Below are 55,159 nucleotides of genomic sequence, written 5' to 3'. Positions count from 1 at the left end.
GCAATTCCTTGTACACCTGCTTTAACATATTCGGGAAGCAAAAAAAGAACCGATGGAACTTCTGCCATCATCCAAATTTGAAATAAGGGAAATTGAGTTAGACCTGTTTGTATAATACGCTGTTGACAAAAACGAAATTCTTCAACACTTCGCACAAAAGGTAAAATCAATTTAATGTTGTAATAGCCTTGTTTTTGTAGATGTTGAATAGCTTGTAGTTCTAAATCAAATAAAATCGGATTTTGAAGATAATTATAGGTACCCCGTTTTCCTAATGTTGTTTTTTCTAAACTATCAAAAGTACGATAAAACACGGGTTTTGGATGAAATGCTTGGACAAATGGCTCAATTAATTCTATTAATTCTGTCAGTAATTGTTCTTGAAAAGATAATTCTAAAAGATTTTCTAAAGAATGTTTGGTGAACCATTCAGATAATAGCCATTCCGAGCGTAGTAATCCGATTCCATCTATGGGTTTATCCATCGTTTTCTCAATTGATTTTTTTTGACTGATATTAACCATTAATTGAGTAATAATTGGATAATTAATCGATTCTGCATCAGGATTAATATTATTTTTCTGGGGTGTAACTGGTACTTGCAATGCTTTTCCTCGATGAATTTTGCCCGTATTACCATCTAAAACAACTGTCTCACCTGATGTAAATAACTGAGTGGCATTTGGAATACCAACAATTGCGGGGATGCCTAATTCTCTAGCTATAATTGCGCCATGACTCGTCATACTTCCTTGTTCTAAAATTAAACCAGATGCTTGTTTTAATAAGGGTAGCCAAGCCGAAGTTATTTCACGGGTAATCAGAATTGAACCTGACATTTCTCGTTTTAAATCTGTCGGAATTTCTAAAATAATTAAAATTGGTGCAGTGACGATTCCAGATGAAGCTCCTAAACCTTGACTAATCATAGAAGTTGAGGAATTATCAGAATTTTCTGAAAGAGAAGATAATTGATTAAATTGAACTTTTGTGATGTAAAACTGAGGTGACTGCTCGGTGATTAAACTCCAGTCAATTCCAGTTACTGTGGGATTTTCTAACCATAAATTCCGCACCATTTGAAATAAATGAGCTAAGAAATCATCATTTAAACAGTAGCTTTCCTGCTTTTCTAAACTTAATGAGTTGAGTTTTAATAAATCAGATTCATTTTTATCAAATTGAGTTGGTACTTGGTAAGCACAATATTTAACTCCTAATTGTTTTCGGATAATTCTTCCCGTTTGAGAATCTACCTCATAAAGATCTGGAGAAACATCACCCTTTAATAAACTATAACCGAGTCCCCAAGTCGCTTGTATTTGCATTAAATGAGGCTGAATTAAGATTTTTCCTGTAGCTGTAACATTGTTTAGGGGTTGAACTAAAATCGCTAAATTGACTTTTTCTAAAGGAATTCCTAAACGTTGCCAATAAAATAAACTTTTTGCACTAAATAATTCTGACCAGATTGTTTTTAGAGTTAATTCAATCGATTCTAGTTGATTCCAGCACACTTGAGAAGAAAGTAACCCAGATGGATACTTTGCTGAAGTAGATGGTAGAGAAAGAGAAGACCGAAAAATTAAAGTATTAGAGTTTAATTGCTTGGCTGCCTCTACAATAGTAGTTAATTCGTCTGAAGATAGTTGAGTATCTAAAATAGCATGACGACTATTTTGAGCAATTAACTGTAATGCTTTGGGGTTATGAATATCGAGATATAAAGAAGTTTGTGGAAAATCAGCAAGTAATGATTTAAAATCTTCTAACTTTTCTAAAAAAGCCTGAAACGTAGTCGTATTAACGACAAAACCTGAAAAAACTGGATAGCCTTTCTGAGCCAGACGACTTAACAGAAACGCTTTTTTACCTACTTTGATTCGTTCTGACGCTTGAATTTGATTTAGCCAATGGAGAATCACCAACAATATAGTTAAGACAACAGGGTCTAACAATAAAAATCAATAAATAAAACAGCGTACATCTTTTTTTTGATTGTTACTAACTCATTAAACACTAAGTATTCTCTTTATTGTGCATGGTTTATCCATCGAATCTCAGAAATCTTAAGACATTTCTTAGAGTTTCTCATAATATTGACGTGTTTTTAACTTGAGCGAGTCTGTTAAAATAGCTAACTGATTTATCTTTATCCTCAGTCTAAGCTATGACATCACTCAATGACGGTATTGCTCAATTTTATGACGCTTCTAGTCAACTTTGGGAACAGGTTTGGGGCGAACATATGCACCATGGCTATTATGGTAGGGGTGGTACACATAAACTAAATCGACGACAAGCCCAAATTAACCTCATTGAAGAACTTCTTAGCTTTGCTCAAATTAAAACAGCAAGCAATATTTTAGATGTCGGCTGTGGAATAGGCGGTAGTACGCTTTATCTCGCCGAAAAATTTAACGCTACTGCAACTGGGATCACCCTATCACCCGTACAAGCCGCTAGAGCCAACGAAAGAGCGATAAATGCTTTTTTAGAAGGAAATGTTTCTTTTCAAGTGGCTGATGCCCTAAATATGCCCTTTGCAGACAATTCTTATGATTTGGTGTGGTCATTAGAAAGTGGGGAACACATGGCAGATAAGACACGGTTTTTAGAGGAGTGTTACCGTGTGCTTAAACCAGGTGGAGTTTTTATTTTTGCGACTTGGTGTCATCGTCCAACTAATTCTCTAGCAAGTGATTTAACCGCAGATGAGAAACGGCATTTAGAAGAGATTTATCGAGTTTATTATTTACCTTATGTGATTTCTTTACCAGAGTATGAAGCGATCGCATCTAATTGCGGGTTTAAAAATATTATCGCCGATGATTGGTCTACTGCGGTGGCTCCTTTTTGGGATGTTGTTATCGAATCTGCTTTTGATTTTAAAGTCATTACAAATTTACTCAAGAGTGGTTGGACAACGATTCAAGGGGCATTAGCATTAGGATTAATGAGTCAAGGCTATGAACGGGGTTTAGTTCGCTTTGGGGTTTTGTGTGGTAGAAAGTAAGAATTATTTAGTGATTATCACCAAAAAAATCCTGTATCTAAAATCTGCTGAATCGTAAAAGGACAAATGTTAGGAAAAGTTGCTAAAGATAAACCTGTTTCTGATACTGCATAATCTCTAGCATTTTGATAACACTTATTAAATATTTCATTTAAGTAGGGTTTAATACTGGGACTATCTTCTAATGTATCTAATACTCGGTTACGATGTTCTTTAATAAAACGCTCCCAACTTCCTGTTCGTTTATTCGATTGATACTGCCATTTAAGAAGGTGCATTAGGAGTTGTTCTAAATTACTTTTCAAAGCTCTTTTGTCGCTTCTCCCCATGCCTTCTAATTCTTCGATTAAATTGTCGTAATCAATTTGATCTAGCTTGTTTTCCCGTAACAAATGAACAGTTGTTTTTAACCACAAGTTATAGTCTTGCTCATACAGGGTTTTTAGAGCGATTAAGGTCATATATTTAACTAGCCTAACTCATGCTGTGACAGCATTTTAATTTCTCAGGAAGGTCAAACCAATAACATTTAAACTTGATGGCGTGACCCTCCCATAATTTTAAGTAGCAGCCATCGCCCGAATAATATCACCACGAGTAATGATACCAATGACTTTTTCATCTGTATCATCTGTTACTAAAATACGGCCAATTTTGTGATCAGTCATTAACTGTGCCGCTTCTCTTATGGTTTGAGAGGGTTTGACTGTTATGGGTTTATTAGTCATAACTTCCCCGACAGTTTGTCCTAAAACCTTATGTACTAGCTTTTCATGACGATTCGGATTTTGTAAATAGATGACACTATCAAGAAACATAATATAAGGTGGTGGGTCAATTCCCGTCTCTTGCCACATCAAATCTGTTTCGGAGATGACACCGACTAATTTATTTGAATCATCAACAACAGGCAACCCACTAATTTTTTTTTCCGCGATAACTTGAATTGCCTCTTGTAGTGAGGTCTGAGGCGTTACCGTGATTGGGTTAGGGGTCATCACTTCGGCAACCGTTTTCGTCATGGTTTACCCAAAAATAACACTTTTCTTTCTTATTGTAGGAAATTTAGTCGCCTGAGCCAAGAACAGATATAAATATATACGTTGACTTGGGGAACGAGAGTAACGCTGGCATCGGTCTACATTAGTGACTATTTAAAATCAAAAGGGCTTGTCTCCCTAATGTGATAACCTAAAATTAAATTTTTATTCTTTTTTTTATGTCTTCTTCGGTTTCGACTCATTTAATATCAAATCACTCATGGCAAAAATCTGATTTATTTTTATCGATCGTTGTTCCTATTTATAATGAATTTGAAAGTCTTCCTAAATTAATTGATACTATTGCCACCACACTACAATCAGAGCAATATAATTATGAAATTATCTGCGTTGATGATGGCTCAACTGATGGCTCAAGTCAACTTTTAACAAATCTTGCTCACTCGCGTTCTGATTTAAAAGCGATTATTCTACGGCGAAATTATGGTCAAACGCCAGCCATAGCCGCAGGATTTAAACACGCCAAAGGACAAATTATTATTACTCTAGATGGGGATTTACAAAATGATCCACAAGACATCCCAAAACTGATTAATAAGCTATATGAGGGTTATGATTTAGTTAGTGGTTGGCGCAAAAATCGTCAAGATGATAAGGTTAAACGGTTACTTCCTTCTAAAATTGCTAATTGGTTAATCGGACAAGTCACGGGTGTTAAATTACATGATTATGGATGCTCACTAAAAGCTTATCGCGCTGAAGTTGTAGCTGACTTAAATCTATATGGAGAATTACACCGTTTTCTCCCCGCATTAGCTTATATTGAAGGGGCAAAAATCGCTGAACTTCCAGTACAACATCATGCCCGTCGCTATGGTCAAAGTAAATATGGTTTAGGACGAACTTTTCGAGTGTTAATGGATTTATTTACCATCTTTTTTATTAAAAAGTTTTTAACCCGTCCGATGCACATTTTCGGATTATTTGGGCTATTTGCGACTTTTTTGGGAATGATTTTAGGAATCTATTTAACTTTTATTAAACTATTTTTCGGTGCAGAAATTGGCGATCGTCCTTTACTAATTTTAGCGGTACTTTTATTTATGACGGGTATTCAACTCTTTAGTTTTGGTTTATTGGCTGAATTGGGAATGCGAACCTATCATGAATCACAAAAACGACCCATCTACCGAGTACGGGAAGTGGTGGGACAACAAGAAACAGTAAGCCATGAGCAACCCGATTAATTTATAATGAATAATGGCTCAATGATTAAAGCGCATCGTATTAAATAAATAGGCTACTCAAAAATATGGGGAAAATTTGGGAATTAGATTACTATTCACGTCCTGTTTTAGATGATGAAAAAAAGAAATTATGGGAAGTCTTAATCTGCGAATCTCCTACAGAAATTACTCAAAAACCCGAAACTCTGTTTAAATATTCCGAATTTTGCTCAAATAAAACTGTTAATTCTATTTGGTTACAAGAAGCCATCGGAAAAGCAATTACTCAAGCGGGTGAAACACCGAGAAAGATTCGTTTTTTCCGCCGTCAGATGAATAATATGATTCTCAAAGCGTGTGAAGATTTAGGAATTACCGCAGCCCCTAGCCGTCGGACTTATGCCTTAAATGCTTGGCTTGAGCAGAGAAATCAAACGTTTTATCCTGAACAACCAGGCTATGATGAAAATTCGGCTAAGTCTCTATCTGTACAATATCCACCTCTAGCAGCGATTCCACTTCCAGATGCGGTTAGAGTCGATAGGGGTGATAAATGGGCGTTTGTCAATTTAGAAGCGTCGGCATTTGCAGATATGGAAGAATGGGATATTGCTTTTGGTGAAGCGTTTCCCCTCTCAATTACTGAACTCACACCCGATACCCCCATACCTGGAATTATTGTCTATTCATCTCGCGCCTTACCTCTAGCGGCTTGGATGTCTGGATTAGAATTAGCTTATCTCCAGTTTGAATCAGGTTCTCGTCCAATTGTACGTTTAGAAACAGGTTCTAGTGACAGTTGGATTTTAGCGACGGTATTGGATGCAAAAACTATATCAGAAGCCAAAGGATTTGAAGCCAAAAAAGAAAAGGCTCAAAAAGTACATTTTTTGGCCATTCAATCTAAACAAGAGTCCGAATCTTTTGCAGGTTTTTGGCTACTTAAGGAAGAGAAATTATAGTTTTTGCCGTTTTAATAAAGTTGATATTCCTAACCCTCCTAAAACAGCAATTGCCGTTAATAATGAGGGTTCTGGAACATTGACGGCTACCGGTTCAGCGTAAACAAAATCATCAACCGCTACTAGATCTATACCATTGAGGGGATCATCGGCGGGGCCTGAAATAATGGTATTACCTTGGAGATCAAAGATCGTATTATTACCTAAGTTTAATTCAACACTGGTAACAATTGGATCATCAAATAATACGCCCAAAAAAGAAGGTTCGCCACTATTTGCAGGATCAACAAAAAACTTACCTAAACTCCTTGAGCCACTAAAATATTCAATAAAACTGGTGTTCGCTAACTCGACATCAAGAAAAATCGCCCCAAAACCCCGTGTACCTGCTTGTTGAAAACTCCCTGGAATCGTAAAGCTTTGATCAATTTCGTTATTATCCTCGCCAAAATGGGCAAAGATATTATTAGGACTAAACGGCGGAAATTGACCCGCTACACCTGAATTTACACTTTCAAAACCATCGCCACTAACGACATATTCTTCATCGTACAGTGTGCCACGATTGAGGAAGAGATCATCTGGAATTGTAACAACTTTATTAGAGACAATTGTTTCTATCCCTGCACCCGCACCCGAACCATCTAGCGGTACACCATCCCAGTTTATTGTCCGAAAACCACTCCCCTGTGAACCAGAAGCCGCACCATTATTTACTCCACCAATAGCGGTTTGATAATTGGTAAACGCTGTGGCTGCATTGCTCCCAGTTCCACGAAATTCTATCGTAGCAGCTTGTGAGGGCAAGCTAACACTAAAAATGCCAGCAATTGTCAGTAATTGAAAAATATTGAGTTTGGTTTGACTATCCATGAAACATCCTCCTATTGATGAAAACAAATGAATTGAATAGGAAATTAGCGAACCATCGGCTGATGATTTGCTCGTTATTTTGGCTACAAAAATGTTTAAGTAAAATGTGTTTTTATCTTATCTGAAGCTCAAAAAAACACGCTAGGAATTTTAGGCACTTTAACAAAAAAAAGTGTTGTTATTGCTAAAGAGCTAAGTTTAAATACTTATGAACTAGGTTTGAAATAATCTAATAGTCGATCGCCTGAATCTGCTCTAACTAATGCCACTACCACATCTGCGCTCACTAGCTACACCTGAATAGATGATATATCTGGGCTGCCATTGGGGGTGAAATTTCTCTTTAAAAACGTGTAAACCGACTCATTTGCGGAGAAAGAAACATTCTCCACTGAGTAAATCGTTATTTTCTGGAATAACAGACATTGATTTGATCTGAGGTTTGAATCTATTTTACCAATGCCTAGAATGAGATGAATTAATCGTTATCCCATCGCTCTTGATTAATCAGATCATCAATACGATCGCGTAATAAAAAATTATGTTCTTCTAAAACATATTCTAAACAAGTCCAGATCTGTGGAGGAAGATAGCAACTGAGAATATAAATCGGTTGATGACGGTGTATATATCCTTGTAATACTAACTGTCTCGCTTCTTCCCTGAGAACTTCTAGAGAATGTCTCATTGCTGATTGAACCATAATTTTTTCTCCTAACACCTAACTTGAATTCAGCTTAACTGTCTCTTGTGTCAGAGGAATGACAGACGGATGACAAAGATTTGTCAGGAAGGTTATTTTTTAGAGTAGAGAATGACTTATTTTTTTAATAGTTGATAGGCTTTTTGAAATTGTTGACCCACATAAGATAAAGAATCTACCGAATGTTTATGAAAATAATTCCAACCATAATCAGGCCCCGATAAACCATGTCCACTAAGGAACGCATGAAATTGATTTGGAATGTTGAATTGATTTAATTTTTGATGAAACTGTTGGGTTGATGCCAAAAAATTAACATCAGCTTGGCCCGCATCCAGATAAACTCTTAAACACGCTCTTTCGGGCGGTGGAATTTGTGAAATAAACGTTTGAGGACTATTGGCGGCACCACTATCATCGGTAAAATAGCCGCTATGGCTAAAGAAAACACAAAAATTATCTAAATGTCGCAGACCAATATTTAACGCGCCTCAACCTCCCGAAGAAACGCCACCCATTGCCCAAAATTCAGGTTGTTCTAAAGTTCGATAACGAGACTTGACTATTTGTACCAATTCTGAGCCGATCAGCGTTCCGATTTTGCCATTGGGCCCATCATAATAATCAGAATCCTATAACGGACTCGAACCTCTTAAATCATTGCCATCTGGAGTAATGATAGTCGATGGCGGCAGTTTTCCACTTTGATGGAGTTGATGAAGGACTGGAATTAGACCATATTTATCGACCCAGGCCCGCCCATCATCGTGTCCACCGTGTAGGAAGAAGATGACGGGATAACGTTTTTGAGGATTTTTGTCATAATCGGGTGGTAGGACTAAACCATATTGTCGAGTTTGTCCCATCGCCAGACTTTGAAAGTCTTGAAGTTGAAAGGTCATTCCCGTTCCCGCTTCATTGATGGCAGGAGGGTCGAATTGAGGCGCACCTTCTACAAAAACATACCAGTAACCGACACCACCTAAGAGCAAAAGTGACCCTAAACTCATTAGGAAAAGTTTTTGCAGTTTCATTATTTTTTTTAGTCAAGTGCGAGTCAATCTAGCCAAAGAAAGTTACGTCCCTATTCCTCTAAAATTTATAATATTAAATGTTATTTGCAGGTATATCAAAAGTTATGGCTATTAACCGTCGTCATTTTTTAATTTTATGTGGAACACTAACCGCCGCAACTGCGATCAAAGCTTTATCTGATCCAACGCTTGCCCAAACAACCACCCAAGCACAAGATGAATCTTTTAAATTACCGCCACTTCCCTATGCTTATAATGCACTAGAGCCTTATATTGATGAAGAAACGATGCGTTTTCATCATGATAAACACCACGCCGCTTATGTCAAAAATCTTAATGCAGCAATCAATAAATATCCCGATTTAAAAGATCAATCAATTAATAAACTTTTGCAGGGTTTAGATACTTTACCTGCTGATATTCGCCAGACGGTTCGCAATAATGGTGGAGGATATATCAATCATAAAATATTTTGGGAGATTATGAAACCTAATGGGGGAGGAACGCCCCAAGGTAAAATAGCACAAGCAATTCAAAAAGAATTTGGGAGTTTTGAAACGTTTAAAACCAATTTTAACAATGCTGGTGCTAAAGTTTTTGGCAGTGGTTGGGCATGGCTAGTTTTAGATAAAAGTGGCACACTAAAAATAATTAATCTATCGAATCAAGATAGCCCCATCATGCAAGGACTAAAGCCGATTATGGGTAATGATGTTTGGGAACACGCTTATTATCTCAAATATCGCAATAATCGAGGAGAATATTTAAAGCAGTGGTGGAATGTTCTAAATTGGGAAGAAATTAATCGACGTTTTCTGGCAGCTAAGGCTTGAAAATAAGTTATTATAAGGAATTTTTATGGCACGTGGCGATCAAATTTACGTTTATCGAGAGTTTATGAATTTGAAAGGTGTTTATCAACATCATGGTATTGATTGTGGTGATGGAACGGTGATTCATTATCGTAAACCAAGTGAAATTGTTGAACGAACTACTTTTGAGACTTTTTCTCGTGGTAATTCAGTATATGTTGTTGAATATAAAAATGGTTTTTGTTTTATTCCAGATATAGTAGTGTCTCGTGCCGAAAGTCGTTTGAGTGAACGAAAATATAATTTATTATTTAATAATTGTGAACATTTTGCGACTTGGTGTAAAACTGGAATTAGCGAAAGTGTCCAAATTAAAGATTTTATCCCAGTTATTGCTCATCTTAAAACCGTTGGCTTATACGAACCTTTAAAAGAGGCTTTAGTGGGTGCTGATCCGAGTAATGCCAAAACTTTATTACAAAGTGCTTTAGGCGATATTAAAGTGGTTTGGGATGACCTACAACCTCAGTATACAACCGCACTTAAAGAAAAAGAAGCATGGAATCAAGTGGCGAAAAAAGCCATAGAGCAAAATCGCGAAGATTTAGCAAGAGAAGCTTTAACGCGCAAGGTTTACTACAAAAAACAAGCAGATAAATTAAAAGAAGAATTAGATCAATTAGCCATTATGGCAGAAAAGGTAATTAAAGATTTATTAGTCGCTAATCAAATCAGTTAATACTTATTTTTTGAGTTGCCAGATGTAACAGTTTTATGACATGATTTTTTAAGGTTCGGCTTATTCTTCAAACAGGCTAAATTTTTAATAAATCATAGACTAAACCCTATCACATGAAAAAATCTAGTAATTTTTTTAAGCGTTTGCAAGAGTCTTTTCAAGATGACAAGTTTCTTGAAGTTGTTCATCGTTATGAAAAAATCACAGCTAAAATATTAACCATAGTGTTACTATTTGTGATTTTAATTGCTTTAATTGATTTAATTATAATTTTATATCAAGATATTTGGCGAACAGAACCCATCGGATTTTTTAATAGAACTTTAATAGAAGTTTTTGGCTTATTTCTCAATATTCTAATTGCTTTAGAACTTTTGGATAATATTACTGCTTATTTAAAAAAAAATGTTTTTCACGTTGAATTAGTCATTGTTACTGCCATTATTGCAGTTGCTCGAAAAATTATTATTTTTGATACTACTAAATATACAGGTAACGACTTAGCTGCTTTAGGTTTTGTCATCGCGAGTCTTACGGTTTGTTATTGGTTAGTGAAACAAATCAAAAATACTAAAGAATAGTGACTTAATTCAAATTAATCCAACAATTTACCAAATTTTACCCAAAAGTTGCTAGATTTATTGCTATTCATCAAATCATGCTTTAAACATCGTTCTAAAAATTCGATTTGTTGCTCATAGACTAACTCTTGAGTTAATAAATCGATCAACAGTTTCCACGCTTGTCGCAAAGGTAAGGTTAACTCTGGTTCCGCTACGGGTTCGGGGGTTGCTTCGGGTAAGCCTTCTAATTTTTTGTAAAGTTGCCAGTAAGGTCTCATAGATATTGTGCTAATCATCCATTTTGGAAAAAACAAGACAAAAAAGTCTACTATCTATTTTGTCTGTATTGATAGCTACATTTTAAATCTCAATTAAAAATTTACTCTGTATACAGAGATTGATGATACTCTCAAAAAAAATCTATTTATAGATAGATTCAAAAAGAAAACTCGCCGCTTTCGCTACTCTAGGGATTGTATAGTTAAAACTTGGGGCGGTGTCGCATCAGGAGGATAAAGAAAATCAAGATTAACCTCTCGGATGGATCTCGCTGGAATTTCTATTTTTAATAAAGATTCACCTTGTTGACCGCGCCGTTGCACTAGGTGAAAATAGCGAGTATTCGATAAACTTCCCGCATCTCGATAAGCGACTCGTACCGTACCTCGGAAAAATACTTGACCTTGTGCTGGTTCTACGAAGAATAACCGATCGCTGTATCGATCATCAATAACGGGTGTTTGCAAAGATACAGAAATGGTTTGAGGTCGATCAGAAGGGTTATACAAAGGGAAAGTTAAATTGTAGTGTACCCCATAATTCCCATGTGCTTGATATGCCGTATCAGGATAGCGAACTAACATCGGTGCGCTTTGAACTTGTTTCGTACCAAATGTTGCGGCTGTAACCGTACTTAAAGGATAAGAAAGAGCTTTTCCTTTTTTGGGAATTGTTAAATGAGAGGTTTTTGGTTGATCGGTGACTCTGGCAAACCATTCCGAACCAACCGAAATACCCGCGACACGACCATAAATTTTATCTTGTTCATCACGCCCAAACCGTTCGGGAGGGGTTGGAACTAAATCTCTTGGACTGACCAGTTTTCCTTTAATTAATACCTTTTTCCATTCTTCAATAGTTGGCCCACGCAAGAGGACAGATGGAGTAATATTGCGATCTTTGTCATGGGGTTTGGGTTTATGATTTTTGGGAATTTCTACCATTGCTGACAAAGCCATATTAGCCAGATAAACAGGGCCACTGCTATCAACACGCATTAAGGTCGAGCGTGCGCTACGATTAGGAATTAGTAGGGTAAATAACATCTGGCTTTGATGTGGCCCGATAATGATCTGACTTGGAAATTGAGGTTGATTTCTTCTTCTGAGAATATCACTCATTAATCTAGAGCCAGGGCCTGAATAAAACCGACCCACTGGATCTTCTACTAGAGGAGGTAGTTCAATAAAAGGTGCATCTGTAGAATTCAAATAGCTGACCGCTTGTAAAACTCGAACGATGATCGGTTTTGAAGTGGGGTTATGAATCAGTAATCCTTGATAAAGAGGCCGTTTGCTACTAGAAGGACGAGCAATATGATGCGTAAAAATATCAAAGCGACCTTGTAGCGGTTGGTTAAGATGAGCGTTAGGAAATTGTTTCCCAGTTTGGGGAAAAGTAGAAAGCAATATTCCTTCATGATGAATCACTTCTGGACTGTTGCTATTAAAAACCAAAACATCATTGAGTCGCCCTGGTAAAGTCCGAATTTCTTGGGACTGGGTAATAAATCGTTGTTCGATGGGGGCTACGGTTGCTGTCGCTTGGGCAATCAGAGAGGGGGGGATAAACGGTAACATAACAGACAAGTCAACAGTCACAAGTTAGTCGACAAAAATACTGAGCCATCAAAAGAGAGGATTTTTCAATCTTCTAAACAAATATAAGCCATAGTGTCTGAAAATTCAAATAAAATTAACCTTAAACTCTTATTCCTTCTAGCACGGCGGTTTAAAGACTTAAACAGTCATGTTTATAGACAAAAGCAAGTCAAAGATTGTTTCCTTTGATCCTTAAAATCGAGTTCTATCGTATCACTACAGAGTGACATTCAAAATTGACTTTTTCTTAATGGTTCGGCTTTTTCATCAAATCCTTTAGGAATAGGCTATTGCAAGAAAACTGAGAATTACGTTAAATTTAATTAAGATACAAAAGCTGTTGATAACAAATCGGCTTTAACTGTGCTACTAGCATTGACAAAAGTAGCAAGATAAGATAGCGAACTAAAATTTGCTTTTACAAGAGAGATACCTAAAAAAACATGAAAATTTCTTGGCGAACTGTACTACTTTGGATATTACCTATCTTGTTTATCGGATTTTTCCTTTGGCAAGGGACTTTCGCAACGGCGACTTCAACGATCGGTAATAATACTGCTAGTACCCGCATGACTTACGGACGTTTTCTAGAATATTTAGATACTAACCGAGTCATCAGCGTTGATTTATATGAGAGTGGCAGAACAGCCATTGTCCAAGCGGTTGATCCAGAACTCGAAAATCGTATCCAACGTCTAAGAGTCGATCTCCCTTCAAATTCTCCAGATTTAATTGCTAAATTAAGAGATTCAAACATTAGTTTTGATATTCATCCCCTTCGCAATGATGGCGCAATATGGGGCTTATTAGGTAATCTAATCTTCCCATTTCTCCTAATTGCGGCTCTCTTTTTCCTATTCCGTCGCTCAAGTAATATCCCTGGTGGCCCTGGTCAAGCGATGAGTTTTGGTAAATCTCGCGCCCGTTTCCAGATGGAAGCAAAAACGGGAATTACTTTTGATGATGTAGCAGGAATTGATGAAGCAAAAGAAGAATTACAAGAAGTTGTAACCTTTCTTAAACAACCCGAACGCTTTACCGCAGTTGGTGCCAAAATTCCTAAAGGTGTTCTCCTAGTTGGGCCCCCAGGGACAGGTAAAACACTGTTAGCCAAAGCGATCGCAGGTGAAGCGGGAGTACCTTTCTTTAGTATCTCTGGTTCTGAGTTCGTCGAAATGTTTGTCGGGGTTGGTGCTTCTCGCGTCCGTGACCTATTTAAAAAAGCGAAAGAAAATGCCCCCTGTTTGATCTTTATCGATGAAATTGACGCAGTAGGTCGTCAACGGGGTGCGGGTATCGGTGGTGGTAACGATGAACGGGAACAAACCCTAAACCAGTTACTGACCGAAATGGATGGTTTTGAAGGCAATACTGGAATCATTATTATTGCAGCAACCAACCGCCCTGATGTCCTCGACTCTGCTTTAATGCGTCCAGGTCGTTTTGACCGTCAAGTGATCGTCGATGCGCCAGACTTTAAAGGTCGTATTGGTATTCTAGATGTTCACGCTCGTAACAAAAAATTAGCCCCAGAAGTTTCTATTGAAGCGATCGCTCGTCGTACCCCCGGTTTTAGTGGTGCAGACTTAGCGAACTTAATGAACGAAGCGGCAATTTTAACAGCGCGTCGTCGTAAAGAAGCGATCACCATGTTAGAAGTAGATGATGCAGTTGATCGCGTTGTCGCAGGGATGGAAGGAACCCCCCTTGTTGATAGTAAGAGTAAGCGGTTAATTGCCTATCATGAAGTGGGTCATGCGATCGTCGGCACATTACTTAAAGATCATGATCCCGTCCAAAAAGTTACTCTGATCCCCAGAGGACAAGCACAGGGTTTAACATGGTTTACTCCCAATGAAGAACAAGGACTTACCACTAAAGCGCAACTCTTGGCTAGAATTAGTGGTGCTTTGGGTGGACGTGCTGCCGAAGAAGAAATCTTTGGTTATGATGAAGTGACCACAGGTGCAGGTGGCGACTTACAACAGGTTGCTGAAATGGCGCGTCAGATGGTAACTCGTTTTGGCATGAGTGATCTTGGCCCCTTGTCTCTAGAAAGCCCTGGTGGAGAAGTCTTTTTAGGCGGTGGTTTGATGAACCGTGTTGAATATTCCGAAAAGGTAGCAACACGCATTGATGATCAAGTCAGAGGCATTGTTGAACACGCTCATCAAATCGCTAAACAAATTATGCGCGAAAATCGTGAGGTAATCGATCGTTTAGTGGATCTATTGATTGAAAGAGAAACGATCAACGGCGAGGAATTTCGTCAAATTGTGGCTGAATACACTCATGTTCCTGAAAAAGAACAGTTTGTCCCTCAGTTGTAATTAAATAGTTAATCGATAAATTATCGGGGTTTGATTGTCAAGCCCTGATTTTTTTCTAACGCTCTTTTGTTCTATCTAACTCTTATCCTGTAAGCAGTAGAGATGATTTTTAAATAGATACTTCTATCAATTTTCTATTTACCTCTACTGTACTAATCGATTTTACTACGGTTAAGGGTTTGGAAAAAAGACAATTTTAGCCATGATCGCTAGGATTCCTGCGGCAAAAACCCCAACAACGCTAAAAATCCCAAAGGTAATCGTGTTGAGACGGGTATTTGTATCATCAATTCGTTTATTTGTGTCATCGAGTCGTTTTACAATGCCCCTTAACTGCTCATCCGTTTTAGCGATATAAACATCTAGTTTCTTGTCAACACTATCTATTTTTCGGTCTAACTCGCTAAACCGATTGTTAATAAGATCTTCTAATCGTTTTAAATCACCTTCCGTAACTGTGGTCATTTTGCTAAACTCCTAAATAACCTGAGTTTTGTTTAAGCATGAAGATCAGAAAGTAAATTTAATTCAAAATTAGATAAATCAAGGGAAGGTTTTTTAGGTTGATGAGTATAAGCGACCAAAGCAGCAACCAAATTAATCATGAAATTAATAGGACTACGATGACGAGTATGTTCAAGCTGAGTTTGATTTTTCAACTGGTCATTAATGGTTTCGCTCAAAGCCCGTTTTCGGAGCAAAAGTTTATCGTAAAGTTTAAGTAGCCGAGGCTTCATGTTGCTTCGACAGGTGGTGAACAATTCAATTCCTCTTTGAAAAAGTTGCTCGAACAGAGATTGTGAAAGATAGCCACGATCACCGAAAAGTTTGCCCGATAGTCCTTTAACCATTTGAGGGACAGGTTTTCGGTCATCGACATTCCCTGGAGTGATATGGAAAGCCAACAACTCACCACAATCATTCACGATTAGATGTACTTTAAAGCCGAAAAACCAGTCAATGGAAGTCTTGCCTCGTTGTGCCAACCCCCGCAAAACTCGATGACGGTTGATTCGACGATTGTGGCAGACTGAGATTTTGGTTGAGTCGATGAAACTAATTCCTGTTACTTGACCCCGACGGGAGAGAAGATAGGCACATAACGGGATGAAAGTTCTCGGCATGATTTGGACAAAACGATTGTAACTGACTAAGTTGGGAAAACAGGCGCGATGATAGTGCTGTATAAATTGGTAGTAACTTTTAAAGGTGCGAAATCCCGATGCTTGAAAAACAATGATGATGGTGAGTTTTTCGGATAAGCATAATTGTCCTGCTCGATTTCTAGTTTTTTTGCCCTCTTGCAATCAGCTTTTCTGCCACTTAGGTTCAAAGTTGGTACAGAAATCATCGATTTTAACAAACATCTCCGTTATGATTGATTCAAACATTTTTCGCTCTCTCATTCTTCATTTTTGCTTAGAGAGAGCATTTTCTCTAATTTCTCGACTTTTGGCTATCCTCTTATCCAAAACTCAGGTTAATTAAGTTAAAGATTTTTCTAGTCCCTTTAGAGTTCTGACCTCTAGGGGACTATTCATATGATCGGCTATTTCAAACTACCTGCTTTCCTTGACTTAAGGCACGTTTAAGCACCAAGTAGAAAGACTAGACAATCGTTACATAAATATGTACTATAATAAAAGTACAATTTTTAAGTAGCTGTACCTACCTTATATTTCTCTAAAAGCTGAAAAAAGGCTTTTTGTCTGGCTTCTATTTCTTCAGTAGAAAACGTTTGCTTAATTCCTGTCATGATCGGAGAAGCTGCATCAATGGTTTCACGATATTTCGTTAAAGCCGCAATTAGTTCGGGATCATTCCAGTTAATCTGATCGTATTGCAGTTTAAGAGCCATTGGTAAAACTCCGTGCATTGTAGTATAAATAAAGTTACCCTTTTTTTACCAAATGTCAGAGATAAAAAACCAGCTAAAACAAGAATTAGCTGATGTTGAATGGCGTGATCTGATTTCCCATGCTCAACGCGATGTTTTAATTGTGGTTAATGCTTCACTCAATCTGCTAAAAGTTGGAGAAGCGATCGCCACTGATCAAGTTAATTTAGTCCAAAATTGGATTAGCCAAAATCTGATACATAAACCGACTCCTAAACAATTAAGCGACTGGAATAGTACTCCAGAAAGACAATTTAGCACTTTGATTGTACAGCCGTTTGTGCTTGTTCAGTCTGCTAATGCCTCTGAATTAGAATAGAAAATAGATATCTTTGGGACACGCCGTTAATGTTAGTACAATCTCAAACAGAAGTTTTACAGTTTCTTGGTTCAGAAGCGATTACACCCTATGAAACTGCAAAAGTCGTTATTTTACCGATTCCCTATGAAGCGACCACAACCTATCGCAAAGGGTGTGAAAATGGGCCTGATGCTTTTCTAGATGCTTCACAACAGTTAGAAGCGTATGATGAAGAGTTAGAGCAAGAAACCTGTGTAGAATTGGGTATCTATACTCATGATTCGATTGCTGATACGCGCCGTAACCCTTCTCTAACTGCCGAAGAAATGTTAGAGGAAACCACCGCAACCGTAGCGAGACTGATTGCTGATGATAAGTTTGTGGTAGCCGTTGGGGGAGAACACGCGATTACTACAGGTGTTGTCAAAGCGTATCTAGAAGCATTAAACGAACCCTTTACCGTGATTCAAATTGACGCACATGGGGATATGCGTTATGAGTACGAAGACTCGTTACATAATCATGCTTGTGTGATGCGTCGCGTTATAGAAATGGGTTTACCGACACTTCCTGTTGGAATTCGTGCGATTTGTTCTGAAGAAGCATCCTTAATTAAAGAAAAACAAATTCCTGTGGTTTGGGCGAGAAATACAGCTTATGATCCAGATTGGGTCGAAAAAGCGATCGCACAGATTAAAACGGAAAAAGTTTTTATTACCATTGATGTTGATGGCATCGATCCCACTTTAATCCCAGGAGTCGGTACCCCCGAACCAGGCGGCTTAAATTGGTATGATACCCTGAAATTTTTACGGCGCGTCTGTGAAACCCATCATGTGATCGGATGTGATGTGATGGAACTTGCCCCAATAGTCGATTCTGTGGTATCTGAATTTACAACAGCCAAGTTAATCTATAAGTTAATTGGATATCGCTTTAAATAAAATGATGATAGGTGAGATAGGCCAAACTCACCTATTATTTAGAAATATTATCTAATAACTTCAAAATTATAACAATGGATCATAATAATACACGCAGACAAAAACTAGCAAAATTAGTCAAAGCTCAAAATACAGTAAAAGAAAAAATCGAAAAAACTTTAGATGCTTGGAATGTTGTAGAAAAATTGACGGGAACAGTTGATGCGCCTCTAGATTGGTCTAGTGAACACGATCATTATCTGTATGGTACACCAAAGCTTTTTATCAACAACTTGACTAATCCCGAATAATTAAACGATCTAAAGCAGTCTGTAAATCTTGTGTTAAAGAAGCAACAGCATGACGACGATTTTTCTTATAATCTAAAGCACGATCGCTTACTGAAATCGGTTCACCAATGGTAATTTGTACGGTTTGTTTACCCAATTGGGGACGGAAAAAAGAACTTTCCCCTTTAATTCGGGCGACTAAATCCCATAATAATAAGGTTGTTTCGGCAAAGCGTTCAGCAATCAGTTTTTCCTTGACATAATAACCCGTTACTGCTACAAAACTTTCAACAATTCTCATATGCCACATCATTAACTCGGCTTCTTCGGCAACGCGATCGGCTAATCCTCGTTCTACAATAGATAAGGGATGTGTGGGTTTTAATTCGAGTCGATAAATATAATCCCATCCTGCTTGTTCAATGCGACGACAGCGATCAATAACATTCCCTGTTGGTTCTAAATTAAAATAGTCTTCAGATACACTTAAAGCAGTATTGAGTAAATTTTGTAGTCGAATTCCTAACGCTAAATTCGGGTTATTAATCGTTTGTGTATCGAGTTGGGGAATCGTTTTATGATAAAAGTCTCGATAGAATTCTTCAATGGTTTTTAATAAATATTCTGCTAGTTGATAAAGTCTTTGATATAAAACAGTTTCATTTAGACTCGGTTGACTGGGTGGAGTTAACCCGCTTTCGGTTTCGAGTTGGCTTAGGAGATTCGATATTTTTTCCCAAGGCGGTGTGAAATAATGATACTGGATGCCGATGGGAACGATTAACACTGACTCAGTGCGTTTAGCTTTTTGTAAATCTTCGACACACCAGAAACTCAGTTGAGAGAGTCCTGGTTCTAAAGGACTAATGATCTCATTATGCCCATTGGTTGCACCTTCGGGAGAAGCAGCTAAGGGAAATTCACCATCAGTAAAAAGATGACGCGCTGATCTTAATCCCATTAAATCCATTTTACCCCGTTGAATCGAAGTGCCACCCAAGCGAGAATACAGCCATCCTACCTTTTCCCCTGCCCAAATAGGAATCCCACGATCGTACATAAAATGAGCATGAATTGGCTTTTTTAAAGGAATTTTCTTTTGTTTTGCGACTTGCGGGATAATGCGCCACCATAAATAGGCTAAACAATAGGGATCATTAATATTAGGATGACGAAATGCCATCAAAAAGCGAATTTTCTTTTCTTGAAATTGCTGATAACACTCTACTAATGTCTCAACACCTTGACAATTAATCTCTCCTACTTCGGTTTGTGTCTGTAACCAAAATGGGAGAATGATTTGAGATCCTTTTAATACCCAAGGATTTAACATTGGGGAAATAAATTCTAAGGGAGGCTGCGCGTGTCTATATTTTTGATTCATTACTTGATAAAAGATGTTTTTATTATTTAATTTTTTTATAATTTTAGTAGCTAAATGAATTCGTTTTATCAAAATTTAGTTTTATTTTAATGAAATTGCGCTCATTTTTTTCTTTTCCTCGTTTACCTTATGCAATTTGGCTTCTTGCGATGGGGCGATTTTTATCAGAAGTCGGAACAGGTTTTATTTTATTCTATACGCCTATTTTTTTCGTCAATGAAGTTGGTTTATCTTCTACCTTAGTTGGAATTGCTTTAGGAAGTGCTTCTGTTTCTGGTGTGGTTGGACGCTTTTTAGGCGGATCTTTATCTGATTCACCTCATTGGGGAAGACGGAAAACTTTACTTTCATCGGCATTAATTTCTGCAATCGCTGATCTCATTTTAGCTTTTTCTCATAATTTTTCTTCATTAGTGTTCGGAAATTTATTAATGGGTTTTGGCATGGGGTTATATTGGCCCGCAAATGAAACAATGGTTGCTGATCTAACGACAGGTGAGCAAAGAAATGAAGCGTTTGCAATGACTCGTTTAGCTGATAGTTTAGGGTTAAGTCTGGGTGTAATGTTAGGGGGGATAATTATTACTACCTCACAAAATTATCGGTTATTGTTTATCATTGATAGTGTTTCTTTCCTGCTCTTTTTCTTGTTGATTTATTTTACGATTAAAGAACCAAAACGATTAGAAAAAGAATCTATTCCCATCCTTAAAGGTTGGCAAATAGCTTTTAAAGATTCTCGTCTTAGATTATATTTTATCGCTAATATTTTTTTTACAACTTATTTAGCACAACTCCAAACGACTTTACCACTTTATTTCAAAAACTTTACATCAGATGGAGGTTTCACCGCCGCTATTATCAGTGCTTTATTTAGTTGGTATATCGTTAGTATGGCGATTAGTCAATTACCGATCGCTCGTTTCTTGAATCGTTTCAATCGCATCAACGCCTTACGGTTTTCTTTATTATTTTGGGGACTTGGTTTTAGTGTAATTTGGTTAACTGGAATTCTAGCAACTTCGCCTCTAATTTTGGCAATTATTGGATTAGGGATTCTAGCGATTGCGACCGTTTCTTATACACCCTCAGCATCTTCTTTAGTGGCTGAAATTGCACCAGCCAATTTATTAGGGATTTATTTTTCGATTAATGCTCAATGTTGGGCAATCGGTTATTTTATCGGCCCCTTAATTGGTGGTTTTATTTTAGATCAATCTCCTCTAGTCATTAAAAGTTATTGGTTAATCGTAGGTTTAAGTGTTTGTTTTTGTTTAGTGATATTTTCGTTTTTAGAAAAAATGATGCCGAAGTCTTCAACTTAAAGAGATGCAGATAACGCTTTAACTAAACGTTCGTTTTCGTCGGGTGAACGAACCGCAATCCGAAAATAAGCATCGCTTAATTCAGCAAAACTCAAGCAATCTCGAATTAAAATCTGATGCTGTTTTAATAGTATTTCTTGAAGTTGAGAACTAGCTAAATCGGTTTTCACTAATAGATAATTCGCTTTGCCTAAAATCGGTTTTAATCCTGAGATATTTACTAAATTTTGAAATAATGTCTTTCTAGCGGGTAACAACCAATCCCATGTTAACTGTTGAAAGTCTCGATCTTGTATCACAGTTTGAGCAACAACATCGGCTAAACTATTGATTGACCAAGGATCGCGCCATTGCTGCCATCTTTTTAAACAATCTGGATGAGCGATCGCATAACCAATCCTCAGACCGGGTAAGCTATAAAATTTAGTTAGTGAGCGTAATATTATTAAATTTGGATAATCTTGTACATACTCAATTAGACTTTCTTGCTGTTGTGGGGGTAGAAAGTCCATAAACGCCTCATCTATCACCACTAAGCCAAAACTATCTAAATAAGGGAAAATTTGGGCTTGTGAGAATAAATGTCCTGTCGGATTATGGGGATTATTCAAGAGTAAGCCACATTGATCGAGATTTGATGATGTGATTTCCCAATTTCCTTGATCGATATCTAAAGGAATCAATTGAACGGATGCACTAAAAGCTTTTAACGCCCTGCTATAGTCTCCAAAAGCAGGACTCAGTATGTAAGTTGTCTCTTTTTGGGCTAAATCACGTCCAACCCAAGTCAGTAATTCAGCGACTCCATTACCCGCTAAAATCCAATCGGGGGATAAATCATGTTCTTGGGCTAAAACAGAACGTAATTGGGTGTAATTGGGATCGGGATAATGCTTGATCGTCGATAGATGAGATTGAATCGCTGCGATCGCACTTTTAGGCGGCCCTAAAGGATTAATACTAGCAGAAAAGTCAGTAATTAAAGATTCTGGACAGCCTGCTATCATAGCTGCCCAGGCTAGATTACCTCCGTGAAGTGGTCTAGTCAAATCAATAATTACTAAATCGCCATCAATTATTTTGGTGCGACTTTATCTTTAAAAAGTTTACCAGCCGAAAAAGCAGGAACTTTAGTGGCAGGAATCACCATTTTTTCATTAGTTTTAGGGTTCCGTCCTTCTCTGGCTTTGCGTTCTCTGGCTTCAAAGGAACCAAAACCGACTAAAGTTACTTTATCATCGTAGATACAGCTTCCATAATTGCTTCGATTGCTGCTGTGAGAACTGCATCAGCTTGCTTTTTAGTAACCATAGCTTTTTGAGCAATTTGATCGACTAATTCACCTTTATTCATGCGAAATCTCCTTATTATGCTATTTTTCGCGTTTTTTTACTGATGATCACTAAGTGATCAATGAGCTAAGATAATTTTCCTGTCAGTTTTCGTCCAAGAAGTGGCTGAAATCTTGACGGGCTAGTTGTTTCACTGCCTTATTCTAAGCTCAAATTGGCTATAAAGGAACACGCAAACCTTTAATTTATGTAGATTTCATCAATTTTTTAACTTTAAATTACTTAAAACCAATTAACAATTTAATTATAAAAAATAGATAATTAACGTAAAACTTAGTAAAACATAGCAATCTAGAGATTAAGTCTAAATATGTTGTTTTAATTCTAGTTTTCGGCACTAAAATCTAAATAAGATTCGATTTTAGGTAAAATTACCGTAGGAAGGGTAGTTACAATTTGATTTACAATTTCTTCGGGGGTTTGGGCGTTTTCTATAGAAATGTGTAGATCTGCCTCAGCATATAGCGATCGTCTCTGTTCCATTAAAGTCTCAAGCTTGTGTTTGAGATCGGATTCTTGTAGTAATGGGCGAGTGATATCGGTTGATAAGCGTTCAATCAGTACATTAATTGGTACATCTAACCAAATCACTAAGCCATGACGTAAATAACTCCAATTCATCCGATGAATGACGCTACCTCCCCCCGTTGCCACAACGCTTTTTGTATAAGCACAGACTTGCATCAAGATTTGAGATTCGATGTCCCTAAACTCATCTTCTCCTTGTTCTGCAAAAATCTCTGAAATACTTTGTTGTGTAACTCGTTCAATTAGAACATCTGTATCAAAAAAACGATAGTTCAGTTGTTTGGCTAAAATCTGTCCGACTGTTGTTTTACCCGTTCCCATCATGCCGACGAGAAAAATACTAAGCCCTCTAAGTAAATCTGTCATTGGTTATTCTCCGCACAAAAGACAGATTATAAATAATTGCGTGTTTTAATGACAATGTTTTTAGATGTTGTTAGACCCAATCTTCATCATCATCATTATTTTTAGGATCTTGGTTAAGATTATCAGACTCATCTCGATTGGGTGGTCTAATCACTCTAAAATCAGCATCATAAACCCTTTCACCTGATTTTGCTTGAGATTTGGTTGATTCACGATAAGTATAGGAATAAACCGAACCACTGCGTGATACATTTTGCGGTGATTGAGGAACTTCGTAATTGATTGATTCTTCGGGTTGCTCCTGTTCCTCATTAGTCGGTTTTTTCCTGAAATTTAGATCTTCTTTTAGCTCTTTTAAAGTTTCATTGATGGGCTGTGTGAGGGTGTTTTCTAATTCTTGTAGCGGTTTTTCTTCTTTAATAGGTTCGTTGGGCTCTCGAACAAATGAAGGTGCTGTGTAGGCGATGCGTTCTTGTTCTCTAATGCGTTCAGTACGAATATCTCGAATGGGGGTAGTTTGTGCGGGGGGTGATTCAATATCCCAGTCATCAAGTTCATCTCTGGGAATAGATTGATAGCTAGAACGATTCCAATCTTGTGCATTAGATGTAGAACGATAGACGGGTTCTTGTCGTTTGGGTTCTACAGGATTGATCGGACGAGGTGACGGGGAGGGTTTAAAGGATTCGACTCTAGCGCGACTGGGACGAAAAAGATTAGATAATAATTGGATGACGAGACTTCCGACTAATCCAAGACCCGTAAAAATGATAATCCAGATCGATAGAGGAAGTTTTGCGATCATGCTGCCGCCAAAAAAGACCAAGGTTACAGGTTGCAAATTTGAGACGACAAAAACCCCAAGCACAGCCAACAACAGCAAGAAAATGATTAATCGCATTGTTTTCCTAACTATCTTTATATCTTAATTCTACAAAAAGCTTTTTTTAATCTGGCTTTTGTTCTTCAGGTTGCATTGGGGATGATGAACTAATCTCGCTTTCTGGATCTAAAGGTGATTGAACCCAGTCACTCGGCACAAATCGCTCGACTGTGGGTTCGGGTGCAATCGGTTCGGGTGCGATGGGTTCGGGTACGATGACTGTGGTTGGTTCGAGTTGTTCCACTGCCATCTCAAAATCATCAATGTTGTCAAGCGTTGTTTGTTGAACGATCGGTGCAGGTTTAACGGTTTTTTTGCGGAAATTCAGGAATTTTTTAATCGAAAAACCCTCTTTAGTAGAAGTTGCTGCTTTGGCATCTGCTACAACTTCTTGAACTCCTGATTTCACTTCTGCCGCTTTTTCATCCAGTTTGTTCTCTTCGACAAAAGAAGATACTGTCTCTTCAACAGCAGAGGCAACCTCGGAGACTTTTTCAGCGACTTCTGCTTGTACCGAGGATAGGGTTTCAGTAATGGGAGCTTCTTCAGAATGGATTACGGTAGAAGGCTGTGCCATTTTGGGACTCTTAGAGGAACCTAAGAAACGCTCAATTGAATCAATAACTGAAAAAGATAAATCAATTCCTTTATCTGGATGTGCGATCGCGTCTCTAAATTTTAGCGTTTGCCAACCCAAAGCGAGCAACATAATTGTAGCCGCCATTTGACCTAATAAAACGGCTCCTGTGATCTGGGAAGCACACAACCACAAAACCAAAGCATAAAATAATCCGACTCCACTCCACAGAAAATCATCCCGACGATGCAGCGATGGGGCAAAGAAAGCGAGGCCAAATATAATTAAACTTAAGACAGCAACGACGATTGAGAGGATGTATGCCAGCATTTGCGCTTGCTCCTTTGGTATTTCTCCTTTTTCATTTTGAATCATCTTGAGCCGTTATTGACGATAATTTTGTAGTCTGTTACGTTTAAGGTCTGACTCAAAATTGATTCATTGAAAAAGAATTTACAAGTTTAGGCTAAAAAGATTTTCACTAAAAATCAATACCCATAAGTACAATCTATTTAGATTTTAAGTAGAGGTACTAGCGATCGCTTTTGTGGTGTGTGTGGGAGGTTGGGGATCAAGACAGTCTGCATACACATTCATCGTTTTGAGTAATGCAGAACCCCAGATCGTTGCAAATGCTGCGTCTGCTGCGTCTCTACCTGCTCCGATGCGAATTAAACCCTCAATAGGTGCGAGTCGAGTCGGATCAAAGAGATACCAGCGATCGCCTAAATAAGCCTCAAAAATAGCATGAAAGTCTGGGGGATATAGTCCATAGGAATAATTTGACACAAAACGCGCTGGAATATTTAAGGCACGACAAAATGCAATTCCTAAATGTGCAAAATCTCGACAGACTCCTGCTCTTTCGGTGACGGTATCAAATGCGGAGGTTTGAGCATCTGTAGTACCCGATAGATAGGCGACATTTTCATAGATCCAATTACAAATTGCCGTTACTCTAGAATATCCAGGAACTAAGTTTCCGAATTCATATTGTGTCAGACGAGATAGGCGATCGGATTGACAGTAGCGCGACGGATTAAGATAGGGTAGGGTTTCGATGGGTAATTTAGCGGGTGGTACTTCGTAAAGTAGTTCTGGATCTACTTGCATCGGAAAAGATTCAACGGTTGCTTGATAAGAGATTGCTAATTCTCCTGCGGGACATTGAATACGAATGTACTGACTATTAAAATGAGGAAGTTCATAATCTTCATGGGGAAGAGTGGGAGTAATGATTAAATTTTCTTCTAGAATCGTTTGATGGTTATTTCTCACTGGAGCAATATTAAAGAGAAAAATACTATCACTGCTCACTGAATAACTAAGTTCACAACCTACTTTAAATTTCATATTTCTTCTTTGAGAATTGTCCAAGCTTTGATTAAATTGCCTTGCATCAGTGCAGCTACACCACTGAGGGTTTTTAGTTCGGGAATATTTGGATCGAGTGTTCTGGCGGTAGAAAGAGGTTTTTCAGCTTCATGAGGGTTCCAGTCATACAAATAAACAAAAGCTAGATAAGCATAGTTATAAGGATTATTTGGCGCAATTTCAATGACTTGTTTAATGGCTGCGATCGCACCTTGTACATCTTGTTGTAGAACATTCGATAGAGCAAGCGCATAAGACCACTGAAGACGGTTACCCTGCTCATTATTTCTGAGTCGTTCCGAAAAAGCTGTATCGGCTTGTACCAGATAATCCTGATTGGCATCGTATTGATTGATTCTAGCGGTTTGTTTAAAAATTGGCTCAAGTCCTGTCATCCCTTGTGCTAAACCCGAAGAAAGTATTCTTAATTGTGTGACTAAATCTAACTCAGGTGCAGGAATTATCGGTGCTAATGGATTAATTTGAATAGTAATTGGTGGTACAGCAATTTCATAGGTTTCTTTAGTTTTTCGATTTAGATAAATTGCTTTTAGAGTATAGTTTCCTGCTTCTAAATTTCCATCGGCTAACATGGCTGTTCTTTCAATGACTTCATAACTTTTTTGAGAATCAACTGGTTTTAAAGCATCTTTACGCAGTCTTCCCATCCCAATACCATGATCATGTATCCAAAATGATCTAGTTCCGTCTTTTTGCCAAGTTAATAAAACAATACCATTTTGTAATTGTTCCCAAGAACCTGTCCATTTATAGGTGATAGGTATCGGTTGATTGGGTGGTACAATTTGTGGGGTAATAACATCCTCTAATTTAACTAAATTGGTTGCTGTCTCAGAAGGAGAAACGATTACAGATGGATATTGTTTAGTATATAGAAATAAGTTACTTTGATCGGGTAATGCCCATTGTTGCTGTAGTTTAAAATCGCTCCTTTGTTCAACTCGTTTAACAATTAGTTTTTGTGCGTCTGGAATTGAACCTTGATCGCCACTTTTGGTAATAAACCAGTCAAGCGAGCGCGCATCTTGTTCTACTTCTTTTTCTCTGACTCCGACTTGTCTTCCTGATACTTGTGATTTATATTTACCTCCATAAAATGAAAAGGTATGCTGATTAAGTTGAGGGGTAGAAGGAAGTACCCCTAAAGTTGTCTGTAAATAGGGAGAATTTTCAATAATTTCTTGTATCACTTCTTCATGATGCCAAGGTTCGCCAACATAAGGATGATGCTGCATTTTTGGACTCAAAATATTAGCCACTGCATCACCCCCAATAGGAAACATATTAAACAGCATTAAAACCGCACCTAGTCCTACGGTGAGAGAGCGAATTATCTTTGACCAACGACCTCGCCAAGACAGTAAACCCACTGCTAATATAATAGATAAAGTCGGAAGAAGCGGTAAAATATAACGCGCATCTTTATTGATATTTAAAGAATTTAATAAATAGCCACCCACTAAAAATAGAACAAGCCAAAACCATTTAGAACTGGGAGAAACTTGTTGTTTTTTCTTCCAATAAAACCAAGCCATTAAAAAGCCAACGATGGGAACTAAGAGTAAAACCCAAGAGAGAAAATAAGGTAAAACTTTAAAGTAGTATGTCCAAGCATCGATAGTATTAAGTGCGGGATCACCTTCAATAAGAGCAGAATCAACAGTCGCTCTTTTTCCAGAGGTTAACATTAGTAACCAATTGGTACGAAACCAAGGAAAAACGATTAGTGTGGAGATTAATAAGCTAATAACTAACTGACTTAATCTCAGCCATTTTTTGTGTATAAAATGGACAAAAAATAAATATACAATTGGAATAAAGATAAAAAATAATGTGGTTTGTTTAACTAAAAAAGCTAAACCAAAAGAAAGACCAAATAAAACCGCTTTTAACCAACTTAATTTATGGGAAAAATGCCACAAAGTCAGTAAGCAAAAACTACCAGTAACAACAGATGCTAAAGGAAAATCTAATAAAAATTCTAATCTGTAATAATATAAACCTGGTATAAATAAACAAAGAATCGCTGCCCATAAACTTACCGAAACATTAAATAGAATAATACCTAAACTATAGACTGAAACTAAAAGAATAGCACTATAGAACAACATAATTAGAGCGGCTGAATCTACACTTACTCCAAATAAGGTAAAAAAAGGAGAAGTTAAAACATAATGTAAAGGAGGAATTTTTGGCGAAATTAACCAAAATTGTCGCCACCATTCACTACTTAACCAATTAGGTTGTTGTAGGATTTCCCAATAATTAACAACTCCATTTAGATAATCCGCTTGATCCCATGCTGGTATACTCCGATCAAGAGAAAACCAGATCTGATCAATTAATGCACCAATTAGCCAAATAATTCCAAGAAAGATTAACCCTTGCTTGTAGTCTAGTTCTTTTTTATCCTTCATTGAGCGCATGACTTTTTAGATTTTTAATCATTTTAATATGTTGAATCCCTGCTTCATCAAATGGCGTACCAACCGCTTGAAATCCTAAGTTCTTATAAAGGCTTTTAATATATACTTGAGCATTGACGACAACTTTTTGAGTATTTTTGTTCCTAGAAATTAACTCTAAAGCAGTTTCCATTAATGTTGTGCCAATTCCTAAACCACGAACATCAGACAAAACAGCTAATCTTTCAATCTTAGCGGTTTCGGGATCAATTTGTCTAATTCTTGCTGTTCCTATAGGTTTGTTATCAAAATAAGCTAAAAGATGAATTGCACTTTCATCTAATCCATCAAATTCCAATTCAGCAGCAACCGCTTGTTCAATCTGAAACACTTGATAACGAATATTTTTTATTGATTCTATGGCTTCGGTATAAGCTACTATTTTAATTTCTAGATGAGAGATCATAGAAAGTGTTTTTGTGAAAAATTAACTTTATTATCAACCCAAAAATAAATGATACCAAATTAAAATGAATAGAACTCTTTTAAATGAACCAAACCATCTTTTTGAATGGATTTGGTGCTCAAATCCCTACATTATTTCAATAAGCTAGTAGGGAATAGCCAATATTCAGGATTTATCTAGAAGACTTGGCAAAAATTATTTTATGATTGATCGGATTTGGGTAACTGCCAAAGTTGAATTTGATAACATAGATGCTTCTCAAAAATTTGACGTGAATTTAATCCTTCAAGTACTAAATGTTGTCCCCAACGAGAATAAACCCAACGTAAGAGTTTGTATAAGGGCGGAACCGCGATCGCAATCAAGTCACCAACGTAAGTAAAAGTACTCACCCCAAATCGTTGAAAATGATCAACACATAAATCAATAGTTGGCGCGATTTGAAGTGAAATATCTTCCGTTCTTACAGAAATAAATCCCGCTTCCTCTAAGGCTGTTTGAAGTTCCGTAATCACATGACAATTAGAAAAAATACCTTCTTTATAGTTAGCATCATGACGCATCATATCAGCAATCAGCAGATAACCCCCAGAATTCAGCAATGACAAAGCAGACTGAGCAATGTCAACTGGAGCAATATACTGACTACTTTCGCTCAAGAGAATTAGATCGTAACAGCTAGTTGTTTTAAAAGCTTCAAATGTTGTTAAATGAAAGATAGACTGACCGTTAGTCCGTTTTAAAAACTGCTCCTGTTGAAGTGGATCGGGTGCTAGTCCTTCAACTGCAAAGCCACGCTCAAGTAAATACGCCGCGTTTCCTCCCATGCCACAACCAACATCGAGTATGGTGGTAACGGTTTTGGGAATGAAATCTAATAGCTTGGCGGTATAAGCTTCCTGAGCAATTCGTAGCTTTGCGATCGTAAGATCATCAATAGAAGTCGGTAAGGGTTCCCAATAGCCATAGTGAAGATAGGATGAATTGGTCAGTGCTAAATAGTAATTGATTGCAGCGTTTTGGTAGCGGGTTTCGGGTGAGATATTGATGGCTTTTGTCTTTGGCATTAAAAACACTAGGTAGTAAATTTTAGATACAGTTCCAAAAAAACTGTAACATTATCTAGCCCCTGTATAGGTTGATAATTTTACTAAAAAATAACTGACCTCAAAAAAAGTTTTGTATATATGTCGCAAGTCATAAGTATTTTTATTCTAGTTAAGCTGACTCAGACTGGTCGCTTGTTCAACTTCTGTAATTAGCTCAAATATTAGTGAAATAACTTTTCTTCTCTATTTTTGTGTTGTATCGCTTGCTGAGTTTCTGACCAACGATCGCGCAATATCCCAGATATTTTGCCTAAATAGTTTTCGGATATAATCCTGTTAGATTTTTTCTTCATTATTTTACCCATTAGTCTGAAAAGTTTTCTAGCATTAATTTAAGAGGGTTGAAAACTTACCCAGTTCGGAGACAAAGCTTTCTTAAAGTAATATAGCAACTCTGAATTCTAATTGCAAATAATATGCAATAAAATAGAAAGACAACCAACCCATCGGGAGCTAAGAACTATGTCTAACACATATGCTCAAGAATTGAACGCGACGGCTAAAGCGTTGGTCAGATCTGGCAAAGGCATCCTAGCGATGGATGAAAGCCATGCGACTTGTAACAAACGATTTGAAAAGTTAGGGATTCCAACCACTATCGAAAAACGTCAAACTTATCGAGAACTTATCCTAACAACACCGAATCTAGGTGAATATATTAGTGGTGCTATTCTTTTTGACGAAACCATCCGCCAAACCAGTCGCGCTGGCGTTCCATTTACCCAAATCATGAACGATGCGGGGATCATCATCGGAATTAAAGTCGATGCAGGTGCCAAACCACTAGCAGGACATCCGAATGAGATGGTAACAGAAGGATTAGATAAATTACGCGATCGCATTGCCGAATACTATGAAATGGGTGCCAGATTTGCGAAATGGCGGGCTGTTATTACAATTGGGCAAGATATACCAAGTCGCGCTTGTTTAGAGGCTAATGCTCACGCTCTCGCCCGTTATGCAGCATTATGTATTGAAGGGGGTTTAGTTCCGATTGTCGAACCCGAAGTCCTCATCGATGGGGATCACACGATAGAAAGATGTTATGCAGTGACAGATGAAACGCTACACACGGTTTTTGAGCAACTTTATCGACAAGGGATTGTTTATGACCAAATGCTCTTAAAACCCAGTATGGTCATCTCTGGTCTAAATAGTCCAACTCAAGCAACCGTCGAACAAGTCGCAGATCAAACAGTTGAGTGTTTACTGAAAAATGTTCCAGCAACCGTCGCGGGGGTGGCTTTTCTGTCGGGTGGACAAACAATCGAACAAGCTTCAGAACATCTTAATCTGATGAATATCAAATACAAGTCACTATGTCCATGGCCGATTACTTTTTCTTATGCACGTGCTATTCAACAACCCGCTTTAGATTATTGGCGTGGCAATGATGATAATATTGCTAATGCTCAACAACTCTTATTACATCGAGCAAAGTGCAATAGTGCAGCGAGTTTAGGGCAATATTCATCGCAAATGGAAAAAACGCCAGCATTAGTCTGAGTCAAACTTAAGACCAGTTAATGATAGACTTAGCATTACATTAAAGTTGGTTCTAGTGGGGAGCAGCCGCTAGAGGAAACGGGGAAAGATTGGTGAGAATCCAACGCTGTCCCGCAACTGTGAAAGAGTAAGCAATTATTCTCAGTCAGAATGCCCGCCAACCTATTACTAAGTCTGCGAGGTACGGATGCAATCAGATTTCTTGTTATTTGCGCCAGTACTGCCTTACTTTTCTGTTGTGTAAGGAGTACATCACAATGAAAAAACACAAAATATTCAGTCTTGTCGCTATGACAGGGCTAAGTTTTTATCTTGTTGTTGGGGCGGCAACTCCTGCTTATGCAATGCACATTGGTGAGGGTTTTTTACCTGTTCAGTGGGCTGTTTTTTGGTGGATACTTGCCTTACCCTTTTTTTTATTGGGTTTACGATCGCTGATTCGTATTACTCAACAGTATCCCGAACTCAAATTACTACTTGCTCTGTGTGGGGCGTTTACCTTTGTTCTATCGGCATTAAAAATTCCCTCCGTTACAGGTAGTTGCTCCCATCCCACAGGTACGGGACTTGGTGCGATTTTATTCGGCCCTTCGGTGATGACGGTATTAGGTGGTTTAGTACTTTTGTTCCAAGCTTTGTTACTAGCACATGGCGGTTTAACAACCCTTGGGGCGAATTTATTTTCAATGGCAATTGTCGGGCCTTTTGTCGCGTATGGAATTTATCATTTAATGCTCTCAACAGGAAATCAAAAACTTGCGATTTTCCTAGCATCCGCTTTAGAGAATTTATTGACCTACGTCACGACTTCATTTCAATTAGCATTAGCCTTTCCTGCGGCCTCTGGCGGTGTAGGGGGTGCTTTTTTGAAGTTTGCAGGGATTTTTGCGATTACTCAAATTCCTTTAGCCATTAGTGAAGGTTTGCTTACTGTACTGGTGTGGAACTGGTTACAAACCTATAACCGAGAAGACTTAATAAAATTGAAGTTAATCAGAAATTAAGATGAATAAATCTTCATTAGCCCGACAAAATTGGTTACTTGTGATCGCCGTCATCACCCTAGCCGTTATTCCCCTTGTTTTTGTTCGTGGCGAATATGGGGGATCTGATGGGCAAGCAGAAGCAGCCATTCAAGACCTTTACCCCACCTATAAACCTTGGTTTCAACCCTTTTTTGAGCCTGCTAGTAGTGAAATTGAAAGCCTTTTGTTTGCTTCACAAGCAGCACTCGGCGCGGGTATCATTGGCTATGTGATCGGATTATACAAAGGAAGATCACAAAACAATCCGCCCAAAGAGTAGTATTTATGCACTTATGGATTGATAACCTATCTCACAATAATCACTTAAGGCGATTACCTCCAGATTATAAGCTGTTATTTGCTTTGGTGGTGTTGATGATTGCCTTAATTGCGCCGTCTGGGGTACAAATTGCGATCGCCTTATGGATGAGTGTTTGGACGTTGGTTTATGCCCGTATTCCGAGTCATATTTATTTCAGTTTATTTAGTGTGGCAATTGGCTTTTGGTTAACCAGTCTTCCTGCTTTAGTCATTTCAGTTGTAGCGATAACTGAACGCAATTTAATTCAAACCGATACTTATTTTGGCATCACTTTAGGCTCATCTTATTTTTATCTGAGTCATCTGGGTTTAACACAAGCAATATTAATTTTGGCTCGTACCCTTGCTACGGTTTCATGTTTGTATTTTGTTTTGTTTACCACACCCTTTACCGAGACATTACAGGTATTACGTCGTATCGGTTGCCCTGTTATTTTAACTGAATTAATGTTGTTGATGTACCGCTTTATTTTTATCTTGCTATCTACGGCTAGTGAACTCTGGGTTGCTCAACAATCACGGAATGGTTATCGTACTAAAAAACGCTGGTTTTATAGCCTGAGTTTATTGATTAGCCAACTTTTTCAAAAAACGATGGAATACTACCGAAAATTTGTTCTTTCGACAGCAGCACGTGGCTTTAATGGAGAATTTAGAGTTTGGTCATCACAAAAGTATTATTTACCTAAACGATATTTATTTGAGGGAATTTTAGGATGTTTTATGTTAATAATTTTGAGTATAAATGACTTGGCTTTTAGAATTCGTTAATGTAGATTACATTTATCCAGGGACAAGCCAAACTGCAATTCAAGGGCTTACTCTTCGCATTCCAATTGGTAAAAGATGTGCGGTTATTGGTCAAAATGGTTGTGGAAAAACAACATTATTTCTTTTAGCCAATAGTTTATATAAACCTCAAAAAGGAAGAATTTTTTGGCAAGGAAAACAATTAACTTATGATCGTCTTTCTCTTACCCAACATCGACAAAAAGTCGGATTAGTCTTTCAAAACCCAGAACAACAATTGATCGCATTAACGGTTGAAGAAGATATTTCTTACGGTTTGTGTAATTTAGATTTTTCAGAGCCAATTATCTCTCAGAAAGTTGAGCAAGCTTTAACAGAATTTGATTTAATTTCACTAGCTAAACGTCCTATTCATCAGTTAAGTTTAGGACAAAAAAAGCGAGTTTCTCTTGCCGATGTGATGGTTTTAGAACCTGAATTATTAATATTGGATGAACCAACAGCTTATCTTGATCCTCTCCATACTCGTCAGCTTACTCAAAACTTAAACACTATTCATGAAAATGGTACAACACTATTAATAGCAACTCATGATTTAGAATGGGTGAATAGTTGGGCTGATTGGATTTTTGTTTTAGATCAAGGTAAACTGATTTTAGAAGGAACCCCTCAAGAAGTTTTTCAACAACATGAAATCTTAGATTCCTTACAATTAGGTGTACCATTAGGATTTGAATTATTATCTCTGCTAGATGAAATAGAACGCACATCAACAGCAAAACAAGAAATTGAGAAAATCCGAAATAAAATTTTACAGAAATTAAAATCTAAACCTGTAATTTAATCGGTGTTTCTCTTAACTGATCGGTCATCCACTGCTCAAACAATTCATTTTGTAACATCTGTTGAATTTGTTTATCTTCTAATGAAGCACTTTGAAACTTTTCAACTCGAAATAATGCCCATTTTTCTTCAAATTCCATAGGGCCAATGATATCTCCTTCTTTTGCTTTATCAACTGCTATTCTAAGTTGATCTGGCATAGCAGCACGACTCACTAAACCCATCATTCCTTTAAAAATCCGATCTTCTGAAAGGGAATATTCTTGAGCTAATTCTTCAAAAGCGGTACCTTCTTCAATTTGACTGCGCAATTCTTCGGCTAAGTCTTGCTGATCGACAATAATTCGTGATAAAACAACTCGATCTAAACCTAATTTTCGTTCGATAAAATATTCTTGTAATTTCGGTGCAGCGATCGTATTTTTGAGAGCTTCTAGTTTGAAATTATAACTAATTCGTTTATGAAACGTATCATAATCAATCCCTTGACTTACTAACCATTGTTGAAATTTTTGTGGTTCAGTGAGTTGGTTTTGTAGACGAAAATCAATAATCGCCTGTTCAGTTAAAGCTGGACTAACTTTTAAATCTGTTCGAGTTTCTATGGCTTGTTCTAAAAGATATTGGCGTAAAACATCTATGATGAAATTCTGTAGCTTTCCTGCATCTTGCAAATAATTAAGAGCTTCCTTTAAGGATAAAGGTTGTTCTCCAAACGTTAAAAAGGCTTCTGAACTCATAGATTTATTAAGTTAAAACGAACTGACCAAAAGACACTTTTCCTAGTATATCAAGAAATATCCTTTGGTCTAAATCAGTTTTTCATGTTTTAGAGAGTTAGAAGAAGTAATGTTGTAATAATGATGGTATGATAGCTAAAATCGGGAAATACAGCTAAATAATTGTCTTTGAAATCAAAAACTTGACGTTGATCGTGTCAATCATCAATCATTCACAGCCGAAAATATAGACTAAATCAAAATTTTGGCACATTATAGTGTGTAAAATCAAAACGATTAGGCTAAAATCAGTGGAAGCTTTAAGGGACAATCAGAAAACAGATGAAGTGAACTATGGGGACAAATCAAGATGAGGAGCGCATCTCAATCCATCGTCAGAGCGAGTGGTAAGCTACAAAACAAAGCAACACAATTTTTAGAACAGATGCAATCAAAAATATCTTTACCGATAGGGGCAATGATTCTAGTTGTTTTATCTGGAACAATTGGTTTTACGGCAACGTCCCTATTGTTACAGCCCTCTGCGGGTTCTAGTTGTCCTAAAATCATCTGGATTGTTGCTTCAGCTTCAAAACGTCTTTACTGCGCTCAACTTGAAGCAGATAAGAAAACCACTGAAAGTTTACTTAAAGCGATCGCACTCGTCGAAGCCCTACCAAAAGATCACCCATTGCGTCCCCAAGTCGATCAATATGTAGAAGATTGGGCTGAACAAATCTTAGATTTAGCGGAAAAAGAATTTCAAGCAGGAAGAATTGAAAACGCGATCGCTACAGTCAAAAAAATTCCACAGAAAGCTAAAGCCTATCAACTTGTAGAAGCAAGAATTCAAAAATGGGAGTCAATTTGGCGTGAGGGCGAACAAACCCTAACTGACATTGAAACGAATCTGCGTCAATCGAATTGGAATTATGCTTTTCGTTTGGCAGTACAATTACTGAATCTTGGGAATGATTATTGGGCAACGGTTAAGTATAATCAAGCAGTCCAAAAAATTTATCTAGCTCGTGAAGAAAGTAGTCAACTTGATAAAGCATTTGCTCTCTATAAACGTGGGGGTGTAGAAAATTGGCTCAAAGCCATCTCTGAAGCGGAAAAAATTAAGCCTGAAAGTTATGCCTATCAAGAAGCAAAGAATTTATTAAGTAAAGTTAAAGATACACTGATTGAATACGCCAACAATTTAGCTCAAAAAGAGCAATGGCAAGATCTTAAAGATGTGGCTCGTCAAATTCCAGAAAGTTTAACCCTAGAAAAAGAAGTAGAGGAATGGGAAGCGATCGCAAATGCGGGCATTAATTCCGATTTTGGTACAGTTGAAGGTTTACAGGCAGCAATCCTTTCGGCGGAACAAATCGAGCCTAAAAGCCGTTTTTATGCTCTCTCACAGCAGATGATCCAGCGTTGGAACCTCGAAGTAGAAGATGTTACTAAACTGACTCAAGCGAGAGAAAAAGCGCAAGTTGGTGATGTTCAAAACTTAAATGATGCGATAGAGCAAGTAAAACTAATTGCCGCAGGGCATCCACGCTATCAAGAAGCACTAGGAGAGATTCGCCGATGGACTCGTCAAATACAGGTGATTGAAGATCAGCCGATTTTAAATCAAGCTAGAGAAATTGCGGTGAAAGGCGATATCGAGGCACTACAAACAGCGATCGCTCAAGCTAGCACAATTGGTTCTTCTCGGGCATTGTATCAAGAAGCTAGAGGAGAGATCCGTCGTTGGCAAGAAACTATCGAAAGGCAAGAAGATCAACCGATTTTAGATCAAGCGGTTTCTTTGGCTAATGTTAGAGATTATGTCGCAGCCATTCAAGTCGCCCAACAAATTCGACGGGGGCGCGTTCTTTATTCCGAAACCCGTTCTAATGTTAGACGTTGGCAGCAAGAAGTACAAGCTCAAAAAGACTTACAACAAGCTGAAGCGATCGCCCAAACTCGCACTCTCGAAGCTTTAAGTCGTGCGCTTAATATCGCTCAAAATATCCCCTCGGCAACTGATGTCAATACTCAAAGGATGGAATCTATTGATCGTTGGAGTTACCAATTATTAGCTCTGGCTTCTGAAAAAGCAAATCTTGCTGAATATAACGAAGCCATTACGATCGCACGACGCATTCCTTCAGAAAGTGCCGCTTACAGTGCAGCACAATCTCAAGTTAAAATCTGGAAACGTTCATTAGAACCACTGCCACTGGTTGAGCCAACGAATGAAGAAAGTAATCGTCTAAATCTAGATGAAACTAATCCGCAAAATTAAGTTAAATAAACGGCAGTTTCAGGGCTTGGGATTCTTGTTGGAGTAAATGAACTAATTCCGTATCCCCTTTCGCTAAGGCAATTTCTAAACGACGTTCTAAACGACGACGAATTGTCTCTAGATGAACTTGACTCACTTCATCACTGACAATAGCAATAGATTGAGTATTAGGTATTGAACAAGTTAGTGTAGCTGTTTCGGTTGCCAAATTAGGACGGCTACTATAAGCGACTCCGCGATACTGACGATAGAGCTTCGGCTGTAGTTGGGGTATGTGACGAGGGTAATGATATTTCCAGTCTTGTCCCCGATATTTTCCGCCAATCTCTCCCTCATTTATATCGAGGGCTAGGGGAACTTGCTCATAATGGACACCCCGATAAGATAATTTCATTGTCATCTCTCCTTAGTCTGATCTTAAACGTGTTTTTTGCAGATAAAACTTTTAAAAAATCTGTATCTATTTTTACATTCTAGTCTTTTTTTGGACAAAAGTCATTAAGCAATAACAAAAATGACTTTATCCTTTATTTAAGAGATCCCTAGATGAGAATGTAATTTCGCTTTTTTTACATAACTTAATAGTGTGAAGTTTGTTGACTTAAAATAGGGTAAAGTTAGTCATCTGACGTGACAACATTAAAATTTATTACAATGAATTGTCAAAGTGATTGCCATCTGGCTTGATCTAATACGGGGAATATATAAGGTAATCACTTGCTTTCACGGGCCTAAGACCGCTAATGTATAGAAAAGGTCAGCCGATACACTGCCTTACAAAGGCAGTGCCTGCGGCTAACTCGATTTCCACGAGTGAAAGTCAAATAAAAATATTTTTTCCGTTTAGCTCTCTTTTCCCTTTTGGAAAAAGAGTTAACTTTCGTTAAGGATTGTTGAAAAAGACTGTAACAAATCGTTACTTTATCTTTCATCAAATCAATTGTTGAATATCTGCCTTTAAAGAAAGTCCATTTTTGGTCAGCAAGTGACAGATATTTTATATCCATTGTTCCTAATTATTGTTGTATTCGGAGTCAACTTCAATGTTAGAAAAGTTAAAAGGACTATTTGGTAAAAGAGATAAATTTTTTCGAGAACTTAAAGAAGACGCGTCAAATGTAGTAGGGCAAGCAGTAGAACAAGCAGAAAAAGCTATTGAGAAAACGACCGACACTATTAGCCAAGTTGTTGACTCAAAAGCCGATGCACCAGCAAAAGCAGTAAAAGCTGTAGAAGCCAAGGCGGCTAAAGCTGTTAACAACGCTAAAGCTGAAAAAGCTGCACCTAAAGCAAAAGAAAAGAAAACCTCAATCAAAGATAAAAAAGGTAAACCCGCAGCAGAGGCTAAACCCGTTGCTGAAACTAAACCCGCACCAACCGTTAGCCAAAACGGAAAAGTTGACCCAACTGAGGTCGCTTTTGCAAGTAAGTCTACGGTAGCCTCTACGATGTCCCGTCGCACACCTGGCCCTAGTTTAAATACTTTCAAGGAAATGGCACGACAAGCCAAAGTTCCAAGCAAAAAAGGCTAAATAAATATTAAGGGTGGGTTTATTCCTACCCTTTTTTTGACTACATTAAAATCAATGTGGAATCAAATTGCTGAACAAATTACACAAGCGACGGGGAAATCTTTTCAAATTGAAAAAACTCGTCCTGTGAGTGGTGGCTGTATTAATCAAGGTTACGCAGTATCAAATCTAGAACAAACGTACTTTGTCAAAATCAACAGCGCGGCACAACTGGCGATGTTCACAGCAGAAGCTTCTGGACTACAGCAAATGTCAGCGACTCACACGATACGGGTACCTCAGCCTGTTTGTTGGGGGCTGAGTGATAGTTCTAGCTTTTTGGTTTTAGAATGGTTGGAATTTGGACGTGGTGATAACACTTCTTGGGAAGAAATGGGGCGCAAATTAGCCGCCTTACATCAGGTGGGGGGAGTGTCTAAATTTGGTTGGGAATGTAATAATACAATTGGTTCAACCCCTCAAATTAACACTTGGACAGACCAGTGGGCTGATTTTTTTACTGAGTATCGCATCGGCTATCAGTTAAGATTAGCGAAAAAACGCGGGGGAGGCTTTCCAAGCGAAAGTTTAGTCCTTCCTGCGGTTCTTGAGTCTTTAAGTAACCATCATCCGCAACCGTCTTTAGTTCATGGTGATTTATGGTCTGGAAATGCAGCCGTTACAATAACAGGAGAACCCGTCATTTTAGATCCTGCTACTTATTATGGCGATCGTGAAGTCGATTTAGCAATGACTGAATTATTCGGGGGTTTTCCTGCCGCATTTTATCGAGGCTACAATCAAGTTTTTCCCCTAAGTGATGGCTATCAACGTCGTAAAACTCTTTATAATCTGTATCACATTCTCAATCATTTTAATTTGTTTGGTGGGGGCTATGGTACCCAAGCAAATCAAATGTTACAGCAGATTTTAGCGAAAAGATAGAATAAAATTATTCAACAACAATATGCCACTCATGTAACTCGTATTCCACACAATGATTTTGAATTAGGGGATCATGTGCGACAATTGTTTTAGCTTCTTGTAGCGAATTGGCTGTAAAAAGTAGCATTCCGCCGCCAAATTCTTGCCAATAACCTGTTTTTGCGTGATGTCCTTTTGCGATCAGATCATGGACATAGGCTTTATGGGCTGGCACATATTGATCAAAGGTTTTTTTATCAACAATTCCTTTTTCTATTTTGACAAACCAAGGCATATTTTAATCAATAAGTCAACTAAAGTAAAACAAAATATCAATGAAATCGAATCAAAACTTATTTTTTATTGCTTTGTTACCACCTAAGACAGTACAACAAGCTGCTCATGAAATAAAAGAACATTTTGCCACGTTTTATCAAAGTCGGGCGGCTCAAAAATCTCCTCCTCATATTACATTACAACCTCCTTTTGAATGGAGAGAAGAGAATTTACAAAACCTTACGCAACTTTTACAAAGCTTTGTACAAAATTATGCTCCAATTCCCATGATACTCGATGGATTTGGTGCATTTAAGCCAAGAGTTATTTATATTAATGTTATGAAAACGCCTGAATTGTTAAAGATACAACATGATTTAATGAATTTTTTGGAGGCTCATTTAGGCATTATTCATCAACCTTCTAAAAATCGTCCCTTTGCACCTCATCTAACCGTCGGTTTTAGAGATTTAACTAAAGATAATTTTACCAGAGCATGGTCAGAATTCTCTCATCAATCATTCCATGAAGAGTTTGTAGTTGAGCAACTTAGTTTATTAATCTCTAAAAATGGTAAATGGAACGTTTTAGAGGAGTATGATTTTAAATCGATTTAATTGTTTTTTGTGTAATATTGTTGTAGATCTTCGGGACGATCAAGATCTTGGAGCATCGGTAGTAAAAAGGTTTTTAAATTTAAGTTGTGAGCAATTTCTAATGTTCTTTTCTTAACGGTATCGGTTCCCCAAGCAATATCGGTCAATAACTCGGCATAGACTTTTTTAAGACCAATCAAATAATAACCCCCATCTTGTGCAGGGCCTAAAACTAAATCAGATTTAGCTAATGATTCAAACGCCTGTCGGATGATATTTTCGTTGAGTTCAAGACAATCTGTACCAATGATCACCACTTGAGTCATCCTATCACGGAATTCCGTTTCAAAAGCGAATTTCATGCGATCGCCCAATCCTTCTCCATACTGATTTTGATAACTTAAATCTTTCCCTAACCAATTTTCCATTAATTCTTGATTTCCACCCGTAAAACAAATTTTTAGCGAGAGAAAATCATTATTAATCAAAGGTTGAATCATCTTAAAGGTTGCTTCAGTCAGTTGACGGTGTAGGTTTGATGCACCCTCTTCACCCAAAATAGGAATTAAACGGGTTTTAGTTTTACCTGGTTCGGGATAGCGGGTGAAGATAATTAATTTATTTTGATAAGCCATTATACTTAGTACACCAGAAATTTTTTAGCCAACAGGTTTCGCAACAATATCCATTGTAATCAGCTAAATTTTTTCAATCTTGATCGGTCAAAAAGTGACGAATTCCTGAGACAATCAATAATGACATTGAATACCTTAAAGAGTTACCATACAGTGATGCTACGTTTTCGGTCGATTTTAACTTTAGTTTTGGTCTTAATAACCACCTTTCTCGTAAGCTGTGGTGGATCTCCAGAAGTCAAAGTTCCTCCAACTTATACCCCTGAGAAAATTGAGCAATTGCAAGTTTATATTACTCCAATCACTGAAGCACGGGAAAAAATGGCGATCGTTGCTGACTTGATTGCTAAAAAGAATTGGGTAGATACACGTACCTATATTCACGGGCCCTTGGGAGGGTTAAGATTACAAATGCTTAATCTTTCTCGTAGTCTTCTACCCAAGGATCAAGAAAAAGCGGCTGATTTAGCAAAAGAGGTGTTTGGTCATTTTGAACGGATTGACGCTGCTGCTAAAGATAAGAATGCTGATTTAGCCTACACTCAATTTAAAGAAGCCCTCAAAGACTTTGATAGTTTCCTAAATTTACTTCCAACGGCTAATAGCTAGTCATAGGATAATCAAAAGACAAATAGTAAGGTATAGAAGCCCTTATTATTTGTTTTTTTTATGACCAAAATTGTTATTATTGGCGGTGGAATCGTCGGCGCGATGATCGCCTATGAACTCAGTACGAGCGCTCATTTAGACATTACTCTCATCGAACAACATCAAAGTGCTTCAGGTTCAACAGGTGCCGCACTTGGTGTATTAATGGGAGCAATTAGCCAAAAAGTAAAAGGACGCGCTTGGAAACTGCGGGAAAATAGCTTAAAACGCTACGAAACGCTAATCTCTGAATTAGAATCACTAACGGGTCAAACAATTCCCTATAATCGTCAAGGGATAGTGATGTTAGGTTTGACTCAAGATGATTTAGATAAGTGGCAAACATTAGTTAAGATTCGTCATACCCAAGGTTGGCATTTAGAACTGTGGACAACTGAAGAATTATTAAAACATTGTCCGCAAGTTCAAAACGATCAAATCTTAGGTGCGCTTTATTCCAAGAGCGATCGTCAAGTGCATCCTACTCTTTTAACCCAAGCCCTGATCACTGGAGCCTCAATCAAGGGGGTTAACTGTATTTTTGGTCAAAAAGTTCAAAATTTTACTATAAAACCGCTAAATAACGATAATAATAGCCATTGTAGTCAAATTCAGACGGATAGGGGTATATTTGATGCAGATTGGGTGATTGTTTCGGGAGGAATTGATTCAAAATTACTAACCACATCTTTAGCGCAAACCGTAGACATTCAACCCGTGTTAGGGCAAGCGATTCATCTCAAACTACCTCAGACGATGGGAAATGTAGCCTTTCAACCCGTGATGACAGGGGATGATGTCCATATTGTACCCTTGGGATCTGGAGAATATTGGATTGGGGCAACCGTAGAATTTAGTGATGAAGCGAATGCAAATTTATTAGAATGGGTGAAAGAACAAGCGATCGCATTTTGTCCCGAACTAAAAAAGGGTGAAATTATTAAAACTTGGTCAGGAAAACGCCCACGTCCAGTTGGACAAGCGGCACCTGTCATTAAACCCTTAGACTTTTATGATAATGTACTTTTAGCAACGGGTCATTATCGAAATGGGGTTTTATTGGCTCCCGCTACTGCACAGATCATAAAAGAAATGATTGGAGCAATATGATAGAACTAAGCACTCAACGTATTGTAACAGGATTAGATCGCCCCTTATTTGTTGTTGCACCTCCTAATGATCCCAGAAGACTGTTTATTGTTGAGCAAAAAACAGGTGAAATTAAAATTCTTGATTTAAACACGAATACTGTTTTAAGCACACCATTTCTAAACCTTGATGATGATGACTTACTAGCAGCAGGTTTTGAACAAGGATTACTCGGTTTAGCGTTTCCTCCAGACTATCAAAATAATGGCAAATTTTACATCAACTATACTGCGCCTGGTGGGGAAAATGCAGGTCAAACCAAAATAGTAGAATATCAAGTTAGTTCTGATCCTAACATTGCCAATGCGAATACAGCCCGCACTATTTTAACTTTTAACCAACCCGCACAAAATCATAATGGGGGTTGGATGGATTTTGGTTCGGATGGCTATCTATATATTGCTTCTGGAGATGGTGGGGGTTCAGGTTATCAACCAGGAATACCCAGTTTTTCGGATAACTCGCAGGATATAACGGATAATCTATTGGGCAAAATATTGCGAATTGACGTGAATGCCGATGCTTTTCCCAATGAAGCTAACCGTAATTATACAATTCCCGCTAATAATCCTTTTAGTAACGAAATTTGGGTTTATGGACTCCGTAACCCTTGGCGTTCTAGTTTTGATCAACTGACAGGTGATCTTTATATTGGTGATGTGGGTCAGAATACATGGGAAGAAATTAACTTCCAATCTCATTCTAGTTCAGGTGGCGAAAATTATGGCTGGAATCTGCGAGAAGGAAGCCTAAATAATATTAATAACCCACCAGCTAATTTAGTTGATCCGATCTATCAGTATGAACATCCTACAGGTTTTTCTGTGATTGGTGGTTATGTTTATCGCGGTTCTGTTAGCGAACTTCAAGGAACTTATTTTTTTGGTGATTTTGTTACAAACAAGATTTGGTCATTTCGCTATGATGGTATAACCATTCAAGAACAACGCGATCGTACTGCGGAATTAACACCTGATACGGGAACAATTACTGACATAGCATCATTTGGTCAAGATACGCTAGGAAATTTATATATTGTTAGTCTTGATGGTGATATTTTTAGGATTGAAGCAACGGTTATTAATCCGAGTGCCATTGTAGACTTTTTTTCCTATGAAAAACTCGCACAGTCAGGGTTTGCGGGGACAATTAATTATACTCCTGTTGAAATTGCTAATATACCGATCGCTAATTTGTATGATGATACTTATTATCTCAATCTCTATCCTGATGTTAAAGCGGCCGTTAATAATGGATTAATTGCTAGTGGTTATGAGCATTTTATCAATTTTGGTCAATATGAAGGGCGTAATCCGAGTATTCTTTACAATGAAACTTTTTATCTATCCCAAAATCCTGATGTAGCTAATGCAGTAACAAATCATCAAATTAGCAGTGGTTTTGAGCATTATCTGTATTTTGGTCAAAACGAGGCAAGAAATCCTAGTGAACAGTTTAATGAACAATCTTATTTAAACAATAATCCAGATGTGGCGAATGTGGTAATACAAGGCGGTTTGCAAAGTGGTTTTGAACACTATATCAAATATGGTGAGGCTGAAAATAGATTACCCACATTATCACTTTACAATGAAGCCTATTATCTTCAACAGTATCTCGATGTAGCTGTTGCAGTTAATTCTGGTCAATTTGCCAGTGGATTTGATCACTATATTCTTTTTGGACAATCAGAAAGACGCAATCCTAGCAGTATATTTAATGAAAATGAATATCTAACTCAATATCCTGATGTTGCTAATGCGGTTCAGAATAATATTTTAAGTAGTGGTTTTGAAGACTATATCCTGTATGGTCGCACCGAAGGAAGATAATTTTTAACGAGTTTGAAAGATATTTTGTACCATTTTCTTTTCTAAACTAGCAGCAATACGATCAAGTTCTGTAATTTCCCCATCACTCAAAGACCAACCTAACGCCCCAATATTTTCTCGTGCTTGTATTACAGTTTTTGCCCCAGGTATCGGCAATGTCCCTTTACAAATACACCAGTTAAGCGCGACTTGAGAATGAGTTTTATGTCGAGATAAGGCTATTTCTCTTACGCAGTCTAAAAGCGGTTGAATTTTGGGTAAAAGTTGCCGAAATAATAACCCGCGTATTCCATTAGGTAAAGGTTTATTTTGTCCATATTTTCCTGTCAGTATTCCTAAAGCTAAAGGACTATAAGCAATTAGTTTAATTCCTAATTCATCGCAAACATCTTTTAATCCCAATTCTGTTACAGGATAGGTAGACAGCAAAGAATACTGAACCTGTAATGTTGTAATGGGAACACCGCGTTTAGACAATTTTTCATGAACGTATTTGAGTCGTTTTGTCCCATAATTGGATAAACCGACACCTTTGACTAAACCCTGTTCATATAAATCTGCTAGACCATCTAATAATCTTTCTTCCTGCCAAGGTGCATAATTCGCCGTAGACCAGTGCATTTGTACTAAATCAACATTTCTACCTAACCGTTTCGCCGAAGCTTGACACGCCTTCACCATCGACTGTCTAGTGAGTCGCCAAGGATAAGCAGCGAGTTTTGTCGCAATACAGATTTTATCTTGATTGACACCAGAATAATCATGAGAAAATTGTCCTAACAGTTTCTCACTTTGTCCGTTTAATTTACCAGTACCATAAGAATCACCCGTATCAAATAAGGTTACACCCTTACTGACACACAGGTTAAAAACATCCTGTAACTGGCTATCCATACTTTGATCATATCCCCACAATAGTCGGTTTCCCCACGCCCAAGTACCGCATCCCATAATAGGAAGATAAATAGATTGGCTAGTTTGCATATTTTTTTTGTTATAAGTGTAAATACTAATGCGCTAAGGATAGCTTAGAGGTAGACACAAGACAATCATAAAAAAGTCATGCTAAATGATGTTGTCACCTATTGGTATGAGGGAATATGTCCGCAAACTAGGGCTTTACTTAGATTACCACGTACAACCGAAGTAGAAGCGATCGCATTTCGTCTCATGCAAGATCTCGCCACCGATGAACGTTATTCCTGTGAAGGTAAAATGTATGGCGTACTGTTAGTAGAAACGCCTTCAGGTGAAAAAAAGATCCTCAAAGCGTTCTCAGGATTACTCAATGGTCATTCTATTGTAGAAGATTGGGTGCCACCGATTCCAGGGCGAGAACAAGTTGCTTTAGAAGCAGGTCGCACACTAAGTATTTTAGATGAGATTAAACAAGAACTGCTTACTTTACAAACTCTACCCGAACGCCAGCAATATGAAACACTAAACCAAGAATATGTGACACGTTTACAAAAGTTAATCTTACTCCATCAGCAACGAAAACAAGAACGTCACCAACAGCGTCAAAATCATCCTACTGATTCTAAAATATTCGATCAACAAAGTCAGTTAGACGGAATAGAACGAAAAAAACTTAAACACGAACGAGATAACGCTTTAAAACCACTACAAGAAGTCATCACACAAGCAGATACACGAATACACGAACTCAAACAACAACGTAAAATCCTTTCGCGTAGACTACAAACTCAGATGTATTCCGCGTATTCTCTGACTAATTTTTTAGGGCAAACTAAATCTTTAGAAGAATTGATGAGTCAAGGGTTTTTACCAACAGGAACGGGGGATTGTTGCGCCCCAAAACTATTACACTATGCAGCAACACAGAGATTAAAACCTCTTACAATGGCAGAATTTTGGTGGGGTGAATCAAATCTAGATAAAATACAGGGTGAGTTTTATGGTGCTTGTGTTGAACGCTGTCAGCCATTAATGGGTTTTTTATTATCAGGTTTACCTAACTCTAATCTTCACCATTCTATAAACAGAAAAGAAACTCTTAAAAAAGAAATTGAAGTAAAAATAATTTATGAGGATGAATGGTTAATTGCAGTAGAGAAACCATCAGGATTATTATCAGTACCAGGACGTTATCGAGATAATCAAGATAGTGTACTAAATCGATTAAAACAAGGTTTTCCTGAATTAATAGCAGTACATCGTTTAGATTTAGACACATCAGGTATTTTACTATTAGCTCGAAATATGCTAATTTATCGCCAGTTGAGTAAACTATTTCAAGAGCGAAAAATCTATAAAGTTTATGAAGCGTTACTGGTAGGTTCAGTGAAAGAAAATGAGGGAGTCATCGAGTTACCATTATGGGGAAATCCTGAACATCGCCCTTATCAAATCGTAGATTTTGAAAAAGGAAAAATCAGTGTAACTCATTTTAAAGTGATGAGTAGAGATGAACAATATACTCGTATTGAATTTTATCCATTGACGGGACGCACTCATCAAATTAGAGTACATTCGGCTGATGCAAAAGGGCTAGGATGTCCAATTTTAGGCGATCGGCTTTACGGTGATTCTACAACATCTAGCCGTTTACATTTATACGCAAGAGAATTAAAGTTTGAACATCCTCAAACGCATCAAATTTTACATTTAAAATCACAAACCCCTTTTAAAATTTTAATTCGTGTTACTTAGCATACCTTTAAATTTTGCATCTGTCTAAAGATATTATTTTTGTCTTCTTGCGATAGATTTTTACGATGTTTAAATACTTAAAAAGGAAGTTTTTATTTTAGACTGTTATTGCTAGATTAACTTCTAAGGCAATGAAAACAAAAGTTAAGTAGTTGTTTTATGTGCTTTTTTCTATGAGCTAAAGAGACAAAAGAACTTGTTAATTAAGCCATGATGTAGGAATTATAAAAATCTTAGATACAAAATTATGACACAAACACCTAATATTCCCCCCATTGTTGAAAGTGATGAAAGAGAGTTTCTCGATAGTGGTGTACCTAGCACAGTAGCGATCGCAAAACATCCACTTCATCCACTGATTGTTACCTTTCCAATTGCTTTTTTAACTGGAGCTTTAGTCACTGATTTAGCATACTGGTTAACAGGTGATCTTTTCTGGGCTAAAGGCTCATATTGGTTAATTCTTGCTGGTGTAGTAACAAGTTTAGTCGCAGCAGCAACAGGTTTAGCTGATTTTTTAAGAATTGAGCGCGTCAGACAACATAGTGCAGGATGGATACACCTCATCGGCAATATTGCGGCTATTGTGCTTTCTTTAATTAATTTAATTCTAAGATGGAATAACGTAGAGGGTGCGATCGTACCAGTAGGGTTACTTATCTCCTTAGTTGTTGGCACTCTTTTAGGGGTTACTGGGTGGTTTGGTGCTGAATTAATTTATCGGCACAAAGTCGCTGTCATTGGTAATGGGCCAAACAGCAGACCTTAAGAAAGTTGCATCAAGCTTTAAGAATTTTAGCGTCTTTTTCTCCCTGGCTTTCGGGCTAGGGTTTTTTCACAAACAATTGATCTATCCTAGTTCTTCACGATTCCCGATTATGGTGGTATGAACGAAAGACTCAGGTATCTTCCCTAAGATGGTTGCAAATTTGTTTCAGAAACATTAGAATTCTTTACATAAGTTTACAAAAATTGGGAGAATAACCAAAATGCTTTTAATATACACATTCGTAGTTACATTAATTGCGATCATTCTATGCGTACAAAAATACTATTCTCAAGAACAGACCGCATCAGAATTCATTCCAGTACCAATTCGTGATCACAAAACCTCTAATTATATAAATGGAAATTATCTAAAATGAGTGAAACCTTATTTTTATTTTTGCAGCAAGACTTAGGACTAACCACCGAACAAATTGGCTTTGCTTTGCGACAAATTAAGCAAGCACCAAACCAACTACCGATGATTCTGTGGCAATATGGAATGGTCAATCTTCAGCAACTCGATCAAATATTTGATGTGCTGGAGACAGCATAGATGAATCCTAAAATCATCACCCTTTTACCCAGTGCAACGGAAATCATTTACGCTTTAGGACTAACTGAGCATTTAGTGGGGCGTTCCCATGAATGCGACTATCCTTTAGAAGTGCAAAGCTTACCCGTTTGCACATCAGCTAAACTTAACACACAGCGATCGAGTCTTCAAATTGATACAGATGTTCAGTCTCTCATACAATCAGCACTGAGCATCTATCAAATTGAAACAGAAATCATCGAAAAATTACAACCGACTCATATTATTACGCAAGATCAATGTGACGTGTGCGCGGTGAGTTTTCCTGATGTCAAAAAAGCCGTAGACTCTTTAGTATCCAGTCATCCCGAAATCATTTCCTTACAACCAAACTTACTAGATGAAGTTTGGGATGATATTAAACGAGTTGCTCAAGCATTAGATGTACCTTATCAGAATACTTTACAAGAATTAGACAAAAGAATAGAATCTATTACCTCTAAAACAAAAAACATTTTAGAAAAAAATCAGCCTAGTGTTGTTGCTTTAGAATGGATAGAACCATTGATGGGTGCTGGAAACTGGATACCAGAATTAATCGAAATGGCAGGGGGAAAATCGGTTTTAGGATCATCGGGACAATATTCACCCTATATTAATTGGGATGAATTATTAAAAGCTAATCCTGATGTAATTATTATTATGCCTTGCGGTTTTGATTTAGAAAGAACTCATCAAGAAGCACAAGTTTTAAAAAATCATTCAGACTGGAAAAATTTACAAGCCGTTCAACAAAATAAAGTTTATCTCACAGATGGTAATGCCTATTTTAATCGTCCAGGGCCTCGTTTAGTTGATTCTCTAGAAATCTTAGCCGAGATCCTACATCCTGAACTATTCGCGTTTGGCTATCACGGGAAAGCGTGGGAAGTTTTTAGCTAAACTATATCGTTTTTATTAAGCGTTTTAACTCTCCATTTTTCAGCCATCTTTGTAGCATAATCACTCATTTCCTTAAGTTTTGTTTCACCATTTTGAGCAATTGTTAAAATTTTGGTTAATTCTGTTCCATTTAAGGTTTTTAAACTCATGGCTAATTTTCTAAATGGGTTTTATTATAAATATTCCTCGTAATAACTCAATATGTGCTGTAGGCAATGTTAGGCATAACTACTAGCTTTGTGAACGCACTACAACATCCAATAATATAACAAAAGTAGCAAAACTTAAATCACATTATAGTAGTGATGCTAATCACTGTCTAATACCAATTTTCTAAATACCTGAGAGAGATAAGGCATTAAGAATAAAGTCCCATCCTATCAAGGATTGAATAATATCTTTATTAAATTTTGCCAAAATTTGGCTGACTGCATCTCTTAGCTTATCGAGATTTTCAAAGTTTCTCCATTTTAAGAAGCTTTTGAGATGTTCCCATAATCTTTCGATTGGATTGACTTCGGGAGTGTAAGGCGGCTGAAAAAGAAGAATAATGTTGTCTGGCACGACTAAATTCTTAGTGGTATGACTGGAAGCATTATTCAGTTGTAAAATCTGGATTTCCTCGGAATAGTTCCAGCTGAAAAGCTCTAAAAATAGGGCAAAGCATTGAGTATTTAAATCAGAGAATTCATCTACTTCTATCTTCAATAAGTAGAGAGCTTGAACTTTAGCATACCCTAACTCTGATTTTTGCCGTTTCATCAAATCTCTGAGTTCTTCGGCTGTTTCGACTATTTCAATTTTGGGTATCCCAGTCATTTCTTTCTTTATACTTTTTAACTAAGTCTAGCATGACTTTTGCAAAATGATATAATTAGCCAAAAGCAGAAATAATAAATAAAAATAAGTTTTTTTCTTAAAAATGAAATCTTTCTGCAAGTTAGCTTCTTTATTGGTGACGGCTGCATCAACATTTGTAATATCTACAGTAGCAAATGCTGAATCGGATTCTAATAATACCAAATCCTAACTTATTACCCATTGTATACAGATAAGCTTGAGTCAGTTTCTAAAGCCTCTGGATCAGGCCACCAATAATAGTTAGTCAAAGCTTGAATTTGAGTTTGCATCTGTGTAAGAATTTGGCAACGTTGTGAAAGGCTCAAAAATTAAGCCTTCGGGTAAGGTGACTTTTGCGCTCATATGCCAACCAGCACGATCTAGAATCAAGAGAATAATTTTGTCTCTTCCTGCTCCTACGGCTAGTGCAAAAGATTGGAGAACTAAATTGAACCAATCCACATTGACTCAAAGGAACGATGAACCATTCAGTCTGACCCGTTTTGGGATGAACGAAACTGTAAAGATAGAGCCACAAAGCAACGATGATTGACAGTAGCGATGGGTCTTTCTCCTCGCGGTGTCCAAACGGAAGCGTAGGATAGGGAAGAAGTCCTAATCGATGTTCGTCAAATGACCAAACTTCGATTTGAGCAGTGGAATATTGTCTTTGTAGTTCCTTAATTCGTTTTGGTAGTTCTTGTTTGAATTGTTCGTGCTCCTCTTTATTGCCCTTCTGGTGTTTCGGTCTCGGAACTTTGAGAGAGTAACGAAACTTTTGAACGGTAATCCCACCCCCTCTGCGGCCAAACTTTTTCTCTCCCAATTTTTTCGGCTATCCAGTGGGCTACTTTTGGCCCTATCCAGATTCCTTTGTCAACTGGTGGATGCTTCAAGCTTTCCTTAAGTTCTTCGAGTTGCGCCTCGTTGAGTAGAGCTTTAAGTGATTTTTTCTGGCTCACCCTCGGTTTATTTCTGATAGCCTCTTCTCCTTGTTCGTTATACGCTTTGACTACTTCCAGGGCGTAATCGTAGTTATACCCTACTGCTGCGGCTTCTTTGATTTTCCATTTCTCGCTCACTAACCACAGTAAGTGCCAACGTCTTGGCTCCACCTTATCTAAGGTCTGTCGATAACGCTCTTTTAGTTGTTCACTCGATAGATGATTTTCCAAATGTGCTTTTCTTCCCATTTTCACAGTCTATCAGATAAGGGGGTTCCGCTTTGCGGATTTAGTATAACCTCAATTCCAAAAATATTCATGAGCCTTGTAATATGATTAGCTATGCTATTCTTTCTGACGGTAGTTGTGAAGATTTAACATATTTAAGCGAGTCAGGTTTACCCAAACTATCTACTAAAGATTCGTTGCTTGTCAATCAATTTCAAATGGCACTTTCTAAAATCGGTGTTTCATTTTATCATGAATTTTGTAAGTCAGAATCAGGAAAAACTTTATATGGTTTTTATAGCCCTGTTAAGAATGCAATGACACTTTGTCGCGGCTCAAACAAAGATTCAAAAGAGTATATTGATACATTGGCTCATGAGAGTTGGCGCACTGTACAAGATTGTATTGATGGATTAGAAAATAAAGAAATAACTGCTTTGTCCGAGCTTAGTCATCAAGTTTTTATAGCTATAGTTGGTTCTCCAAGTTATCTTAATGACTATTTAAAAGTACTTCGCTCTTATCCAGTTGAACAATCACGAACTGATCTTGAAGCACTATATATGGCAAGAAGACCAGATGTTGTTTTGAAAGGATTAAAGGCTTGTGCTGCTAACAACTTTAAATAATCTTCGAGCAACGCTGTATTAAGGGCTGTAGTTAAAGTATAAAGGAGTTTGCCTAGAGTAGCTCTGTATAGGTAAATCACAAACTTAGCAATTTTGATAAACTTGACGGAGTTCATCTAATGTTTTAACAGTTCTCAAAGATTCGCGAACTCTTTTGAGAATTTCTACATCTTGAGTTTATCGAATTTCTGGCATTAGTTGAAGTCCCGCATCACCAAACTTGAGATCTAAACCTAGTTCAATACCAGACAAAACTTCTTGCCGAATGCTCTGTTGAATACCTCGTTGAATTCCGATTTCTATGCCTTCTTCTAAAATCTCGTTATACCAGGGTGATTCTCGTAATACTGCCATATCCCACCTTATCATTTGTCGTACTAATTCGCTACCTAACACAAAGGTAGCAAAAAATGCAAGTAATGGTTCTAACTTGTTTAGAGTCTCATCACGTCGCAGTTGTTGCCCTGTGAGTGTTTGAGTTCTAGCCCACTTGTGCAATAACTTGCCCGATTTCTTGAGGAGTTGCGCCTGTGGCTAACATCGCTCGAATGATTAATTCAATAGAAACTGAAGCATCACCATTTTCAACTTTAACAATTCGGGGTTGGCTTGAGTGTAATTTGTCTGCTAATTCTGTTTGAGTCATTGATTTTTGTCGCCGTTCTTTAAGATGACGGCTGAGTGCAAGTTTAATTTCAATAAGCGTTGTTTCCTCTGGAGTAAGGTCTAGAAATTCTGAAACCGTTCCAACTTTCCAGCCTTTGTCTTCCAATTTTTTTCTTTTAGCTTCTTTCATAGATTTAATCCTGTGTGTCTTGATCATACTTGCTTAGGCGTTTTTGGCACGTATCAATAACGCTGATGGGTGTTGCTCTCGTCGTTTTGTTAAACACCTCAAGAATTAAAATCGCATCTTCATCAATACGGTAGATAATTCTCCAATTCTTTTGAGCATCTCGAATCCGCAGTTCATGACATCGCGCTCCAATACTAGGCATAGGTCTTGAGTAGGGTAGCTCTAAGTTTTCGCCTTGCTGCAATCGTCTGAGCAAAACTCCTGCTTCTATCCGTGCTTCTTGGCTAAAAGGAGGTGTTTTGACTTCACCATGCAACCACACCAAAGATTTATCCGTTTCGTTCATCTCTAATTTATACCATATCTGATATATTTAGGTTAGGCGTGACAGACCAAAATCGTTTACTACCGATATCTGCGGATTTTGTCATCTAAAAAAAAGATGAGCAATGCCCATCTACTAAAACATACATACTTACTCATTAGCGTACCCAGTAAATAACTTTTTTCTCGATTAATACAAAGAAACCGTACAGCAAAACCCCCATGATGGCTAACACTAATAAAGCAGCAAAAGCAAGAGGAATATCAAAGTTAGCAGTTGCTTGTACAATTAAGTAACCTAGACCCGCATTTGAGGCAACAGATTCGGAAATTACAGCACCAATAAAACACAAAGAAACAGCAATTTTAAGGGATGCAAAAACATAAGGTAATGTATGTGGCCAGCCGACTTTCTGAAAGATTTCGATTTCGGATGCACCCATCGAATGTAACACGTCTTTCATCTCAGGTTCTACTGTATCTAATCCTAATGCAGTATTGACCGCGATCGGGAAAAAAGCCAATAAAAAAGCAGTTAATGTTGCAGGAATTGCATTTGCACCGAACCAAATCGCCATCAAAGGAACGATCGCAGCTTTAGGAATGGTATTAAATGCCACCAATAACGGATAAAGCGTGAGATATGCAAGTCTTGAATAACCGATGAGAAAGCCTAAAGCGACCCCGACACCAACCGCTAAAACGAATCCTAATAAGGTTGTCCAAAGTGTCCGAAATGAGTTGATTAAAATCTGTTCTCGATAGGAAAACAAAGCACCTATCATATTTGTGGGAGAGGGAAGATTAAAAGCAGGAATCTTAAAAATGATTACGAGTAATTCCCAGACTACAAATAAAAGAAGTGTTGCTAAAAATGGTAAAACAAAACTAGCTGTTTTTGATTTAATAAACTTATTCATTTTTTGATCTAGTGCTGAATGTGACGACGAATATTCGAGAAATAGTGGTTAAAATCATCAGATAATTCCATGTCCAACGTTCTAGGACGCGGTAATTCAATTTTCACCTTATAAATAATGGAACTGGGACGAGAACTCATCACATAAACCGTATCGGATAAAAATACTGCTTCACGTAAGTCATGATACCAAGTTGCGAATTGT

Annotated in this window: 62 protein-coding genes, 2 pseudogenes and 1 riboswitch (1 of these 65 cut by a window edge); of the genes and pseudogenes, 28 read left to right on the top strand and 36 right to left on the bottom strand. The window is 37.6% G+C overall.

Annotated features, from left to right (window positions below; translation table 11 throughout):
• Window positions 1–1,958, bottom strand: the 5' portion of a protein-coding gene (locus CFPU101_RS11980; RefSeq protein WP_206815577.1) for a putative PEP-binding protein. 346 nt of this gene lie to the left of the window's left edge; 1,958 of the gene's 2,304 nt are visible here — the first part of the coding sequence; the start codon lies at window positions 1,956–1,958; its stop codon lies beyond the left edge, outside the window.
• Between the two features lie 212 nt (window positions 1,959–2,170).
• On the opposite strand from CFPU101_RS11980, the gene CFPU101_RS11975 reads away from it, so the two are divergent.
• On the top strand, window positions 2,171–3,016 hold the full coding sequence (locus CFPU101_RS11975) for a methyltransferase domain-containing protein (RefSeq protein WP_206815576.1): 846 nt from the start codon (window positions 2,171–2,173) through the stop codon (window positions 3,014–3,016).
• Between the two features lie 17 nt (window positions 3,017–3,033).
• Here CFPU101_RS11975 and CFPU101_RS11970 read toward each other — a convergent pair whose 3' ends face one another.
• Both CFPU101_RS11970 and CFPU101_RS11965 read right to left on the bottom strand, forming a co-directional pair.
• On the bottom strand, window positions 3,034–3,477 hold the full coding sequence (locus tag CFPU101_RS11970) for a DUF29 domain-containing protein (RefSeq protein ID WP_206815575.1): 444 nt from the start codon (window positions 3,475–3,477) through the stop codon (window positions 3,034–3,036).
• A 99-nt stretch (window positions 3,478–3,576) separates the two neighbouring features.
• Window positions 3,577–4,038 (bottom strand): CBS domain-containing protein, encoded by a 462-nt coding sequence (locus CFPU101_RS11965; protein WP_206815574.1) that lies wholly within the window; start codon window positions 4,036–4,038, stop codon window positions 3,577–3,579.
• Window positions 4,039–4,235: 197 nt separating this feature from the next.
• On the opposite strand from CFPU101_RS11965, the gene CFPU101_RS11960 reads away from it, so the two are divergent.
• Together CFPU101_RS11960 and CFPU101_RS11955 are read left to right on the top strand one after the other, a co-directional pair.
• Entirely contained in the window at window positions 4,236–5,264 is a 1,029-nt protein-coding gene (locus tag CFPU101_RS11960; protein WP_206815573.1) for a glycosyltransferase, read from the top strand.
• Window positions 5,265–5,329: 65 nt separating this feature from the next.
• Window positions 5,330–6,205, top strand: coding sequence for a Tab2/Atab2 family RNA-binding protein (locus CFPU101_RS11955; RefSeq protein ID WP_206815572.1), 876 nt, complete (start codon window positions 5,330–5,332; stop codon window positions 6,203–6,205).
• Here the strand turns inward: CFPU101_RS11955 and CFPU101_RS11950 are convergent.
• The 4 genes from CFPU101_RS11950 to CFPU101_RS25580 form a co-directional block, all read right to left on the bottom strand.
• Window positions 6,200–7,078: a hypothetical protein gene (locus tag CFPU101_RS11950; protein ID WP_206815571.1), complete on the bottom strand. Its 879-nt coding sequence runs from the start codon at window positions 7,076–7,078 to the stop codon at window positions 6,200–6,202. The two genes, CFPU101_RS11955 and CFPU101_RS11950, sit on opposite strands and share 6 nt — an antisense overlap.
• A 478-nt stretch (window positions 7,079–7,556) precedes the next feature.
• Window positions 7,557–7,781 (bottom strand): DUF4327 family protein, encoded by a 225-nt coding sequence (locus CFPU101_RS11945; RefSeq protein WP_206815570.1) that lies wholly within the window; start codon window positions 7,779–7,781, stop codon window positions 7,557–7,559.
• Window positions 7,782–7,897: 116 nt separating this feature from the next.
• Entirely contained in the window at window positions 7,898–8,089 is a 192-nt protein-coding gene (locus CFPU101_RS25585) for a hypothetical protein (RefSeq protein ID WP_242577905.1), read from the bottom strand.
• Between the two features lie 324 nt (window positions 8,090–8,413).
• On the bottom strand, window positions 8,414–8,815 hold the full coding sequence (locus CFPU101_RS25580; RefSeq protein WP_242577903.1) for an alpha/beta hydrolase-fold protein: 402 nt from the start codon (window positions 8,813–8,815) through the stop codon (window positions 8,414–8,416).
• Window positions 8,816–8,919: 104 nt separating this feature from the next.
• Between CFPU101_RS25580 and CFPU101_RS11935 the strand changes: the two genes are divergently transcribed.
• The 3 genes from CFPU101_RS11935 (at window position 8,920) to CFPU101_RS11925 (ending at window position 10,947) form a co-directional block, all read left to right on the top strand.
• Window positions 8,920–9,648: a superoxide dismutase gene (locus CFPU101_RS11935; RefSeq protein WP_206815569.1), complete on the top strand. Its 729-nt coding sequence runs from the start codon at window positions 8,920–8,922 to the stop codon at window positions 9,646–9,648.
• Between the two features lie 25 nt (window positions 9,649–9,673).
• Window positions 9,674–10,366 carry a lecithin retinol acyltransferase family protein gene (locus tag CFPU101_RS11930; protein ID WP_206815568.1) on the top strand — a complete coding sequence of 231 codons (693 nt, stop codon included), beginning with the start codon at window positions 9,674–9,676 and terminating at the stop codon, window positions 10,364–10,366.
• A 113-nt stretch (window positions 10,367–10,479) separates the two neighbouring features.
• Window positions 10,480–10,947, top strand: a complete 468-nt coding sequence (locus CFPU101_RS11925) for a phosphate-starvation-inducible PsiE family protein (protein WP_206815567.1) — start codon at window positions 10,480–10,482, stop codon at window positions 10,945–10,947.
• A gap of 14 nt (window positions 10,948–10,961) precedes the next feature.
• On the opposite strand, the gene CFPU101_RS11920 is transcribed toward CFPU101_RS11925, so the two are convergent.
• Window positions 10,962–11,207: a hypothetical protein gene (locus tag CFPU101_RS11920; RefSeq protein WP_206815566.1), complete on the bottom strand. Its 246-nt coding sequence runs from the start codon at window positions 11,205–11,207 to the stop codon at window positions 10,962–10,964.
• 183 nt (window positions 11,208–11,390) lie between these two features.
• On the bottom strand, window positions 11,391–12,788 hold the full coding sequence (locus CFPU101_RS11915) for a DUF3370 domain-containing protein (protein ID WP_206815648.1): 1,398 nt from the start codon (window positions 12,786–12,788) through the stop codon (window positions 11,391–11,393).
• Window positions 12,789–13,252: 464 nt separating this feature from the next.
• Here CFPU101_RS11915 and ftsH2 point away from each other — a divergent pair, with 464 nt between their 5' ends.
• Entirely contained in the window at window positions 13,253–15,139 is a 1,887-nt protein-coding gene (gene ftsH2 / locus CFPU101_RS11910) for an ATP-dependent zinc metalloprotease FtsH2 (RefSeq protein WP_206815565.1), read from the top strand.
• A 171-nt stretch (window positions 15,140–15,310) separates the two neighbouring features.
• Here ftsH2 and CFPU101_RS11905 read toward each other — a convergent pair whose 3' ends face one another.
• The 3 genes from CFPU101_RS11905 to CFPU101_RS11895 form a co-directional block, all read right to left on the bottom strand.
• Window positions 15,311–15,604, bottom strand: coding sequence for a hypothetical protein (locus CFPU101_RS11905; RefSeq protein ID WP_206815564.1), 294 nt, complete (start codon window positions 15,602–15,604; stop codon window positions 15,311–15,313).
• Window positions 15,605–15,636: 32 nt separating this feature from the next.
• Window positions 15,637–16,446 carry an IS982 family transposase gene (locus tag CFPU101_RS11900; protein WP_374191949.1) on the bottom strand — a complete coding sequence of 270 codons (810 nt, stop codon included), beginning with the start codon at window positions 16,444–16,446 and terminating at the stop codon, window positions 15,637–15,639.
• 347 nt (window positions 16,447–16,793) lie between these two features.
• Window positions 16,794–16,997, bottom strand: coding sequence for a hypothetical protein (locus tag CFPU101_RS11895; protein ID WP_206815563.1), 204 nt, complete (start codon window positions 16,995–16,997; stop codon window positions 16,794–16,796).
• A gap of 52 nt (window positions 16,998–17,049) precedes the next feature.
• On the opposite strand from CFPU101_RS11895, the gene CFPU101_RS11890 reads away from it, so the two are divergent.
• The 3 genes from CFPU101_RS11890 (at window position 17,050) to CFPU101_RS11880 (ending at window position 18,571) form a co-directional block, all read left to right on the top strand.
• Window positions 17,050–17,355, top strand: coding sequence for a DUF2288 domain-containing protein (locus CFPU101_RS11890; RefSeq protein ID WP_206815562.1), 306 nt, complete (start codon window positions 17,050–17,052; stop codon window positions 17,353–17,355).
• A 29-nt stretch (window positions 17,356–17,384) separates the two neighbouring features.
• A complete protein-coding gene (speB, locus tag CFPU101_RS11885) occupies window positions 17,385–18,281 on the top strand; it encodes an agmatinase (RefSeq protein WP_206815561.1) in 897 nt (298 codons plus the stop codon).
• 74 nt (window positions 18,282–18,355) lie between these two features.
• Window positions 18,356–18,571, top strand: a complete 216-nt coding sequence (locus CFPU101_RS11880) for a hypothetical protein (protein ID WP_206815560.1) — start codon at window positions 18,356–18,358, stop codon at window positions 18,569–18,571.
• On the opposite strand, the gene CFPU101_RS11875 is transcribed toward CFPU101_RS11880, so the two are convergent.
• Window positions 18,558–19,934, bottom strand: a complete 1,377-nt coding sequence (locus CFPU101_RS11875; protein ID WP_206815559.1) for a 1-acyl-sn-glycerol-3-phosphate acyltransferase — start codon at window positions 19,932–19,934, stop codon at window positions 18,558–18,560. The two genes, CFPU101_RS11880 and CFPU101_RS11875, sit on opposite strands and share 14 nt — an antisense overlap.
• An 89-nt stretch (window positions 19,935–20,023) precedes the next feature.
• Here CFPU101_RS11875 and CFPU101_RS11870 point away from each other — a divergent pair, with 89 nt between their 5' ends.
• Window positions 20,024–21,259 carry an MFS transporter gene (locus tag CFPU101_RS11870; protein WP_206815558.1) on the top strand — a complete coding sequence of 412 codons (1,236 nt, stop codon included), beginning with the start codon at window positions 20,024–20,026 and terminating at the stop codon, window positions 21,257–21,259.
• Here the strand turns inward: CFPU101_RS11870 and cobD are convergent.
• From cobD to CFPU101_RS11825, 9 genes and pseudogenes are all read right to left on the bottom strand, one after another.
• Window positions 21,256–22,308, bottom strand: coding sequence for a threonine-phosphate decarboxylase CobD (gene cobD / locus CFPU101_RS11865; RefSeq protein WP_206815557.1), 1,053 nt, complete (start codon window positions 22,306–22,308; stop codon window positions 21,256–21,258). The two genes, CFPU101_RS11870 and cobD, sit on opposite strands and share 4 nt — an antisense overlap.
• 26 nt (window positions 22,309–22,334) lie before the next feature.
• Window positions 22,335–22,612: pseudogene (locus CFPU101_RS11860) on the bottom strand (HU family DNA-binding protein).
• 323 nt (window positions 22,613–22,935) lie between these two features.
• Window positions 22,936–23,505, bottom strand: a complete 570-nt coding sequence (locus CFPU101_RS11855) for a shikimate kinase (protein WP_206815556.1) — start codon at window positions 23,503–23,505, stop codon at window positions 22,936–22,938.
• Window positions 23,506–23,575: 70 nt separating this feature from the next.
• Entirely contained in the window at window positions 23,576–24,406 is an 831-nt protein-coding gene (locus CFPU101_RS11850) for a lipopolysaccharide assembly LapA domain-containing protein (RefSeq protein ID WP_206815555.1), read from the bottom strand.
• A 46-nt stretch (window positions 24,407–24,452) separates the two neighbouring features.
• On the bottom strand, window positions 24,453–25,340 hold the full coding sequence (locus tag CFPU101_RS11845; RefSeq protein ID WP_206815554.1) for a Ycf66 family protein: 888 nt from the start codon (window positions 25,338–25,340) through the stop codon (window positions 24,453–24,455).
• Between the two features lie 144 nt (window positions 25,341–25,484).
• Window positions 25,485–26,318 (bottom strand): transglutaminase family protein, encoded by an 834-nt coding sequence (locus tag CFPU101_RS11840; protein ID WP_206815553.1) that lies wholly within the window; start codon window positions 26,316–26,318, stop codon window positions 25,485–25,487.
• Window positions 26,315–28,777 (bottom strand): glycosyltransferase family 39 protein, encoded by a 2,463-nt coding sequence (locus CFPU101_RS11835; protein ID WP_206815552.1) that lies wholly within the window; start codon window positions 28,775–28,777, stop codon window positions 26,315–26,317. The genes CFPU101_RS11840 and CFPU101_RS11835 overlap by 4 nt, the downstream gene beginning before the upstream one ends.
• A complete protein-coding gene (locus CFPU101_RS11830; protein WP_307730442.1) occupies window positions 28,767–29,231 on the bottom strand; it encodes a GNAT family N-acetyltransferase in 465 nt (154 codons plus the stop codon). Before CFPU101_RS11830 ends, CFPU101_RS11835 begins: the two co-directional genes overlap by 11 nt.
• A gap of 200 nt (window positions 29,232–29,431) precedes the next feature.
• Entirely contained in the window at window positions 29,432–30,298 is an 867-nt protein-coding gene (locus CFPU101_RS11825; protein WP_206815551.1) for a bifunctional 2-polyprenyl-6-hydroxyphenol methylase/3-demethylubiquinol 3-O-methyltransferase UbiG, read from the bottom strand.
• Window positions 30,299–30,802: 504 nt separating this feature from the next.
• On the opposite strand from CFPU101_RS11825, the gene CFPU101_RS11820 reads away from it, so the two are divergent.
• From CFPU101_RS11820 to CFPU101_RS11800, 5 genes are all read left to right on the top strand, one after another.
• Complete coding sequence (locus tag CFPU101_RS11820; protein ID WP_206815550.1) at window positions 30,803–31,846, top strand: class I fructose-bisphosphate aldolase; 1,044 nt, start codon at window positions 30,803–30,805, stop codon at window positions 31,844–31,846.
• Between the two features lie 30 nt (window positions 31,847–31,876).
• Window positions 31,877–32,023: riboswitch (cobalamin riboswitch) on the top strand.
• Window positions 32,024–32,103: 80 nt separating this feature from the next.
• Window positions 32,104–32,850 carry an energy-coupling factor ABC transporter permease gene (locus CFPU101_RS11815; protein ID WP_206815549.1) on the top strand — a complete coding sequence of 249 codons (747 nt, stop codon included), beginning with the start codon at window positions 32,104–32,106 and terminating at the stop codon, window positions 32,848–32,850.
• A gap of 1 nt (window position 32,851) precedes the next feature.
• Window positions 32,852–33,151: an energy-coupling factor ABC transporter substrate-binding protein gene (locus tag CFPU101_RS11810; protein ID WP_206815548.1), complete on the top strand. Its 300-nt coding sequence runs from the start codon at window positions 32,852–32,854 to the stop codon at window positions 33,149–33,151.
• Window positions 33,152–33,156: 5 nt separating this feature from the next.
• Window positions 33,157–33,963, top strand: a complete 807-nt coding sequence (gene cbiQ / locus CFPU101_RS11805; RefSeq protein ID WP_206815547.1) for a cobalt ECF transporter T component CbiQ — start codon at window positions 33,157–33,159, stop codon at window positions 33,961–33,963.
• Entirely contained in the window at window positions 33,938–34,786 is an 849-nt protein-coding gene (locus tag CFPU101_RS11800) for an energy-coupling factor ABC transporter ATP-binding protein (protein ID WP_206815546.1), read from the top strand. Before cbiQ ends, CFPU101_RS11800 begins: the two co-directional genes overlap by 26 nt.
• On the opposite strand, the gene CFPU101_RS11795 is transcribed toward CFPU101_RS11800, so the two are convergent.
• Window positions 34,770–35,525, bottom strand: a complete 756-nt coding sequence (locus CFPU101_RS11795; RefSeq protein ID WP_206815545.1) for a peptidylprolyl isomerase — start codon at window positions 35,523–35,525, stop codon at window positions 34,770–34,772. The genes CFPU101_RS11800 and CFPU101_RS11795 overlap by 17 nt on opposite strands.
• Before the next feature lie 349 nt (window positions 35,526–35,874).
• On the opposite strand from CFPU101_RS11795, the gene CFPU101_RS11790 reads away from it, so the two are divergent.
• Complete coding sequence (locus CFPU101_RS11790) at window positions 35,875–37,788, top strand: chromosome segregation ATPase (protein ID WP_242577899.1); 1,914 nt, start codon at window positions 35,875–35,877, stop codon at window positions 37,786–37,788.
• Between the two features lies 1 nt (window position 37,789).
• Here CFPU101_RS11790 and CFPU101_RS11785 read toward each other — a convergent pair whose 3' ends face one another.
• On the bottom strand, window positions 37,790–38,182 hold the full coding sequence (locus CFPU101_RS11785) for a DUF4278 domain-containing protein (protein ID WP_206815544.1): 393 nt from the start codon (window positions 38,180–38,182) through the stop codon (window positions 37,790–37,792).
• Window positions 38,183–38,831: 649 nt separating this feature from the next.
• Between CFPU101_RS11785 and CFPU101_RS11780 the strand changes: the two genes are divergently transcribed.
• Both CFPU101_RS11780 and CFPU101_RS11775 read left to right on the top strand, forming a co-directional pair.
• A complete protein-coding gene (locus CFPU101_RS11780) occupies window positions 38,832–39,320 on the top strand; it encodes a hypothetical protein (protein ID WP_206815543.1) in 489 nt (162 codons plus the stop codon).
• A 54-nt stretch (window positions 39,321–39,374) separates the two neighbouring features.
• Window positions 39,375–40,244, top strand: a complete 870-nt coding sequence (locus CFPU101_RS11775) for a fructosamine kinase family protein (RefSeq protein WP_206815542.1) — start codon at window positions 39,375–39,377, stop codon at window positions 40,242–40,244.
• 7 nt (window positions 40,245–40,251) lie between these two features.
• Here the strand turns inward: CFPU101_RS11775 and CFPU101_RS11770 are convergent, their stop codons facing one another.
• Complete coding sequence (locus tag CFPU101_RS11770; RefSeq protein ID WP_206815541.1) at window positions 40,252–40,518, bottom strand: YciI family protein; 267 nt, start codon at window positions 40,516–40,518, stop codon at window positions 40,252–40,254.
• A 40-nt stretch (window positions 40,519–40,558) separates the two neighbouring features.
• Between CFPU101_RS11770 and CFPU101_RS11765 the strand changes: the two genes are divergently transcribed.
• The gene (locus tag CFPU101_RS11765) at window positions 40,559–41,116 is read left to right on the top strand and encodes a 2'-5' RNA ligase family protein (protein WP_206815540.1); all 558 of its coding nucleotides are present in this window, start codon (window positions 40,559–40,561) and stop codon (window positions 41,114–41,116) included.
• On the opposite strand, the gene CFPU101_RS11760 is transcribed toward CFPU101_RS11765, so the two are convergent.
• Window positions 41,113–41,730 carry a TIGR04282 family arsenosugar biosynthesis glycosyltransferase gene (locus tag CFPU101_RS11760; RefSeq protein WP_206815539.1) on the bottom strand — a complete coding sequence of 206 codons (618 nt, stop codon included), beginning with the start codon at window positions 41,728–41,730 and terminating at the stop codon, window positions 41,113–41,115. The genes CFPU101_RS11765 and CFPU101_RS11760 overlap by 4 nt on opposite strands.
• A 156-nt stretch (window positions 41,731–41,886) precedes the next feature.
• Between CFPU101_RS11760 and psbQ the strand changes: the two genes are divergently transcribed.
• From psbQ to CFPU101_RS11745, 3 genes are read left to right on the top strand one after another with little or no spacing between them, the layout of a single operon-like run.
• Window positions 41,887–42,339 (top strand): photosystem II protein PsbQ, encoded by a 453-nt coding sequence (gene psbQ, locus CFPU101_RS11755; RefSeq protein ID WP_206815538.1) that lies wholly within the window; start codon window positions 41,887–41,889, stop codon window positions 42,337–42,339.
• Between the two features lie 60 nt (window positions 42,340–42,399).
• On the top strand, window positions 42,400–43,488 hold the full coding sequence (locus tag CFPU101_RS11750; protein ID WP_206815537.1) for an FAD-binding oxidoreductase: 1,089 nt from the start codon (window positions 42,400–42,402) through the stop codon (window positions 43,486–43,488).
• The gene (locus CFPU101_RS11745; RefSeq protein ID WP_206815536.1) at window positions 43,485–45,359 is read left to right on the top strand and encodes a sorbosone dehydrogenase family protein; all 1,875 of its coding nucleotides are present in this window, start codon (window positions 43,485–43,487) and stop codon (window positions 45,357–45,359) included. The genes CFPU101_RS11750 and CFPU101_RS11745 overlap by 4 nt, the downstream gene beginning before the upstream one ends.
• 3 nt (window positions 45,360–45,362) lie before the next feature.
• Here the strand turns inward: CFPU101_RS11745 and CFPU101_RS11740 are convergent, their stop codons facing one another.
• Window positions 45,363–46,343 carry an aldo/keto reductase gene (locus CFPU101_RS11740; protein WP_206815535.1) on the bottom strand — a complete coding sequence of 327 codons (981 nt, stop codon included), beginning with the start codon at window positions 46,341–46,343 and terminating at the stop codon, window positions 45,363–45,365.
• Window positions 46,344–46,421: 78 nt separating this feature from the next.
• Between CFPU101_RS11740 and CFPU101_RS11735 the strand changes: the two genes are divergently transcribed.
• The 4 genes from CFPU101_RS11735 (at window position 46,422) to CFPU101_RS11720 (ending at window position 50,274) form a co-directional block, all read left to right on the top strand.
• Window positions 46,422–48,032 carry an RluA family pseudouridine synthase gene (locus CFPU101_RS11735; protein WP_206815534.1) on the top strand — a complete coding sequence of 537 codons (1,611 nt, stop codon included), beginning with the start codon at window positions 46,422–46,424 and terminating at the stop codon, window positions 48,030–48,032.
• A gap of 247 nt (window positions 48,033–48,279) precedes the next feature.
• Window positions 48,280–48,801 carry a DUF2231 domain-containing protein gene (locus CFPU101_RS11730; RefSeq protein WP_206815533.1) on the top strand — a complete coding sequence of 174 codons (522 nt, stop codon included), beginning with the start codon at window positions 48,280–48,282 and terminating at the stop codon, window positions 48,799–48,801.
• Window positions 48,802–49,173: 372 nt separating this feature from the next.
• Window positions 49,174–49,353 (top strand): DUF2949 domain-containing protein, encoded by a 180-nt coding sequence (locus tag CFPU101_RS11725; RefSeq protein WP_206815532.1) that lies wholly within the window; start codon window positions 49,174–49,176, stop codon window positions 49,351–49,353.
• Window positions 49,354–50,274, top strand: coding sequence for a cobalamin-binding protein (locus CFPU101_RS11720; protein ID WP_206815531.1), 921 nt, complete (start codon window positions 49,354–49,356; stop codon window positions 50,272–50,274).
• Here the strand turns inward: CFPU101_RS11720 and CFPU101_RS11715 are convergent.
• The 4 genes from CFPU101_RS11715 to CFPU101_RS11700 all read right to left on the bottom strand — a co-directional run bounded on the left by CFPU101_RS11715 (window position 50,271) and on the right by CFPU101_RS11700 (window position 52,307).
• Window positions 50,271–50,423 (bottom strand): hypothetical protein, encoded by a 153-nt coding sequence (locus CFPU101_RS11715; protein WP_206815530.1) that lies wholly within the window; start codon window positions 50,421–50,423, stop codon window positions 50,271–50,273. The genes CFPU101_RS11720 and CFPU101_RS11715 overlap by 4 nt on opposite strands.
• A gap of 184 nt (window positions 50,424–50,607) precedes the next feature.
• A complete protein-coding gene (locus CFPU101_RS11710) occupies window positions 50,608–51,093 on the bottom strand; it encodes a transposase (protein WP_206815529.1) in 486 nt (161 codons plus the stop codon).
• Window positions 51,094–51,375: 282 nt separating this feature from the next.
• Window positions 51,376–51,576, bottom strand: a complete 201-nt coding sequence (locus tag CFPU101_RS11705; protein WP_206815528.1) for a hypothetical protein — start codon at window positions 51,574–51,576, stop codon at window positions 51,376–51,378.
• Between the two features lie 263 nt (window positions 51,577–51,839).
• Window positions 51,840–52,307, bottom strand: coding sequence for a helix-turn-helix domain-containing protein (locus CFPU101_RS11700; RefSeq protein WP_206815527.1), 468 nt, complete (start codon window positions 52,305–52,307; stop codon window positions 51,840–51,842).
• 83 nt (window positions 52,308–52,390) lie between these two features.
• On the opposite strand from CFPU101_RS11700, the gene CFPU101_RS11695 reads away from it, so the two are divergent.
• Window positions 52,391–52,915 (top strand): hypothetical protein, encoded by a 525-nt coding sequence (locus CFPU101_RS11695; RefSeq protein ID WP_206815526.1) that lies wholly within the window; start codon window positions 52,391–52,393, stop codon window positions 52,913–52,915.
• 177 nt (window positions 52,916–53,092) lie between these two features.
• On the opposite strand, the gene CFPU101_RS11690 is transcribed toward CFPU101_RS11695, so the two are convergent.
• The 5 genes and pseudogenes from CFPU101_RS11690 to CFPU101_RS11670 all read right to left on the bottom strand — a co-directional run.
• Window positions 53,093–53,413: an Rpn family recombination-promoting nuclease/putative transposase gene (locus tag CFPU101_RS11690; RefSeq protein ID WP_206815525.1), complete on the bottom strand. Its 321-nt coding sequence runs from the start codon at window positions 53,411–53,413 to the stop codon at window positions 53,093–53,095.
• The gene (locus CFPU101_RS11685; RefSeq protein ID WP_206815524.1) at window positions 53,397–53,711 is read right to left on the bottom strand and encodes a helix-turn-helix domain-containing protein; all 315 of its coding nucleotides are present in this window, start codon (window positions 53,709–53,711) and stop codon (window positions 53,397–53,399) included. Before CFPU101_RS11685 ends, CFPU101_RS11690 begins: the two co-directional genes overlap by 17 nt.
• A 4-nt stretch (window positions 53,712–53,715) precedes the next feature.
• Window positions 53,716–54,057 carry a type II toxin-antitoxin system RelE/ParE family toxin gene (locus CFPU101_RS11680; protein WP_206815523.1) on the bottom strand — a complete coding sequence of 114 codons (342 nt, stop codon included), beginning with the start codon at window positions 54,055–54,057 and terminating at the stop codon, window positions 53,716–53,718.
• A 136-nt stretch (window positions 54,058–54,193) separates the two neighbouring features.
• Window positions 54,194–54,955, bottom strand: a complete 762-nt coding sequence (locus CFPU101_RS11675; RefSeq protein WP_206815522.1) for an ABC transporter permease — start codon at window positions 54,953–54,955, stop codon at window positions 54,194–54,196.
• 8 nt (window positions 54,956–54,963) lie between these two features.
• Window positions 54,964–55,159 (bottom strand): annotated as a pseudogene (locus CFPU101_RS11670) (hypothetical protein); the annotation flags it as partial.

The organism is Chroococcus sp. FPU101, from assembly GCF_017312365.1.
In the GTDB taxonomy this organism is placed as follows: domain Bacteria; phylum Cyanobacteriota; class Cyanobacteriia; order Cyanobacteriales; family Microcystaceae; genus Chroococcus.
This window is presented reverse-complemented; position numbering and strand designations above follow the sequence as displayed.

Bases quoted from the DNA above. Each gene is read 5' to 3' on its own strand.
- CFPU101_RS11975 (WP_206815576.1), top strand. From the start codon at position 2,171: ATGACATCACTCAATGACGGTATTGCTCAATTTTATGACGCTTCTAGT.
- CFPU101_RS11970 (WP_206815575.1), bottom strand. From the start codon at position 3,477: ATGACCTTAATCGCTCTAAAAACCCTGTATGAGCAAGACTATAACTTG.
- CFPU101_RS11965 (WP_206815574.1), bottom strand. From the start codon at position 4,038: ATGACGAAAACGGTTGCCGAAGTGATGACCCCTAACCCAATCACGGTA.
- CFPU101_RS11960 (WP_206815573.1), top strand. From the start codon at position 4,236: ATGTCTTCTTCGGTTTCGACTCATTTAATATCAAATCACTCATGGCAA.
- CFPU101_RS11955 (WP_206815572.1), top strand. From the start codon at position 5,330: ATGGGGAAAATTTGGGAATTAGATTACTATTCACGTCCTGTTTTAGAT.
- CFPU101_RS11950 (WP_206815571.1), bottom strand. From the start codon at position 7,078: ATGGATAGTCAAACCAAACTCAATATTTTTCAATTACTGACAATTGCT.
- CFPU101_RS11945 (WP_206815570.1), bottom strand. From the start codon at position 7,781: ATGGTTCAATCAGCAATGAGACATTCTCTAGAAGTTCTCAGGGAAGAA.
- CFPU101_RS25580 (WP_242577903.1), bottom strand. From the start codon at position 8,815: ATGAAACTGCAAAAACTTTTCCTAATGAGTTTAGGGTCACTTTTGCTC.
- CFPU101_RS11935 (WP_206815569.1), top strand. From the start codon at position 8,920: ATGGCTATTAACCGTCGTCATTTTTTAATTTTATGTGGAACACTAACC.
- CFPU101_RS11930 (WP_206815568.1), top strand. From the start codon at position 9,674: ATGGCACGTGGCGATCAAATTTACGTTTATCGAGAGTTTATGAATTTG.
- CFPU101_RS11925 (WP_206815567.1), top strand. From the start codon at position 10,480: ATGAAAAAATCTAGTAATTTTTTTAAGCGTTTGCAAGAGTCTTTTCAA.
- CFPU101_RS11920 (WP_206815566.1), bottom strand. From the start codon at position 11,207: ATGAGACCTTACTGGCAACTTTACAAAAAATTAGAAGGCTTACCCGAA.
- CFPU101_RS11915 (WP_206815648.1), bottom strand. From the start codon at position 12,788: ATGTTACCGTTTATCCCCCCCTCTCTGATTGCCCAAGCGACAGCAACC.
- ftsH2 (WP_206815565.1), top strand. From the start codon at position 13,253: ATGAAAATTTCTTGGCGAACTGTACTACTTTGGATATTACCTATCTTG.
- CFPU101_RS11905 (WP_206815564.1), bottom strand. From the start codon at position 15,604: ATGACCACAGTTACGGAAGGTGATTTAAAACGATTAGAAGATCTTATT.
- CFPU101_RS11895 (WP_206815563.1), bottom strand. From the start codon at position 16,997: ATGGCTCTTAAACTGCAATACGATCAGATTAACTGGAATGATCCCGAA.
- CFPU101_RS11890 (WP_206815562.1), top strand. From the start codon at position 17,050: ATGTCAGAGATAAAAAACCAGCTAAAACAAGAATTAGCTGATGTTGAA.
- speB (WP_206815561.1), top strand. From the start codon at position 17,385: ATGTTAGTACAATCTCAAACAGAAGTTTTACAGTTTCTTGGTTCAGAA.
- CFPU101_RS11880 (WP_206815560.1), top strand. From the start codon at position 18,356: ATGGATCATAATAATACACGCAGACAAAAACTAGCAAAATTAGTCAAA.
- CFPU101_RS11875 (WP_206815559.1), bottom strand. From the start codon at position 19,934: ATGAATCAAAAATATAGACACGCGCAGCCTCCCTTAGAATTTATTTCC.
- CFPU101_RS11870 (WP_206815558.1), top strand. From the start codon at position 20,024: ATGAAATTGCGCTCATTTTTTTCTTTTCCTCGTTTACCTTATGCAATT.
- CFPU101_RS11855 (WP_206815556.1), bottom strand. From the start codon at position 23,505: ATGACAGATTTACTTAGAGGGCTTAGTATTTTTCTCGTCGGCATGATG.
- CFPU101_RS11850 (WP_206815555.1), bottom strand. From the start codon at position 24,406: ATGCGATTAATCATTTTCTTGCTGTTGTTGGCTGTGCTTGGGGTTTTT.
- CFPU101_RS11845 (WP_206815554.1), bottom strand. From the start codon at position 25,340: ATGATTCAAAATGAAAAAGGAGAAATACCAAAGGAGCAAGCGCAAATG.
- CFPU101_RS11840 (WP_206815553.1), bottom strand. From the start codon at position 26,318: ATGAAATTTAAAGTAGGTTGTGAACTTAGTTATTCAGTGAGCAGTGAT.
- CFPU101_RS11835 (WP_206815552.1), bottom strand. From the start codon at position 28,777: ATGAAGGATAAAAAAGAACTAGACTACAAGCAAGGGTTAATCTTTCTT.
- CFPU101_RS11830 (WP_307730442.1), bottom strand. From the start codon at position 29,231: ATGATCTCTCATCTAGAAATTAAAATAGTAGCTTATACCGAAGCCATA.
- CFPU101_RS11825 (WP_206815551.1), bottom strand. From the start codon at position 30,298: ATGCCAAAGACAAAAGCCATCAATATCTCACCCGAAACCCGCTACCAA.
- CFPU101_RS11820 (WP_206815550.1), top strand. From the start codon at position 30,803: ATGTCTAACACATATGCTCAAGAATTGAACGCGACGGCTAAAGCGTTG.
- CFPU101_RS11815 (WP_206815549.1), top strand. From the start codon at position 32,104: ATGAAAAAACACAAAATATTCAGTCTTGTCGCTATGACAGGGCTAAGT.
- CFPU101_RS11810 (WP_206815548.1), top strand. From the start codon at position 32,852: ATGAATAAATCTTCATTAGCCCGACAAAATTGGTTACTTGTGATCGCC.
- cbiQ (WP_206815547.1), top strand. From the start codon at position 33,157: ATGCACTTATGGATTGATAACCTATCTCACAATAATCACTTAAGGCGA.
- CFPU101_RS11800 (WP_206815546.1), top strand. From the start codon at position 33,938: ATGACTTGGCTTTTAGAATTCGTTAATGTAGATTACATTTATCCAGGG.
- CFPU101_RS11795 (WP_206815545.1), bottom strand. From the start codon at position 35,525: ATGAGTTCAGAAGCCTTTTTAACGTTTGGAGAACAACCTTTATCCTTA.
- CFPU101_RS11790 (WP_242577899.1), top strand. From the start codon at position 35,875: ATGAGGAGCGCATCTCAATCCATCGTCAGAGCGAGTGGTAAGCTACAA.
- CFPU101_RS11785 (WP_206815544.1), bottom strand. From the start codon at position 38,182: ATGAAATTATCTTATCGGGGTGTCCATTATGAGCAAGTTCCCCTAGCC.
- CFPU101_RS11780 (WP_206815543.1), top strand. From the start codon at position 38,832: ATGTTAGAAAAGTTAAAAGGACTATTTGGTAAAAGAGATAAATTTTTT.
- CFPU101_RS11775 (WP_206815542.1), top strand. From the start codon at position 39,375: ATGTGGAATCAAATTGCTGAACAAATTACACAAGCGACGGGGAAATCT.
- CFPU101_RS11770 (WP_206815541.1), bottom strand. From the start codon at position 40,518: ATGCCTTGGTTTGTCAAAATAGAAAAAGGAATTGTTGATAAAAAAACC.
- CFPU101_RS11765 (WP_206815540.1), top strand. From the start codon at position 40,559: ATGAAATCGAATCAAAACTTATTTTTTATTGCTTTGTTACCACCTAAG.
- CFPU101_RS11760 (WP_206815539.1), bottom strand. From the start codon at position 41,730: ATGGCTTATCAAAATAAATTAATTATCTTCACCCGCTATCCCGAACCA.
- psbQ (WP_206815538.1), top strand. From the start codon at position 41,887: ATGCTACGTTTTCGGTCGATTTTAACTTTAGTTTTGGTCTTAATAACC.
- CFPU101_RS11750 (WP_206815537.1), top strand. From the start codon at position 42,400: ATGACCAAAATTGTTATTATTGGCGGTGGAATCGTCGGCGCGATGATC.
- CFPU101_RS11745 (WP_206815536.1), top strand. From the start codon at position 43,485: ATGATAGAACTAAGCACTCAACGTATTGTAACAGGATTAGATCGCCCC.
- CFPU101_RS11740 (WP_206815535.1), bottom strand. From the start codon at position 46,343: ATGCAAACTAGCCAATCTATTTATCTTCCTATTATGGGATGCGGTACT.
- CFPU101_RS11735 (WP_206815534.1), top strand. From the start codon at position 46,422: ATGCTAAATGATGTTGTCACCTATTGGTATGAGGGAATATGTCCGCAA.
- CFPU101_RS11730 (WP_206815533.1), top strand. From the start codon at position 48,280: ATGACACAAACACCTAATATTCCCCCCATTGTTGAAAGTGATGAAAGA.
- CFPU101_RS11725 (WP_206815532.1), top strand. From the start codon at position 49,174: ATGAGTGAAACCTTATTTTTATTTTTGCAGCAAGACTTAGGACTAACC.
- CFPU101_RS11720 (WP_206815531.1), top strand. From the start codon at position 49,354: ATGAATCCTAAAATCATCACCCTTTTACCCAGTGCAACGGAAATCATT.
- CFPU101_RS11715 (WP_206815530.1), bottom strand. From the start codon at position 50,423: ATGAGTTTAAAAACCTTAAATGGAACAGAATTAACCAAAATTTTAACA.
- CFPU101_RS11710 (WP_206815529.1), bottom strand. From the start codon at position 51,093: ATGACTGGGATACCCAAAATTGAAATAGTCGAAACAGCCGAAGAACTC.
- CFPU101_RS11700 (WP_206815527.1), bottom strand. From the start codon at position 52,307: ATGGGAAGAAAAGCACATTTGGAAAATCATCTATCGAGTGAACAACTA.
- CFPU101_RS11695 (WP_206815526.1), top strand. From the start codon at position 52,391: ATGATTAGCTATGCTATTCTTTCTGACGGTAGTTGTGAAGATTTAACA.
- CFPU101_RS11685 (WP_206815524.1), bottom strand. From the start codon at position 53,711: ATGAAAGAAGCTAAAAGAAAAAAATTGGAAGACAAAGGCTGGAAAGTT.
- CFPU101_RS11680 (WP_206815523.1), bottom strand. From the start codon at position 54,057: ATGAACGAAACGGATAAATCTTTGGTGTGGTTGCATGGTGAAGTCAAA.
- CFPU101_RS11675 (WP_206815522.1), bottom strand. From the start codon at position 54,955: ATGAATAAGTTTATTAAATCAAAAACAGCTAGTTTTGTTTTACCATTT.